This window comes from Arcanobacterium bovis (assembly GCF_004331995.1).
GTDB classification, from domain to species: Bacteria; Actinomycetota; Actinomycetes; order Actinomycetales; family Actinomycetaceae; genus Arcanobacterium_A; species Arcanobacterium_A bovis.
The window spans coordinates 346,030-403,700 of sequence record NZ_SJDT01000001.1; the positions used below are offsets into that span (position 1 = coordinate 346,030).

Genomic DNA, 57,671 nt, shown 5'->3' on the forward strand with positions numbered 1-57,671 from the left:
AATCTTGCCGAAATTGCCCGATTCGAATACAGCAAGCGAACCCGGACCTGAAACGGAGTTGAGCGTCCAGGTGACGTTCCCGGAGGTGTTTTGGAGTAAAGATGGGTGCATCGTATTGGCTCCCACCCATGGTACACCGTTTACCTGTGAAGATGATATGAGCCAAATTGGGCTACCCGCAGCGGCAACGAATTCGATTCCGGCAGGTGCATTAGTTTTGGCCGCATTCGATACGCCAAATACCAGGGAACTCGGCGAAACCCAGTTTGCGGGTTGAGTGCGGTCATCCTTCACACTCATGGCGATAGAGCCACCATTGGCGGTGGTGCCCACATCAAAGTGTCCGGAGTTCGCATTTCCAGAGCCCCCCACGTTGAATGTGAGAGTGCCCGAGGTAGTGAGTGATTGGCCTGATTTTGAGGTGGTGGACTGGGTAATTGACACTTTGTAGGTACCAGGAGCAGTGAATACCCAGTTAGGGTGAACGTGAGTATTCGCTGGAATGGTGTAGCTTCCGCCCGTGCGGGTACCCCCTGCACCTGGGGCATCAATTGGAGTCTTGACCTCGGTTGGGATGCACTGTTCGGCTTGTGGCGCGGCAGCTGCGGGCGCGTTGCTGGGCGCGGCACTAGCTGGTGCAGCTGAAAGGCTGCTCGGAGTAGCAGTGCTCGTTGGTTGAGTAGGTGGCACAAAATTGCCGGCTTTCGCATCAGCAATGGCTTTGTCGCCAACCACCCAGTGATAGGTAGCAGGAGCTGCGATAACAACTGCACCGTCTTGGTAGGTGACGTGCGCGCGCACGGTGAGATCGTAGGCTCCCGGCTGTGTGAATAGCCAGTTCACATGCTGGTGAGTGGGGGTTTGATGGGTGAGCTTCACGCCGTCGGAAATTTGGAAAGCCCCTCCCGAAAGCACCGACTCAATCGCACCAAATGATCCCTGTTGCCACATATAGACGCTACCTGGCCCTTTAGCCGAGACGAACTCGAATTCAATTTTCGCCGGATCAATCTGTGCCACTTTGAGACTGTCGAAGCCCGGCCAAAGCATGCGTTGGTCTTCAACTTGAGGGAGTGTATATCCAGCTACTGCGATTTGTGGGATCTGCTTCGTCTGCTCGCTGTATGACGCATCAACTACCCCGAAAATCACTTCGGCTGGATTGTGGTAGGTGGGCGTTCCTGGAGTCGTGATGTCTTCTTTCGACACCATCGACAACGTTCCCCCGTTGGGAACTACAGTGATGGCATCTGTGTGTCCGGTTGTGAAAACTGTGTATTGCGTGGCTGCATGGGCAGGGAGCGTTGAAAGCGATGAGAAAATAAGTGCAAGTGCGGCACATACGACGGCGACGACGTTACTGTTGCGTCCAAAACTGACATGGCTGTTACTGCCGAAATCGACACACGTTGCTGTGGCGCGTGACGCGCGATGAGGAGCGAGATTTGACATGAGTTACCCTATTCTAGATTGAGAGCTATTCCTAATAGTATTTAGAAGTAGTTAGAAAGTGAAACTCTTTATCGCCGTTGAGGTAAATTACACAATTCAACTATCGCAATAGTGATGAACAACAGGGAGGGCGTGTGCTCGTGCGACAATTGTTGCGCACGAGCACACGCCCTCCCCACCAAACAGGCAGAACCTAGCTTCACTGCCGCGAATCAGGCATCGTACCGGAGTCGGCCGAAACAGAACCAGCAGCGTGAGGTGCCATATCGGCGTCGGCAAAGCCTTCCGACTCATCCACTTCAGCAGCGGTGACCGTGAGCAGATCGTTGGCACCGGCGTCCTCCAACTTGCCCTTCTTTTCGAGACGCTTGTTGATGATCGCGAGCGCAATTGCACAGGCTGCACCAATCAAAGCCACCGTGATGGTGATGAGAAGAACCTTCTGGTAACCCACGTAAGGGTTGTCCTTGTTGGCCTCCACGATACCGGCGGTCATTGGGTGTGCCCAGAACACCGAGGCATAAGCGAGGAAGGAGCCAACTGACATCGCCGAACCGCTAATATGCTCTGGCAGGTGCAACTCGGCGATAGGAGCCAAGATAACGGCCTTGCCCATGAATACGCCCACTGCCATCACCATGAGCAGTACCATTGCGAGCCACATGAGGTTCGAACCAGCCGGGAGCAAGTACACGCAGAACGCACCAGCTGTGGTGATCGAGAGCGCGAAGCCGAGCATCACCGTGGAGGACTTAAACACATAGTCAGCGATGAAACCAGACACAAGACCAGCAAAAACGCCCACAAGACCAGTATTGAAAATACCGAACATGCCAGCTACCGAATCCGAAGCATGGAAAACCAACTTGATATACGGCGCCGACAAGTAAATGAGGTTCACGTAGGTCCAGTAAATGCACATAGCAGCCAAACCTGCGAGCCATACGCGCGGCTTGAGCAGCACATTCACCAATCCGGCAAGCGCTGCTGCGTTCTTGCCAGCCTTCTTGTCGCCAATTTGCACACTCTCGGCAACCGCGTTCTTCGGCACAAAACGGAGCAGCGCAAAGATGATTGGAATGAGAAGAAGCGCGTAACCAACGGCGAAAATCTTGAGCACGCCGGCTGCCTGATCTGGGAAAAGACCAATAGCACCGATCACGATCAGGTTCATCACAACTTCGAGTCCACGGCGAACCGTTTCGAGCAGACCCATTGCAAGACCGCGGCCCTTAGTATCCTCATCTTTGGCCACAAAAACAACACCGTTAACCACCGCGGGCCAGCCAATTGCATCCCAAATACCCCAGCTTGCAGCTATAACCACCATCACATTGAACGGCAAATTCGGAATCAAGAACAAGATCAAAAAGGTAGCGAGTCGCCAGCCTGCGAATGCGATCAGGATGGAACGGATCGTGAAACGGTTATTTACCCAGCCTGCAGGCACGTAGAAGAACATTGCAATGCCAATCCAGCCCATGAGGATACCGAATTGGTCCATTCCGATTCCCAGCGACTGCGTGAGCGGGAGCATCAACGCGCCTTTGAATGCCTCAAAGGACACATAAACTAATTGACCGGTGAGAACCACCGTGAGAAATGCTCCGATTTTTCCGCGCTTGAGGAAGTGCGGAATACGCGACGTCGAAGCAGCGATTGTTTCATTCATGTTGCGTTACTTTCAGTTATAGGCGCAACGCGGCCAGGAGCCGCATTGCCATGACAGCTCCCGTGCAGGCAGGCAAATCGTCACCCACAGATGCACAAGGTGGCCCCGCAAGCATCGCGACATCCCCGCCGGTAAATCGGTTGCCCGCTGTACCGACGGCGTCTCGCGCTACCTGCGGTTTCCCGCGTCACCTGCGTTACCCGCACAGGAATAATCGACACAGCGCGTTTTGGGCGCACTGTGCCACGCCGGCATCGGCGCCGGCGAATCCTCGCTATGGCGGGATGGGTTATGCCATAAATTCGTGGGCAATATCCGTAAATACGCCCGTAACACCCCAGTTGAAGAGCTCATTTGCACGAGCCTTACTATTGACAGTCCACACGTTAACGCCGAAGCCGGCATCACGGAAGGCTGCCACACGCTCTGGCGTAAGGCTGGCATCTTCAGGGTGAATATAGGTGGCGCCGACGAGTTCGAGGAGTGAACGCCAGTCGGGCCAGAGGTTTTCTTTCACGAAGAGTGCTCCGATTGCAAGATCGGGGCGTGCTTCGTGGACATGGTGGAGAAGGAGATGGTTGAAGCTGGAGATGATAATTTCACGCTCTGGATCAAGACGATCGAGCTCAGCGAGGGTATTTTCAATGAGCTTGAGGGAGGCATCTTTACCGCGCTCATTGGACTTCAGTTCAATATTGGCGTTCAGGCCAGTTTCGTTCATCAGATCGACAAGCTGACGCAAGGTGGGAAGAGGCTCGCCTGCGTATTGCTTGGAAAACCAGGCCCCGGCGTCGATCGAAGGAAGATCAGCCTCGGTGAGGTCATAGAAATAGCCGGAACGGTTCGTGGTGCGGTCGAGGAGAGTGTCATGGATTACCACGGGTGTGCCGTCACCGAGGATATCCACATCAGTTTCAATCCACGAAAGTCCATGCTCGGCAGCGAGCTTGAAAGCAGAAAGCGTGTTTTCAGGAGCGAGGGTGTTGAGCCCACGATGTGCGATCACTTCGCGTTCTAGCATTGTATGCGCCATAGTTCCTACCATCGTCTTCGACCTATTGCTAATAATAATTGTGTCGCCGCACGAAACTTTCGACAGTCCCTTACAGCCATTTTGCTAAGTAGCCTGCTGAATTAAGATACACCCTGTAGGTAAACGGGAATTGTATTTTTGCTACAGTGGGAAAGTTTCCAATGCTAACAATAGGTAAATGAACGTTGTTTCACGAAGCATGGGTAGGCCACTTCGGATTCTTGGGGCGCTTTTCGCAACATCTCGATATATGTACAGAAGTTGCGCGTATCGCACACGATTTCCGCAGTATAAGCCACATATGAGCCGCATAGCTCCCACGTGTTCCACACGCAACAGCACATCTAGGCAGCAAAAGAGCCCCCTGTCGGACTCGAACCGACGACATCCGCTTTACAAGAGCGGTGCTCTACCAACTGAGCTAAGGAGGCTTTGCTGGTGGTTTGGCGAACCATTGACTCACAAAAATACCAGCGTTTCAATATTGCCAGAAAGATGGGCGGGACGCCAATTTGATTGGCGTCCCGCCCATCCCGAGCAGAATTATTTAGGTCACATAGACTGTACTATTTAGTACGCTCAGCCATTTGACCAGCTCAGCTACTTAGTCGGCTTGGCCACGGAATCAAGGAATGCTGGCATTCCACCCTTGGCCCACTCCTCGGTTTCCTTTCCGTCGAGAGTCACCGTTGGCGTGCCCTTAAATCCCTTCTCGCGGAACTTATCAGTGGCTTTCTGCACCACATCCTGCCATTCCTTAGACTCAATCGAGGCCGGCATATCCGCCAAAACATCGTCTGGAACACCAGCCGCTTTAGCAATATCTGCAATCTCACCAGCTGTAGGCTGCGCCTTGGTACGCTTGAGAATTTCGTCGGTACGAGCGAAGAGTTTCTCTTGGAACTGTACGTAGTTATCCGGCGAATACGTTGCCACATAGAAAGCGGCGGCAGCGCCTAGCTGCGACATCGAACCACCCAAAATCGACACCGGGAAGTACTGCACTTGCACGTCTCCCGCAGCACTATGCTTCGCATAGGCAGCACCAGCAGCTTTTTCGAGGTCATTACAGTGTGTACAAATGAAATCCGAGTACACGCCAACCGTCGGTGCACCATTCGCCTTGGCTACTGCCTCACCTTTTGTGCCCACATAAATGCCGTAATCATCGGTCACGTTCGCCAATTTCACCGTGCGCTTCTCGCCGTCGTAACTGCCATGATCCGAAGCCTTGCTGGTCACGATCTTAACTACTGCGAAGACGACAAGCGCCAAGACCACCAGAATGCTCACGATTGTGAGGATCCGATTTCGCTTCGCACGCTTTTCTTCCTGCTCACGCAGCATGCGCGCTTTGTTCCGAGCCTCCGCCCGACGTTCTTCTTTGGTCTTTTTTTCGGTGCTCATGCCCGGAGTTTGCTTCGGTGCCATCTTGTTCCTTAATAATGAAGTTGATATGTATATCTAAATCGTCGATTCTACCAATCCCACAAACGCGTATTCGCTGGCAAGCACAACGTTTAAGAACCCTCGAACAACAACGCTCGATAACACATTCGATTATAAGCTATAAAAAATCTCGCATTCCATTTATCAGAGCGCTTATCAGCACTTTTTGCGGCAGCACCCAGAAGAAATTCAGAAATACAAATGTGGTACGGGCCACCACGATACGCTTTGCACTGTGTTGAAGATAAACGCTCCACAAACAGCGAAAATAAGCGCGAACACTATCCAAAACACACGGTATCCCACACTAGGCGTCACACCGTTGAGCACCACTCGCGCCCCTTCACGCACTTGGCTGCCAAAGGGTCGCAGCCACGACACCAAGAAAATTCCTGCAAGAACGCCCAATAAGATTGAACGCGGAACATCTTGCATGTATATATGCTGCGCAAATCGGAAGTATGCGAATGCTGCTCCCGCCGGTAACGCGACCGTCACCACAGTGCGCAATACGCTTCCCACCACAGTAAATGGCAAGCTCAGCATGGCTATGGAAACGTCGCTCCCTGACGGCCCGCCGCGGCGCAACCTGCGCCACAGTATCTTTTGCCGCACAGCACCTACCACGTCGAGCACCGAAAATACCGCCACCGCTGCGGCCAGCCCCACGAGAGGAGCTTTCACCGCAAGTAACGACGCCGCCACCCACATAATCCCCAGAAATATCCGGAACGTTGGGAGCGGCTTTGTACCAAGGATTGCCGCCTGCATTTGTTGGACATTCGGCGAAGCATCAGCTTGCATACCTGGCACACCTGCGACTGCCCCAGCTTGCACTCCATAAGGATTCGGCACCATCCCAGCCTGAACACCTGGCATCATTCTTTCCTGCGCACCATAAGTATTAAAGGTCGCCGCAGGCATCACCGCCGTTGGTGCTACAGGCGGGATCGACGGCGGCATCTCAGTTGGCGGCACATATTCCGGCTCTACCTGTGCCAATACTTCTGTCGGCATCGGCGAATCCACACCGGGCGTGACGTTGGCGATCAAGGTTGCCGGAGCGGTACCAGGCAAGTCATTCTCACTCGCAATCTCGGTCAAAATTGCGGTCTTGCCTGCTCGATCATCCTCTCGACACGGAAACTCATCGTCTTCCCCGTTACCACGAAAGACGCCGTCGTCATCAGCCACGTAGGGAGAGACGACGGTAGCCGCGTCGTCGTCGAAAACGACAGTGCCGTCGTCGTCAGCTTCTTCACCCGACCCGTACGCTACCATCTCAGTTTCGCCACCAGCAACAACGGTCGACGCATCGTCGTCACCGAGCCCACCGTCGTCGTCACCTAGCGCACTGGCAGCGCCCGCCACAGCGAAACCACCGCGGAGCCCAAGCAAAGAGGCGTTCGCCGGATCGCGCACCACCGAAAGCAGCTCATCAAAACTGATACGCCGCTGTGGATCAGGATCCAACGCCGCAGCAAATGCAAAGCTCAACGGCGCTTCAATGCCTTCAAGATCAGGCGGCATCGTCAACACACGATGCATCACCACCGCAGCTTGCCCCTTGCCATAGGGCGGCCGACCAGTCGCGGCATAAGCCAAAACAGCAGCTAGAGCCCACCAATCGGCGTCCGCATCAGGGGCACCACCGCGCAATACACGTGGATCACAGTATCCAGGGGTGTGTGCGAGTGAACCAGTCTGCGTGAGGCGCGTATCGTCGCCAGCTTGAGCGATACCAAAATCAATCAGCACAGGGCCTTCCGGCCCGATCATCACATTAGACGGTTTAAGATCGCGGTGTAGCACCCCAGCACTGTGGATCGAGTCGAGTGCATCGGCCAGTTCTTCACCGAGCGTGAGCAAATCATCATTTTCGTATCGCCCCTGCTCACGCACGTCAGCTTCTAACGTAGGGCCGTCGATCAACTCGGTCACGATGAAAACTTCGTCGTCGTCAATCTCAGCGTCCACTACCTGTGCCACGTACGGCCCCCGCACCCGCCGCAACATGGCCACTTCCCGGCGCAAACGATCGCGCGAAGCAGGATCGGCCGCGATAGCCGGATGCATCAACTTGAGAGCAACACGCGCACCACCAGCATCGATAGCTTCGTATACAGACGACATTCCGCCAAAACCAATTCGTTTTACGATGCGGTAACCACCGATTTCCGTGCGCTGGCGCATTACCCTCCTCAGTGCCATTAAAATTGGACGCCGTTGGATCGGACATCTTGCGACGATCATACCGCAAACGTCTCGGGAGCAGATAACGTGTTCTCATTCACCCTTAAACAGTTTTCCAGACAATTTGTGCAGCGTATGAAACAATGATGCTAGTGAGTTTTGCCAGCTGTAGGCTCGCGAAATAATTCACTGTGTTAGGCAACCGCCTCGCACCTTTCACTCGGATCGTCCGGCACGTACCTGCCGGTGAAGGGACATGTAATGGCTACAGTTACATTCGAAAATGCCACCCGCATTTATCCAGGTTCAGATAAACCTGCAGTTGATTCATTCAATCTTGAAATTAAAGACGGCGAATTCCTCGTTCTCGTTGGACCCTCCGGTTGCGGAAAATCCACGACGCTGCGCATGCTTGCTGGCCTCGAAGACGTCAATTCCGGCCGCATCTACATTGGTGACCGCGACGTTACCGACGTAACTCCAAAAGATCGCGATATTGCGATGGTTTTCCAGAACTACGCGCTCTACCCGCACATGACCGTTGCAGACAATATGGGATTTGCGCTCAAAATCGCTGGTGTAGATAAAGAAACGATTCGTTCCCGAGTTGAGGAAGCAGCGAAGATTCTCGACTTGACCGAATATCTTGACCGCAAGCCGAAGGCTCTTTCCGGTGGTCAGCGTCAGCGTGTGGCTATGGGTCGCGCTATCGTGCGTAAGCCGCAAGTGTTCCTGATGGACGAACCACTCTCGAACCTGGACGCTAAACTCCGCGTTCAAACCCGCACACAAATCGCATCTTTGCAGCGTGAACTGGGCGTAACCACCGTTTACGTCACCCACGACCAAACCGAAGCGCTCACCATGGGTGATCGCATCGCCGTGCTCAAGGACGGAATCTTGCAGCAAGTTGCCAGCCCAGACGAGATGTTTGCCCGCCCGGCAAACGCTTTCGTTGCCGGCTTCATCGGCTCGCCTGCCATGAACCTTGGCGACTGGCGCGTTGAGGGCACGAACGCCGTCTTCGGTGAAGCGAAGCTCCCGCTTCCAGCACCGGTACGTGCGGCTCTCACAAGCGAAGATGCCACACACGTAACGATCGGTCTGCGTCCAGAAGCTTTCGACGTGGTACCAGCCGCCACCGAAGATTCGATTCCGCTCAAGGTAACCTTCGTTGAGCATCTCGGATCCGATGCCTACATCTATGGAAGCGTTGTGGGAGCCGACGCCGAATCCACGCGTTTCGGTTCAGGTGATGACTCCGAATCGATGACGGTACGCGTGTCTCCCGAAACTGTTCCTGCAGCTGGCGATGTAATTTACCTCGCTCCACGCGAGAACTACGTGCACTACTTCTCGGCTGTGAGCGGCAACCGCATCGGCAACTGAGAGAATTAGACGATTAGTTTACTAATCTGAAGCTCAAGGGGCGCGGAAGCACGGCACTGTGCACTTCCGCGCCCCACACGCTAGCGACTCACCACCCAAATACACCGCAAGCACGCTACGCAAACAAGCAGCACAGCAAGGAAATGCGATGACGAACGAACCTGTACCACAGCGCAAAGCGCTTGAAATCACCTCCGCAGAGGTGCAGTCGGCTCTGCTCGATTTGCCGTGGAATCTGCCACTGCGCGAATGGCCAGATGATATTATCGCAGCTCTCCCCCGCGGAATTTCGCGCCACGTGGTGCGGTTCGTGAAACTTGACGGCCAAATTCTTGCCGTCAAAGAGATCGGCGAAAGCGTCGCCCATCACGAATACGAGACTCTGCGGGATCTCAATCGGCTTGAAACGCCCTGCGTCGAGCCGGTGGCGGTAGTCACCCACCGCTACGACGATGCTGGTGAAGCGCTCAACGCCGCACTTGTGACTCGGCATCTTGCCTTTTCGCTCCCGTATCGCGCAGTGTTTGGGCAGTCGGTGATGCGCCCCGAAACTGTGAAACGCCTGATTGATGCGCTTGCCGTGCTCATGGTGCGCTTGCACCTCATTGGTTTTTACTGGGGTGACGTTTCACTTTCCAATACGCTTTTCAGGCGCGACGCCGGTGAGTTCGCTGCGTATTTGGTCGACGCCGAGACGGGCGAGTTGCGTGAACATCTATCCACCAAGAAGCGCGAATACGACGTGGACGTGGCACGCACAAATATCATCGGCGAGCTACTCGATCTTCAAGCAGGTGGTGTGCTCGATGAGGATTTTGATTCCATTGCCGTGGGCACTCGTTTCGCTGACCGCTACAGTTCGCTGTGGAATGAACTCACTTCGGAGGAGTCGTTCAATATCGACGAACGCTGGCGTGTAGACAACCGCATCCGCCGGCTCAATGAGCTGGGATTTGACGTGGCTGAGTTGGCAATGACTGCCGACATTTATGGCACGTCGCTGTCGATCAAACCAAAAGTGGTAGATGCCGGGCATTATTCACGCAAGATTATGCGGCTCACCGGGCTTGACGTTGAAGAAATGCAGGCTCGACGCATGATGAACGATATTGAATCCTATCGCGCACTCACTGGAAATTCGCAGATGGCGCTATCTATCGTGGCTCACGAATGGATGACCACCGTGTTTGAACCTACTGTGCGCGCAATCCCGCGCGAACTGCGCGGAAAACTCGAGCCAGCCCAGATCTTTCACGAAATCCTAGATCACCGCTGGTACATCGCCGAAAATGCCGGACACGACGTGCCCATGCAGGAAGCCGTGCAATCGTATATCGACCAAGTGCTCAAAGATCGTCCCGACGAAGTTGCCTTGCTCGACCTCAAAGGTTTCGATGAGGATTTCGACGACGACTGGTCCGGTTACATGGCCTAGGTGTAGACGTACGCGTTAACAAGAATCGTGATCGATTCTCATTACATTTGACGAACCTTGGCTTAGGGAGAGCATAAAATGCCTAAACAAGAAATACTTCGGAAATTACTACTCGGAATTGCCATTGCCGCATACTTTAATGCGGTCATTATTGCCTGCTCGTTTGCAAAAGGTTTGGATTTTTCCGAGGCCACTCAAACCTATTTTCCTGCCATGATCTCTTTTGGCATTCTTGGTCTAGTAATTCCTTTTCTTCCACACAAAAGCACATCTCAGAAAAAGTATCTGCCAGTAATGTTTGGCGTTGCTTCAGGGCTTGTGTTGTTGCTCATCGCCTGGGCTGTGCTGCTATAAAGATTGGTGGCGTGTTGGGGGATGAGACTACGTCTCATCCCCCAACACGCCACCAATGTCTAGTTCAGCTAAATATATTCTAAGAAACGAGCGAATCAGCCGCGCAGTTCCTCAATGAGCAGTTCAGCGAGCTGAATAGTGTTGAGAGCAGCCCCTTTGCGGAGGTTGTCTCCCACTACAAACAACGCCAATCCTTTTCCATCAGCAATCGACTGATCTTGGCGCACACGCCCAACCAAGCAGTCATCAATACCTGCGCCAGCAAGCGGTGTAGGCACATCAACATACTGAACGCCCGGTGCATCTTTGAGCAATTCGATAGCCCGATCAGCCGAAATAGCATTATTGAACTGCGCATTTACGCTCATCGAGTGGCCAGTAAACACCGGAATACGCACACACGTTCCACTCACGAGCAACTGCGGGATCCCTAAAATCTTGCGCGACTCGTTACGCAGCTTCTGCTCCTCATCAGTCTCATAAGAGCCATCGTCAACCAAATTGCCAGCAAAAGGAACCGCATTAAACGCAATTGGAGCAACATAAGGTGCCGTATCGGCAGGCCAGTCAATCGCATGCCCGTCCAGTGCCAAGCCTTCCAGATTCTCCTGCCCAGCACCCGCCCGGGTCTGATCCGCCAAAGCCCGCACGCCCTTCACGCCAGAACCAGAAACTGCCTGGTAAGACGAAACCGTAAGGCGCTCAAGCCCCGCCTCATCGTGCAATACTTTCAACACTGGCATAATCGCCATCGTAGTGCAGTTGGGGTTGGCGATAATTCCCTTGGGCCGATTCTTCAAATCCTGCGGATTCACCTCAGAAACCACCAGTGGGCACTGCGGATCCTTGCGCCAAGCCGAAGAATTGTCCACCACCACAGCGCCGGCTTTCACAAATTTTGGAGCGTACTCCAGCGAAGCACTCGCACCAGCGGAGAACACAGCGACGTCAATACCAGCAAAATCAGCAGTGGCGATATCTTCTACCACCACGTCTTGACCACGGAACGGCAAGGTAGTACCTGCCGAACGCGCCGTCGCAAAGAAACGCACCGCATCGACGTCTACATTCCGCTCTTCAAGCAGCGTGCGCATCACGCGCCCTACCTGCCCCGTCGCTCCAACTACAGCAAGAGTCATGCTCACCGTCCCGTACCTCCATAAACGATTGCTTCACCTTCGGCATCGAGATCGAACGCCGTGTGCACTGCCCGAACGGCGTCGTCAAGCAGCTTTTGCTCCATAACCACCGAAATACGAATCTCCGACGTCGAAATCATATCGATATTCACGCCAACTTCCTGCAGCGCCTCAAAGAGCTTCACCGAAACACCCGGATGCGAACGCATACCTGCGCCTACCAGCGAAAGGATGCCGACACCGTCGTCGCGCGCAATCTTCTCGAAACCGATTTCTTCTCTCGCGCCTTCCAACGCTGCAACGGCCGTATCGACGTCCGCAATCGGCAGCGTGAACGAAATATTCGCCACGCCCTCGAGATTCGTGGGCGTATTTTGCACGATCATGTCGATATTGACGCCCGCCTTAGCTACCACAGCGAAAAGTCGCGCCGCAGCACCCGGTTGATCCGGCACGCCTTTCACAGTGATTTTCGCCTGCGATTTATCGTGGCTCACGCCCGAAATAATAGGTGCTTCGTTGTTGCCGTCGAGGTAGCGGCGTGAGTTTTCGTCCACGATCCAGGTTCCTTCCTTGTTGGAAAATGATGAACGCACATGCAGCGGCACATCAAAACGACGCGCGTATTCCACAGCGCGCAAATGGAGAATTTTTGCTCCGTGAGCTGCCATTTCGAGAGTCTCTTCAAATGTGAGCGCTGCAAGTTTATGGGCGCTGGGCACGATACGCGGATCTGCCGTAAACACACCGTCCACGTCCGAATATATCTCGCAAACGTCCGCGTTGAGGGCAGCGGCAAAGGCGACGGCGGTGGTATCGGAACCGCCGCGGCCCAGGGTGGTGACGTCGTCGTGCCGATTGACGCCTTGGAATCCAGCGATAATGGCCACCCCGCCGTCGTTGACCGTACGAGCGATACGCTCAGGAACAACCCCGACGATCGAAGCCTTACCGTACTTCGAATCAGTGTGCAGGCCTGCCTGCTGACCCGTGTATGCAAATGCAGGCACACCGAGTTCGTTCACTGCCATCGCCAAAAGCGCCATAGAGATACGCTCACCTGCCGTGAGCAGCACATCCATTTCACGAGCAGGAGGTTTTGTGGACACCGAATTGGCAAGATCAATGAGGTCATCGGTAGTGTCGCCCATCGCTGAAACGATCACCACAACCTGTTTCCCCTCGTTGTGCGTATCAACAATGCGCTGTGCCACGCGGCGTATCGACTCGGCGTCGGCAACAGATGAGCCGCCGAATTTTTGAACTACTAGAGTCACGAGCATCCCTCCTCGGTGTTGGAGACAATACTAAATCTGCGCAGTGAACATCGGCTGTACTATCCAATTTGTGGACACCTCTGGTGGACACATCGGCAAGCATCTAGCCGCAGTTACGTGCTTTCAGGAATCGAGTTCGCTCATCGGGGTGTGAAGCCGCTGCCGGCCTTCCAAAGCGCGCGAAATAGTGATCTCATCGGCGTATTCAAGATCGCCCCCAACAGGCAAACCGGATGCAAGCCGCGAAACCACTACGCCCATATGCGAAAGATTCAGAGAAAGATACGTGGCCGTGGCTTCGCCTTCAACGTTTGGATCCATTGCCAAAATAACCTCTTTGACCTCGCCAGAAGCGAGTCGCGCATAAAGTTCACGGATTCGAAGATTCTCCGGGCCCACGCCGCCGATGGGGTCAATCGCGCCGCCAAGCACGTGGTATCGACCACGGTATTCGCGGGCACGCTCGATTGCAACGATATCGCGCGATTCTTCTACCACGCAGATCACTGAGTCTAGTCGGCGCGGATCAGAGCAGATTCGGCATACGTCAGTTTCCGTCACGTTGCCGCATATCGTGCAGAACTTGACCTTGAGTTTCACCGCCTGCAGAGCCTCGACCAGCGCCTGCACCTCGGAATCGTCCACTTCCAGGAGGTGGAATGCGATGCGCTGTGCTCCTTTTGGCCCTACACCAGGAAGTCTGCCGAGTTCATCGATGAGTTCTTGGACTGCTCCATCGTAAACTCCAGCCATTAAGCACCTGCCTCGTGTGAAATCTCTTCGATAACCTTCGCATCAAACTTGTCTAAGACTACATTGATTCCAACCAAATTAGATTGCGAAATCTCCGGATCGTCTAAAGAAACCTCGTCCCAATCCGATTCCGGCTTCGCTGGCATCGGATTTTCAATGCTCTGTGCAGTATTTTCACGCTCAACAGACGCCTCGCTCGCAAAATGTGAACTCTGGAACGCAAGCCTTTCTGGTTCAGTTTCGCGCGCAAAACTCGGCTTGAGTGGCGGTGGGGCAGGCATGTTTTGCGCATAGAACGGCACGTTCGGGCTCGCTTGCGGCGTTTCTTGAGGCTTTGCTACTGGTGTTACCGCTTGCTCATTTACCTGCGGCATCTCTTGTGGCGACGACGACGTTCGCTCCGGTACTGATGCCCGCCTGCTTTCGTTTGAGACGGGCGCCGAAACACCTTCTACCTCAAGTGCCAGCGCAGGCTCCTCATGATCTGCCACTTCGCCTAACTCGGAGTCAGCTCCCACTCGCACCTCGGGGATTGCAATTCCGTCGACGAGTGGAGCGAGCACCCCTGCTGGATCGGCAGTAGCGTCGTCGTTCCCTTCTGCCTGTGCGACGTCACACGACGGATCATAAGCCGGATCGTTCGCTGGATATTCGTACGTGTCGTCTTCGAATTCATCTGGCTCTCGAAGATATTCCGAGGTTATAGGCTCACGAGGGCTGGAAGTAGCCGTGCTCCCGCCGGCAGTTGGCTCGGCGGTTGGCATCTGTGCAGCTGGCATTGCACCTGATCGGACAGCCGGCGTAGCAATTGTGCGCGCATCGGACGATGTAGAAGCGTGTTCAGCTGGCGTGTTCTTTGCTCCGCTGGTCTCGTTCCCACTCGTGCCCTGCGGAGCTTCAACTTTTGGGGGGCGTTCACCCGAATCTGCGCTGGCAGGTGTGCCATTAGTTTTCCTAAAATCGGCATCCCACGCCACGGAATCTGCCGCAGTATTGTGTACCCCGTCGTCTCCCGCTGGAGGATTAGCGAGCTTATCTGGCGGAACGAACCGACCTTCGCAGCGCGTTTTCAACCCAGTTTCATCAAAGACGGCGTGCGCCAGCGCGAAAATCGTGGGATGGCTGAAATTAAACACCCGCGCGGATTCATCGTCCACGAAGCCCACCACAATAACATTGTTTTCAAAGCTCACTGCACCAGTTGAGGTAGCAAGCACCTGTGCGGCCTCTGGATTCTCCGAAGTTTTCGCAATGATTGCGGTCCACTTCGCCTGGATGCGTTCCAGATCGGACAGCTCACGTGGCGCGGCGGCAGGTGAATTCTCAGGTACTGGCGCTGCGGTAGTAGGTTTTGGAGTTTGAGCAGTTTCCGACGCCGATTTAGCTTGCGGAGCCGCGATAGCGCCCGTAGCCGACTCGGTGTTCGCAGTCGACTCGGCATTAGTAGCCGGCTGAGCTGCCGGTTTTTCAACGGCAGCAAACGACGGCATTGGTTGGCGGCGCGGATCCACCACAGGTTTATGCGCAGGTTCGGCTGCTGTTTGCGAGACAGAAGGAGCTGGAGAAGGAACTTGGGCCGATGCGCCAATATTAGGCGCGCCTGGCATACTTGGCACGTTCGGAACGCTTGGCATGTTCGGCATATTTGGCATCGGCCGAGCAACGCCGCTGGCAGAAGTACCAGCACCGCTCGCGGGTGCAGGCGCACTACCCATTGCACCACTCGGTGCAGTACCAGATACACTCCCGCCCGCTACGTTCCCACTCGATACTGGCTGCGTAGGAACAACTGGCGCCACGGCGTCGGCCTGCGCCACAATCAAACGCGCACAGAGCAACTCGAGCTGCAAACGCGGCGCAGTTGCTCCCGCCATCGTCGATAGCGCCTCGTTGACGAGGTCAGCCGAGCGAGAAGCGCGACGTGCTCCCAGCTCCTGAGCTTGCTGCACCATCAATGCATACTGATCATCAGGCACCGAAACGAAAACATCGTGCACGGATTCTCCCGCGAGCGCAATAATCACCAAGTCGCGCAGGCGTTGTAAGAGGTCTTCGACGAAGCGGCGCGGATCGTGACCCGAACGCACCACAGCGTCCACCACAGCGAACAAAGCTGCACCATCTTGAGCCGAGATAGCTCGCACAGTCTCGTCAAGCAAGGACGCAGACGTGTAACCCAGCAACGCAACGGCAGATTCGTAATCGAGCGTGACGCCGTCGGAACCACCAATGATTTGGTCAAGCACCGACAGCGTATCGCGCACCGAACCAGTACCCGCACGAACTACCAAAGAAAGGAGATCGTGACCAGCGGTAATATTCTCGTGCGCACACAGCTGAGCCAAGTAATTCTCCAAGACCGGCGGCGGAACAAGCCGGAACGGATAATGATGGGTGCGCGAACGAATCGTGCCAATCACCTTTTCCGGCTCTGTAGTAGCAAAAATGAATTTCACATGTGGAGGCGGCTCTTCCACCAGCTTCAAAAGCGCGTTAAATCCCTGGTTAGACACCATGTGGGCTTCGTCGATGATGAAAATCTTGAACCGATCACGAACCGGAGCAAACCCAGCCTGTTCGCGCAGCTCACGCGCGTCGTCCACACCACCGTGCGAGGCGGCGTCGAGCTCAACCACGTCAAGCGAACCAGAACCGTCACGGGAAAGCTCCCGGCATGATTCACATACGCCACAAGGGGTATCGGTTGGGTATTCTGCACAGTTCAAAGCACGAGCAAGAATGCGAGCCGAGGTAGTTTTACCACAACCGCGCGGGCCAGAAAATAGGTAGGCATGAGTTGTTCGCCCTGCTTCCAGGGCTGCCATCAGCGGTTCAGTTACGTGTTCCTGACCTATAACTTCTTGAAAAGTCTGCGGACGATAACGGCGATACAGGGCAATACTCACGCCCTCTAGTCTACTTCAATTAGGCGACGCCCGTTAGCCGCTACGAAGTTCTGTGGAGAATTTCGAGGTGATCGTTGGCGGGCTGAGATTTGTGGAAAATCAGCGCAGAATCGTTACTTCACGCTCAAGACCAGTATCAACTGTGATATTCAACGGTGAAGGATCGACGCCGTTACGCACCATCTCCCAGCCCAGAGCAGCGATCATCGCGCCATTATCAGTGCAGTAGCGAATCGGCGGGATACGCACGGTGATACCACGCTTAGCAGCGCGTTCTTCAGCAAGTGCACGCAGCCGGGAATTTGCCGAGAAGCCGCCACCGATCACCAAAGTATCGCAATCGTTGAGCTCACACGCCTTAATAGCCTTGCCGACCAGCGAATCAGCCACCGCCTCAGAAAAACCAGCAGCAATATCAGCTTTCGGAATTTCCTCGCCGCGCTGCTGAAGCCCTTCGATGTGCCGCGCCACCGCCGTCTTCAATCCTGAGAAGGAGTAATCGTACTGGTGGAGAGCTTGGTTCTTGCCGGAGGTTAAACCACGCGGGAAACGGATCGCAGTTGGATCGCCTTCCTTCGCGAGTCGATCAACGTGCGGACCGCCTGGGTACGGAAGCCCAAGGAGACGACCAACCTTGTCGAAAGCCTCACCAGCGGCGTCGTCCAAAGTTCCGCCAAGTTCGACGACGTCGGACACAATATTCTTGATGAGCAGCAGGTGCGAGTGCCCACCGGAAACCACCAGACCCACGAATTTCTCAGGGAAATCACCATGAACGAGTTCGTCCACCGCGATGTGTCCGATAATATGATTGACGCCGTAAAAAGGCTTCCCGAGAGCCAGCGCGAGGGCTTTAGCTGCCGAAACACCTACCGTAAGCGGACCAACAAGACCAGGACCTGCGGTTGCGGCAACCGCATCGACGTCGGCCAAAGTGACGCCCGCCTTTTCCAAAGCAGCGTCGAGAGTCGGAACGAAAGATTCTAGGTGAGCACGGGAGGCAATCTCAGGAATAATGCCACCATAACGTGCATATTCGTCCATTGACGTTGCAGTGACATCGGCGAGAAGTTCACCATTGCGCACCAGCGCCACACCAGTTTCATCGCAGGACGTTTCGATACCTAAAACAAGTTCATTCACGGTGTCCATCATAATGCGGCGCGGGATTTGTAGCCACCGACGTGGGGGTGATGTTCACGTAATGCTCAGCGGCGAGAGCGTGAGAAGTTTGGAGTTGGTGGCGAGGCTTGGTAAGCACCGAAAGCAACCACCCTCAGCAAGAGGAGAAGAGTACAGATGTTAGATACAGGACGCCCCACGCACCCGCCAGAGCTCCCGTGCCCTTGCTGCATTCCTGCCCTGGGGGATTCCGAAAGATGACGCCACGTGGGGAGTCGTGACTATCCTATATGAGCGACGAAGATTTAGCCAAACCTGCAAAATTGGCGAAATGCTGGGCACAAACCTAACGCAAGCGGCGATATGAGACACAAAACACCGCCGTCATCCAGAAATTAATTTTCAAAAACAGGCATCGAACAAGTACACTATTCGGGTATGCTCTTGTGAGCTACACGGAGGTATCGCCTAGTGGCCTATGGCGCACGCTTGGAAAGCGTGTTGGGTGCAAGCCCTCGGGGGTTCGAATCCCCCTACCTCCGCAGTTGCCTGCTGACGCGGATCATTTCGCATCAGCAGGTTTTTTGTTTTTCTAAGCGCAGCCGCCTTCGCATTTTCATATCACACCAATGCCGGTAGTATAATGCACCACATTTTTAACACATGCCCAGACGTTCAAATCCAAGCACCCCGAGAGCAAGATATTTCACCCACACCTAAAACGGCTTTCTTACCGGCAAACTCACACTACAAAGCTATGAATAAATCCGCCATTCGCACCTCAAAAGAAGCAGATTTATAAGACACTCTACCCAGATTTTTATAAAAGCCGAGCAAAATAACCAAATTATCCGTGACACTTTACCTTGAGCTATGCTACATTTTATTACAACCAGTACTAAACGAGCACGTATGGAATATTGTTATGAAATTGTCTGAAATCCAAAAATCAATCTTGAGCTACCTCCAACAAAAAGAGGATTGGGCAACGATTGTAGAAATTGCGGACACCCTTGAAGTTCACCCCAACTCAGCTCGTAGTGCTGTTACAAAGCTAACCAACGGTGGAATGCTTGAACGTAGCCAACAGCGCGACGGCAAAAAAGGTCGCCCCACGTTTGTGTTCCGCGCTCGCACCGGCCGTTTCCCGGTGTTGCGCGAGGCAATCGCAACGATTGAGCATTCGTCTGAACAGGAAAAAGCGATCGTCGAAGCCTTAATTAGCGGCAAATACGAAGGCATTCTCGAAAATGAAGAAGATTTGATGTCCGCGATCATGGACTTCCTCGCCAAAATCGATATCGAATGCTACGAGGAAGACGGCAAGGTCTATGTATCATCGTGTCCATTACGCAATGGCGATGATATTCCTGGATTCACCTGCAGAATGCACCGCATGATTATCCAACAAGCTGTTGGCAAGCGTGGAACCGTGATGCTAAGTCCAGTTCGTGTAGACGGCGAATGCCGCCTTTCTGTGCGCGAAACAAAAATGTCGGCGTGATTCCTCTCCCCACGAGCGCCTTCACTAGGCTAGATTTATTCCGTGAACGAAAGACTTTCTGAAAGCAAAGCGCGATCTGAGTATCGGAAAAAAATCCACGAGCGCCAAGTGCTACTTTTCGGCATTATCGGTGCAGTGATGCTTTTTCTGCTCTTGATCAATACCCTATTTTCGACGGGCCTCGTGCCGTTCCCTTTCAAGCATGACTTTTCACGTAAAGAGGGCGTGACGCTCGTTTACCCCTGCGCGAACGACGACGCAAAGCCAGCTGACTTGAAAACGATTCCGGCGCGAGTGTTCAACGCAAGCGGAAAATCAGGTGTTGCCAAGCAAGTAAGCGACGCACTCAAAGCCCGTGGCGTACAGGTTTCTGCTACGGCAAACTGGGATGGCGAAGCGAAGGTTTCCGAATCGACTCGTATCCTCACCGGCGTTGATGGCATTAACAATGCCTATACACTACGCGCATTTTTCCCGCAGTCGAAGATCGTTTTTGATAGCACGCTCAAGTCTGAGATCGTTGATGTTGTGATTGGCGAGGGTTGGCAGGAAATGCACGCTCAACCCACCGAGCAAGACTTCCTTGAAGCGATGAAGTCTCAAGAAAAGTGCACGAAGGATCTGTAGTAGTCTGTAAAGCCTCGCTCTTGAGCTAAACACAGCTATTAACATTTCACCTGCATGTTTTATTTGCTTACTAGCACTGGGGGTGTACATCATTCATGATGTACACCCCCAGCCACACTAGCCAGTGCCTAATTTAGCGAATCAGCATGCCCGGCTCTAGTTCAGCTCCTGCAGGTGCCGACGCCGGAGACGCAGCTTCTTGCGAAGTGCCACGCCACCGAGAAATCGAGCGCATAAGGTGATAGATGAGGATTGCGCAGAAGGAACCAATCGCAATACCTTCAAATACCATGCCGCCCAAGTGAAAACTGTAATTAGCGATCGCCACTACCATCGCAACTGCCGCAGTATTGAGATTTACCGGATCGGAGAAATCCACCCGATTTTGTACCCAAATTCGTACGCCGAGCATGCCAATCATTCCATACAGAACAGTTGCCGCTCCCCCAAGTACACCCGGCGGAATTGTTGCGATCAGCTGGCCAAACTTCGGGAACATCGACAGTGCCAGCGCAATACTCGCTGCAATAATGTAGGCGGCAGTCGAATATATCCTCGTTGCAGCCATCACGCCAATATTTTCAGCATATGTGGTGGTACCCGAACCGCCACCAGCACCAGCGAACATGGTTGAGATACCGTCAGCGAAAAGCGCACGTCCAGTAACGTCGTCGAGATCTTTTCCAGTCATTGCCGATACCGACTTCACGTGCCCCACATTCTCAGCGATGAGCACTAAAACCACTGGCACGAAAAGGCCCAGTAGCGAGGCATCGAATGCCGGCGCACGAAAATGGGGCACACCCAGCCAAGATGCATCTGAAATCGCTGTAAAATCGACCTCACCGCGCACCACGGCCACAACGTATCCCACGAGCACACCAACGAGAATCGACAAACGTCCGAGAATCCCACGGAACAACACTGTAACAAGGAGAATAGTAACGATAGTGACGATAGCCGTCACCGGCGCCGTCTTGACGTTGTTCCACGCTGCCGGAGCCAAATTGAAACCGATAAGCGAGACAATCGCACCGGTCACTACCGGAGGCATGAGCTTGTCGATCCACCGCGCGCCTGCGAAGTGCACAATCACACCCACCAATGCGAGAGTTACACCCACGGCAATGATTCCACCCTGCGCCAATGCTGCTTTTGCTTCATCGAGTGGCGCGCCGCCGCCGGCCACATATCCCGTTACCGCCCCAATCGGCGCCAATAAAGCGAAGGACGACCCCAAATAAGATGGAAGCCGCCCCGCCGTCACCAAGATAAAAAGAATGGTTCCGAATCCGGTGAAAAATAACGTCGTTGCCGGATCGAAACCAGTTAATAGCGGAACCAAGAACGTGGCTCCAAACATTGCCACCACGTGTTGAGCTCCAATGCCAAACATAATTGGCCAGTTCATTCGTTCATTAGGAAGAACCACATCGCCCGGGGGCATATGTTTGCCATTTCCGTGTAATTTCCAACCCAGCTTCTGCGCCATAACTTCTCCTCTTAGTTAGTGGATTCTCAGTTATGGTAGTGGCTCGAAGCCGCTTTCCGCGCACTGTCCAGATGTTGTAGTATTCACGGTTCAAAATACGGAATTTTTGAGCAATTCATGGCAGACTTATAGCAGTGTTTTTTCTACGGCCGCTTATGCGCAACAGACGCGCACGTCTAAGCCGAGTCCGTAACCACTAAAGCCCGAATTACCAGCGTTAATTCAGCGTTCAAACACGTATAGCGTTTCGAAAAATTCCGTAATCACCTCAGCGCGCTCATCAAATTCGCCGCCAAGGTCGGAAATCTCACGTTCAAAGAAATCGCGATGCGCACGAACCCAATCTGCGTAGCTACCTTCGCCCTCCGCTTGGGCAACATGCTCATCAACATCGGCAAATGGCACGATCTCAATCGCAGTATTGCACAACAAAGCGCGTGGAACGCCGTCGCCATCACATAAAATGCTCAAATCGCCCACGGTGGGAATCGGTACACCCGCCTTTGCATACGAAGGTAGGTACGACGACGTAGCACGCTTCTTGCCTTGCGTCACCAGCTCACACAAACGGTTCGCCTGCTCACGATCCATACCGAATGCGAACGACGACGGTCGCAACGATGTCAAATCGTCCTGCGAGCTAAAACTCTCCGCCAAATTTAACTTCGCCGCATTGATGGCATGAATCCAAAAAGCTTCCAAATCAGCAGATCGCGGCTCGATAATCTTCTGTGATCCAAGCGTATCGTGTGGCTCAACCATGCTGCTCACCGTCTGTATCTGCCGAATGTTTATCTTCAACGCCCGTACCGTGCCAAGAGTGCAACTCTGTATCGGTTTGCTGGAAAATTGTTTGCACCCAGTGAGTGGCGAGCACTCGAGACATCGCATTAACCATCAGAGCAGCACCAATGCCGATCTTGAGCTTCGAATGCTTCGTTTTCTCGCCACCGCGCAAGCCTTGAGACAGCACAATTCCGCCGATACCCGCTTGGATCGCCCCCACAAGTGACACAATCCACGGCCGGTTCAAATACACCGCACGATACGCCCTCGCAACATCGGGATCTGCCAAACCTTCTCCGGCGATCTCCCACGCCAAAGCCTCCGAAAAAACCTCAGACTTACTCTGCTGAGCTTTGAAGATACGTGCACGAGGAATGTCCGTCAATGCACCGTGACCGCGCAATACATCCATAACTTCAGAGGGCAGACCCAATGCGCGCACAAGATTCTGTGCACCCTCCGCAGCCGGAACCAGCAAAGCTTGGCGCACATCAGCAAAAGTCACGTCCACAATATCAGCCACAGCTCGACGTGCCACCGCACCGGCACCAAGCTCATCATCAACGAAAGCCGTGGCGACGGCGTCGCTCGTTATCCACGGGAATATCGGCTGTTCACCGGACCAATCCCACGTAAGACTCGTATTATTCCGACGCACCACCAGCAAAGGACGCTGCCCGTGTGCGCTACCAGCCGACAACGCAACCACAAAGTCCGGGCGCGGGAAGATTTTTCGCGTGAGATCAAGCGACTGCTCAGACACTACCAAGCGCACATCACCCAATTTCACAACAGCCAAATCGGTGTTTTCAGCATTCGCCATCGCCGGCATTTCCGACATTGCCAAATCTGCCAGCAACAACATCGGTGCTGCCTCAAAGTCAGGCAAATCATCGCCAATAATGCCATCAGCGGAATCATCTACACTCGCAGCATCAGGGAATGTGCGCGGCAAAACTGGATCTTCACCTGCAGCCGCAGCCAAATCGGCGTCGTCAATATCTACCGCACCCAAGTCAATCGGTCCATAGACCACGTTATCGTCGATTTCCACCGCGATTTTGCGCAAACGTTGCGCCATTTCTTGGATCAAGTCATTCACCGAGTAGCCGAGAAACACCTGGCCTTCGTCGTCCAGAGTCGCCACACGACGACGCCGCCCACCTACCGCGAGCTCGAAATCGAAACCGCCGTCGCCGTCGTCTGCACCTCGCCCGAGGATACGATACTCAGCAAAAAAATCGAGAATATCGTTTGTGCTAGTCAAACGCGAATCGAGCCGTTCAATACGGCCACGGACTGGTCGCCAAGATACCATGAGGAACGCCTTTCTGTTTCCTCTAGCTTAACTCAGAACGCCGCGCGGAGGGAGAAGAATTTTCGCTCAGCGTGAGCGATAAATTTCTCGCCACAAAGTAGCAGCAAGCCTTAGCTCACTGCTCGCGCAGTTGATCAACCTGATACAGTGCAATTCCGGTAGCTACTGCAGCGTTGAGCGATTCCATATCGGAAGCGATTGGAATGGAAGCCACAGCGTCGCAGGTCTCGCGCACGAGACGCGAAAGTCCCTTGCCTTCCGATCCCGTTACCAGCACCAAGGGAACATCTGCAAGGCTCAACGAGGAAACCGACTGATCGCCGTCGCCAGCCAAGCCCACCACAAAGTAGCCATTGGCCTTGAGCTGCTCGAGCGCACGCACCAAATTCTTTTCCCGCGCAATAGGAACCCGTGCCACTGCACCTGCGGAAACTTTCCACACCGTCACATTTACCGAAGCAGAACGGCGCTCAGGAATAAGCACACCATCGGCGCGGAAAGCTGATGCAGAACGCAAAACCGCACCTAAATTGTGTGGGTCAGTTACCGAATCGAGAGCAACAATGAGTCCGGGGCGGGCCGAATCGTAGGATGCCTCTACCAGCTCATCTAGCTCTGCATATTCATACGGCGGAACTTCCAAAGCCACACCTTGATGAACAGCACCATCGGTCATGCGATCCAGCTCAGAGCGCGTCACTTCGAGCAACGGTGCACCGGCACGCGTAGCTGCCCGCATAATTTCGGCAACTCGATCGTCATTGGCCAAAGCACCAACCACAAAAACGCGCGTGAATGGAATACCTGAGGAAACAGCTTCCACCACGGGATTGCGTCCCGCGATCAGTTCATGCCCAGCTGGCAAGCGCAAAATACCGCGCAGTTTCGGGCCAGCGGCTTTGGCCGCAGCAGCTTCAGCGGCCTTCTTGCGTTTATAGGCCGGATGATAGGTGCGATCCTCTGCTTTTGGCGTAGGGCCTTTACCCTCAAGAGCAGCACGACGTTGCCCACCTGAACCAACTTTCGTACCTTTTTTTGCACCTTTACGAATCGCACCAGGGCGTCCAAAATGATTAGCCATATATTACTCGCTCATCTTCCATCGAGCGCCATCGCTGGAATCTTCCACCACAATGCCTGCATTGGTCAAAGCATCACGGAGGGCATCAGCGGTAGCCCAGTCTTTATTCTCACGAGCCGTGGCTCGATCTTTCAAAATTCCTTGCACCAAAGAATCCAAAGCCGAATGCAGCTTTCCTTCTTGTGAATCGCCACCACGCCACGGAGCAGCAAAAGGATCTAATCCCAGCACATCCAACATTGAGCGCACCAATAGTTGTGCTCGACGCACTGCCTCATGATCCTTCGCAGCAAGTGCAGCATTTCCCTGTTTCACATGCTCATGAATCACCGCGAGCGCCGCTGAAACGTTGAGATCGTCGTCCATCGCCCACACAAAATCTTGTGGCAAATCCGCGATTCCTACCTGCGCGATCTCCTCAGCAGCAATCTCGCCAATGGCATCAACAGCGCGCGAGACGAATCCCGAGAGCCGCTCCCACACAGCATTAGCTTCCTCGAGCGTGCGATCCGAATAGGCCACTGTAGAGCGATAATGCACTGTACCGAGCGCAAGACGCACGAGCACAGCCGGATGATCTTTGAGGATGTTTTCGACGGTGAGTGAGTTCCCAAGCGATTTGCTCATCTTTTCGCCGTCGATCGTCACCCAAGCATTGTGCATCCAGTAACGGGCAAAGCCGTAACCAGCGGCATGAGATTGCGCCTGTTCATTCTCGTGGTGCGGGAAACGCAGATCAATTCCGCCGCCGTGAATATCAAAGCTCTCACCCAAGTACTTTCCAGACATCGCCGAGCACTCCAAGTGCCAACCTGGCCGTCCACGCCCCCACGGCGTCACCCACGAAGCGGTGAGCGGCTCATGAGGTTTCGCTGCTTTCCACAGCGCGAAGTCGTGCGGAGAGCGTTTATCTGGTTCAGAGTCGTTTTCGTCGGCATGCAAGTCCGCGAACGATTGGCGCGTCAGCGAGCCGTAGTCTGGCAAGGAGGCGACGTCGAAATACACGTTTCCTTCATCACCCACGTAAGCATGACCACAGTCGATAATGCGCTGGATCAGCTCGATCATTTCTGGCACATGTGCTGTAGCGCGCGGCTCGTAGCTGGGACGCAACACGCCAAGCGCGTCATAAGCTGCCGTAAATTCGTTTTCGAATCGGTAAGCCCAAGCCCACCACGGCCAGCCAGCTTCGGCAGATTTGTTGAGGATTTTGTCGTCAATATCAGTGACATTGCGAATCAGCGTGACCTCATACCCACTGCGGCGCAACCAGCGAACAAGCACGTCAAAGGCAAGTGCTGAGCGAATATGACCAATGTGCGGAGAGCCTTGCACAGTGGCGCCACACAAATAAATTCCAACCTTGCCGGGCTGGATTGGTTCAAAATCGCGTGTGGAGCGCGTCGCAGAGTCATGGATTCTTAGAGTCACATAACTAGCCTACCTTGCCACGCTAAATTCGTGCCAAAATACTGCACACTTTGGCTATTTTGCGGTTATCGTCATGCTATTTGGCACGATCTTGCACGCAGCGACAACGCGAGCTTGCACCCGTAAAAATGCGAATTTTCACGCCCGCAAGCAAAACAATTTACTGGTTGTTTATGCGTGGTTTTACAATTTGTTGAAATTTCGAAGTATTTTGGTAAGTATGACTGAACAAAATTCAGCACAAGCTGTGCTGCCTCCAGACGCTGCCATCGCAAGCCTTGTTTCTGATTCCATTAACGACGACGGCGTTACCAGCAAGTCTCCCAGCCTCAACGGCGATCTTTCCACCAGTAGCGACAAGGTTTTCACCAAAGCCGTGCTGGCATGGGGCTCGTGGGACTGGGCATCGGCAGCATTCAACGCAGTGGTAACTACCTTTGTGTTTTCCGTGTACCTCACGAACGCCAAGCTTTTCGGATCTTCTGCAAATACCCTGCTTGGTTACGCTCTCTCCATTGCTGGAATTATCATCGCCATCGTGGCACCCGCTCTCGGTCAGAGTGTTGATCGAAGCGGAAAATCCGCAACGGTACTGCGTATCGCAACGCTGAGCGTCGTCGTCATCATCGCAGGACTCTTCTTTGTATCGCCGAACGAAAACCGCCTCTGGCTCGGTCTGTTCTTGCTCGCTGCCGGAAATATCGCTTTTGAAACTGGCTCGGTTATTTATAACGCCATGATCTCGGACATCTCCACACCAAAGACTGTTGGGCGCATTTCGGGATTCGGCTGGGGTCTGGGCTATGTGGGCGGAATTGTTCTGCTCTTGACGCTGTTCGTCGGATTCATCAGCCCCGAGGTCGGCTGGTTCGGAGTCACCAAAGACAACGGCCTCAACATCCGTGTTGCCATGCTGATCGCCGCGGCATGGGCGCTGATTTTCTCGGCTCCCCTGCTCATCACTGCCAAAGACAAACCACGCCGCGAAGGAACGTCGAGCGCTGGAATTATCGACGCATACAAGCAGCTCTTCGCCTCAATTCGCCATCTGTGGGACGTGGATCGTTCCGTGGTGTGGTTCCTCATTTCCTCCGCAATTTATCGCGACGGCCTTGCCGGAGTATTCACCTTCGGCGCGATTTTGGCCTCTACCGCTTTCGGTTTCAGCGGTGGCGAAGTCATTATCTTCGGCGTGATTTCGAACGTTGTGGCAGGTATCGCCACCATTGGCTTCGGCTTCCTCGACGACAAGCTCGGCTCGCGCGCCGTCGTCATTATGTCAGTTGCCTCCATGACGGTATTTTCGCTCATCGTTTTCCTGTTCCACGACGGCGTAGGATCGCTTGACGCAAAAGGCGTATTTTGGGTGTTTGGCGTGGGATTGTGCGTTTTTGTGGGCCCAACACAGTCTGCCTCACGCACATATTTGGCACGAATCGCTCCTAAGGGCGAGGAAGGCGAGCTGTTTGGTCTCTATGCGACGACGGGGCGCGCTGTTTCGTTCCTCGCGCCGTTCATGTATTCGACGGCGATCAGTATCGGCGCAGCTCTTACTGGCCTTTCCCTAGATGCCGCAGCTTATTTCGGAATCCTCGGAATTGCGTTCGTGCTGTTCATTGGTCTGCTCACTTTCATTCCAGTAAAAGCGCAGATCAAGGACTACTAAGCAAGACGAACGGGAAACTAAAGGCTAAGCGCGATAAACGAGCGCCGTGGCGATAGCCGCTAGTCCCTCGTTGCGGCCAGTAAATCCAAGGTGGTCGGTGGTTGTTGCAGAAATGGCCACCGGCGCACCGAGGATCATGCTCATCGTCTCTTCCGCTTCTACCTTTCTCGGTAAAAATCGTGGACGTTGCCCAATAATTTGCACAGATACGTTCGCAATTTCCCAACCTTCGCCGCGCACTTGCCGCGCTGATTCAGCGAGCAACTGCGCACCGGTAGCTCCTGCCCACTGGGGTTGGTCGGTGCCAAACACTGTGCCCAAATCACCCACACCAGAGGCAATCAAAATTGCATCACAAGCTGCGTGAGCTGCTACATCGGCGTCGGAGTGCCCTTCAAGCCCACGTACGCCCGGCCACTCCAAACACGCGAGCATCATCGGACGCCCAGGCTGCTTCGAAAATGCGTGAACATCCATTCCGGTGCCCACGCGCATATTTCGTGGATTCACGAGATCTTTCACCTCGTACTTTCATGGCAATTTACCGTGCGTTGGCTAACTATAAGCTCAGCAACCGCAAGGTCAAAGGGTGTGGTAACTTTCATCGACTCAGCATCGCCTTGCACGCAAAACACTGGCTCTCCGAGTAGCTCAACCAAAGCGGCATCATCCGGCGCGGCACTCTGTTCACTTTCGGACATCCGTTTCCCCTGCTCATGTGCCCGTCGAAGCAAATCAGTATCGAAGCCTTGGGGCGTTTGCACCGCTCGGAGAATGGAACGATCCAGCGTTTCTGTCACGACGTCGTTCGCATCAGTTTTCTTGATCGTATCGGTCACCGCAAGAACCGGAATCACTGCACGATGTCCGTTTTCAAGCGCCGCAACCACTGAACGAATCACTGCCGACGGCGTGAGTGCACGAGCGGCGTCGTGAACCAAAACGACGTCAGCATCAACGACGGCGACGCCGTGCGCTACAGATTCTTGGCGGGTACGCCCGCCCACCACAAGCCGCGCACGCAAACCTGCGTTTTCTAAAGCTGTTGAAAATTCATACTCATAGCCGGCGGGGATAGTCACGATCACGTCCGAAATGCCAGCTTCGCACACGCCTCGAACTGCATGAACGATAAGAGTTTCGCCCGCGAGCTTCACCAAAGCTTTGGGAATCTGCGCGCCTAAACGTGAACCGGAGCCAGCTCCAACAATAACGGCAGCAATTTTCATTGCAGAATGTTATTTAGCAGCGTCAGTAGCGGAATCGTCAGCAGATTCAGTGCTGGATGCCGAATCGGCACTGGCTGCGCTCGGGGCGCTGGCTGGTGTAGCTACTTCATCAGCAGAATCAGCGGAGCCGGCTGAAAACTCGCCCAGGATTTCGTTGAGAAGCTCGCCCGCTTCGTCTTCAGAAATGTCACGCGCAAGCGCCACTTCGGAGCCAAGAATACCGCGAGCCTGGGAAAGCATACGCTTCTCGCCAGCCGAAAGACCACGATCATTATTTCGGCGCGAAAGGTCACGAACCACTTCGGCAACTTTATTAACATCGCCCGACGTCAATTTCTCGCCATTCGCTTTATAACGGCGTGACCAGTTCGACGGCTCTTCCACGTTCTCTTCACGAAGAACTGAGAACACACGCTCGAGCTGTTCGTCATTAGAAACATCGCGCACACCCACCTGCTCGATTGAATCGGCAGGCACCTGGATCGTCATGTCACCTTGGATAATTCGCAAGGTGAGGTACATGCGCTTCTCACCTCGGATCGTTTTTTCCGAAATGTCCTCGATGTACGCTGCGCCGTGATGGGGGTAAACGACGGTTTCACCAACTTGAAAAGTCATTGCGATCTCAATTCTTTCTGCTTTCTAACCTCTATTCTACCAAAGGTGCACGAAAGAATAATGTGAGATTTCTTGAGCACCCTACTCGCCGCTCACAAGCTTGTAACCTAGGCCACGAACCGTCACAAGAATCTTGGGCTGTGCAGGGTCTTCTTCGATCTTCGTTCTAATCCGCTTAACGTGAACATCCAAAGTTTTCGTATCGCCGATGTAGTCAATTCCCCAAATGCGGTCGAGGATCTGGCCACGCGTGAGCACGCGATCAGGGTTCTCCATAAGATATTCGAGCAACTCAAATTCGCGCAGTGGCATCGACACCAAGTCGCCACCGATCCGAACTTCGTGCGCCTCAATATTCATTTCGATGGCTCCCACGCGCAGCACGTCATTCACATCGGCCGACGTCGTTTCTCCAGTAGACGCCGTACGCCGCAGTAGCGCCCGCACGCGCGCAAGCAACTCGCGGTAGGAATAAGGTTTGGTTACGTAGTCATCCGCTCCAAGTTCGAGGCCAACAACTTTATCGATTTCCGCGTCCTTGGCGGTGAGCATGATAATCGGCACCTGCGATTCTTGGCGGATTTTTCGGCACACTTCGGTGCCTGAGAGCTTGGGCAACATGAGGTCCAACAACACGAGATCGACGTCCGCTGTAGAAAAACGCTCCAAAGCGAGCAGGCCATTCTCGGCTTGAATCACGTCATAGCCATCTCGACCGAGATTGAAAGCAAGCGTTTCTCGATACGTAGGCTCGTCTTCTACCAGAAGAATCGTCGTCATTATTGTTCCTTACTCATAATTTGCTGTTGATTTTCACTACGCAAAGCCTCAAATTCCCCTATGTCACACATCACTGCTCCGCACCGTTGGCCTGCTCACCACTGTGTGCCACCGCCACAGGCTCTTCGTATCGCGGCAAAGAAATGGTGAACGTTGAACCGCGCCCAACTTCACTCCACAAGCCGATACTGCCACCGTGATCTGCTATTACATGCTTGACGATACTCAATCCGAGTCCAGTTCCACCCGTATCGCGCGAGCGCGCTTCGTCGGCGCGATAGAAGCGCTCAAATACGCGGTCTTGGATTTCGCGCGGGATTCCTACACCTTCGTCAATCACAGCAATCTTCACTTTTCCCCCATCGGCGGATAATCCCACCGACACCGTGGACTGGGATGGAGAGTAGCGCACGGCATTATCGAGCAGGTTGCGCACCGCCGTCGTCAATAACGAATGATCGCCCACCACTTGCAAGCCTTTGGTACCGCCGCAACGCAAGGTGATTCCGTGTAACTGCGCGTCAAGTTGCATACGTTCGATAGCTTCGGCGACGACGTCGTCCACCGAAAGTACCTGCGGATTCGCAAGCGCATCGCCCTCTTGAAGACGCGAGAGCTGGATAATTTCTTGCACCAATTCACCAAGCCGCGCTGATTCTTGCTCGAGTTTATTCGCAAAGTTCTCAACTAACTCTGCCTCACCTGATACCTGTTGCAAGGTTTCAGACAAGAGCTTGATCGCGCCCACCGGCGTCTTCAATTCGTGCGAAACGTTCGCCACGAAATCGCGGCGAGTTTGGTCGAGACGCCGTTTCTCGGTTTGATCCTCAAAGAGCACGATAGCGTGTGTATCCATCACTGGGGCAACGCGCACCCAAATGCGGCGCGAGGGCGAATCTTTCGTAGTTTTGCGCATGTCGAATTCGGCGTCGCGCGCCACGCCTGTCTCCAAAACAGTGGTGACAATCGAGGCGATATTGCGCCGCAACGCACCCTCTTGAATCAACCCGAACGCCGTGGCAAGTTCCGAAGAATGACGAATTGTTAAATCAGGATTAACCACAATTACACCCTGCGGTAACGCGTCGAGCATTGACATCACGCGCTGCTCGGCAAGGTCGGTATCCTCGACGAGCTTCTTTTGGGTGCGTTTCTTCAAAATACGTGTTTCAGTAAGCCAAACTACCGCAACGGTACTCGCTCCAAGGGCAATTCCCAGAACGAAAATCAGCGCATCGTGCATAGTTTTAGCCTAGCGCTTTCCGCTTCCCGATATGGAAACGAGCGAAAAACTGGCAACCTTTTGTTTACCTAAATTATAGGTAATGTTCAAAATTATCTGGTTAGCTTATATAAAGAACATGGGTGCAGTGTGCTCACTCATGCGTATTTGTTGTATATACATAAACTCGAAGGAGCCCACGTGCGCGAACAGTTCTATCAGCAGATGAACCAACTTGCCGAGACGCTAGTCGTTGAGGCAAAAGCTGCGGCGAAGGCAATGAGCGGTGCAGCGGAAGCACTGCGCGATGCCAATCTCACCAAGGCCGAGAAAGTTATCGACGCCGATCGCAAAATCGATTTGCTCGAACGCACCGTCGATGAAATGGGCGTATCCTTGCTCGCTCGGCAAGCTCCGGTAGCATCTGACCTGCGCATCGTAGTTTCGGCACTTCGTCTCTCGGCAACCCTTGAGCGCATGGGCGATCTGGCTCGTCACGTGGCATATATTGCGCGTGGCCGCTATCCCGATGTAGCCGTTCCGGGCGATGTTCACAAACTTCTCGTGACGATGGCAGATCACGCCGCCGCAGTTGGCAAGAACGTGGCTGAGCTTGTTGAAACCCGCGATCTTTCCCTCGCAGCTCAAATTGTTGAGGAAGACGACGTGCTCGACGATCTTCATGCGAAATCCTTCCAGATCGTTTTGGACGATTCGCAAGAACTTACCCGCCAAGAAATCGTCGACATCGTGTTGCTCGGCCGCTACCTTGAGCGCTACGGCGATCATGCTGTTTCAGTGGCTCGTCGAATGAACTTTTTGGTGAAGGGACTGGGCAACGACGGCAGCGATCCGTTTGCCGAGGTAGATCTCACCGAAGTGTGAAAATCTCTGTGAGAACCTCTACAAGCATCTTTAATAGAACCTCGCAATGTAAAAGCGTGACGTTGTAGCGATTGATTTATGCAGGTGGGGGCATGATTCTTTGGAATCATGCCCCCACCTGTTGCGCAAGACCTGCTTAATTCACAGCCCCTGCTCAATCACCGTTGAGCTGTACGGTTTTAGCTGTGCCATTTTCTTGGCGACGCTCACTTGCCCTGGTTGGCCACAGCCTCAATAGCTGCCTTTGCCGCTTCAGGATCAAGGTAGGTGCCACCCTTCACTACTGGCTTGAGAGTATCCTCATCAAGTTCGTAGTAGAGCGGAATGCCGGTTGGAATATTCAAACCAGCGATTTCATCGTCGGAAATACCGTCGAGGTGCTTCACAATTGCACGCAACGAGTTGCCGTGCGCCGCAATCATAACCGTCTTGCCAGTCTTGAGATCAGGAACGATCTGCTCTTCCCAGTAAGGGAGCATGCGCTCAAGCACGTCCTTCAAGCATTCGGTAGCTGGAATAGGTTCACCCGCATAGCGTGGATCCGTATCCTGCGAGAACTCTGAGCCAAGCTCAATTGCTGGTGGTGGCACGTCGTACGAACGACGCCATTCCATGAAGAGCTCCTCGCCGTATTCGTCGCGGATTTCCTTCTTGTTCTTGCCCTGGAGCGCACCGTAGTGACGCTCGTTCAAACGCCAATTGCGCTTGACTGGGATCCAGTGGCGATCAGCGGCATCAAGTGCGAGATTCGCAGTCATGATTGCACGACGCAGCATCGAGGTGTGCAATACATCTGGCAGCACCTCTGCATCAATGAGTAGCTGGCCTGCGCGGCGAGCTTCCTGCGTGCCCTTTTCCGACAACGGAACGTCTACCCAGCCAGTGAACAGGTTCTTCGCGTTCCATTCACTCTCGCCGTGGCGTACAAGTACCAGTTTGTAAGTCATATTAAACTTCCTAGTATTGAAGTGGTTTGTTTATGCGCTATGCGCACCAGAACCATTCTATCGAATTTTGCCCTCGACCATACAGGACTATCAACCAAGGTATAACGTGCAAATATGGAGTTATTGATCGCGAGTCTAGTTGGAATCTTCGTGGGCACTGTTGTGGGAGCTCTGGGAGCCGGCGGCGGAATTTTGGCGATTCCGTTTTTGGTATTCGCGTTGAAACAAAATCCGCACGACGCCGCAGCTGCCTCGCTCTTTATCGTAGGGTTCAGTTCGCTCGTTTCCCTATTTTTACGACGCCGGCAAGTGCAGTGGCAGCAAGGTTTCCTTTTCGCTGTGCTCAGCATCGTAGGCGCCGTCGCTGGTGCGCGGCTTAATGTGTTGGTGCAACCACAGTATTTGCTCTATTCCTTCTGCGTATTGCTTGTTGTGATCGCTTTTGCCATGCTCAGCAAGGCTCGGCGGGAGCAAGCTGCGAACGGCACGAAGGTGACGACGACCGACGCGCACGCAGCAACGCAAGCACACCGGCGTCGTCCCCTGTGGTTTCTCGCTCTTTGCGCGACCGCAACTGGGCTACTAACGGGATTTTTCGGTATCGGCGGCGGGATCGTGATAGTGCCTATTTTGGTGTTCGCCTTGGGATTCACGATGCCGCTGGCAACTGCAACGTCTTTGCTGGTGATGGTCATAACTGCCGCAGTTGGCCTGCTGGCGCGCCTTGGAACTGGCATTCATATTGATGCGGGGATCGTGCTGTTTTTTACGGCTGGCTCAATGCTTGGCAGCGCCGTGGGCAGCAAAATCACCCGCAAAGCTCGCAATTCCACTCTCACCTTGGCATTTGCAATTTTGCTATTGGGCGTAGCTGGGGCAACCGTAACACTAACGGCTCTCGGATACTGATCCGAGAGCCGTCAGTACTGTTGTTATTATTCGTTCACGCCTGGGATGTTACTCATCCACACCTGGAGCAGTGCGCGAGAGGTTAGCTTCGAGCAAATTGACCTTCTTCGACTTGGTCACGAGTTTGTGCCCACCCCACAGCGCCAAGAACAGCGGCAAACCAATATATGACGAAAGCAGCGCTTTCATGTCGGCATTGGTCAAAATCGCCTCGTAGTTCTGACCCAGAATCACGATCGCACACATCACCATTGCCACAATTGGGCCGAGCGGGAAAAGCGCAGCTTTGTACGGAAGATCCTTCACGTCATTGCCCTGTTTCACGTAGGCGCGGCGGAAATTGAAATGCGACCACGCGATAGCCATCCAGGTAATGAAGCCAGCGAGTCCCGAAGCGTTCACGAGCCACACGTAGGCCTCGCCGTCGCCAATCAGAGAGGTGAGGAAGCACAAGGCGCCGATGATCGTGGTGGCGATAAGAGCGTTCATCGGGATGTCGTGCTTGTTGAGCTTGCCAAACATCTTCGGAGCCTTGCCACTGCGAGCGAGCGCCCACAACATACGCGTCGAGGCGTACATGCCAGAGTTGCCTGCTGAAAGGATCGAGGTGAGGATGACGGCGTTCATCACGGCCGCTGCTGCCAATACGCCCGCGTTGTCGAAAATCAAGGTGAATGGTGATACCGAGATTTGATCGAGTTCAGAGGCAAGGAGGCGTTCGTCGGTGTAAGGGAGCAGGAAGCCGATGACGGCGATTGCGCCGATGTAGAAGAGCAGGATGCGGAAGAATACGCCGCGGATTGCTTTTGGAATGGTCTTTTCTGGCTGCTCGGCCTCACCTGCGGCAACACCGATCAACTCAGTACCTTGGAAAGAGAAACCAGCGATCATGAAGATGTTGAGCACGCCGAGTGCGCCGCCTACGAATGGCGCTTCGCCCACTGTCCAGTTCTCGAAACCTGGGGATTTGCCGCCGAGGATTCCCATAATCATGAGAATACCGATGCCGAGGAAGATGATTACGGTAACCACCTTGATCGAAGCGAACCAGAACTCTGATTCACCGAACGAGGAGACTGTGAGTGCGTTGATCAGGAATAGGATCGCGAGGAATACCGCGGACCAAATCCACGCCGGAACGTCCGGTAGCCAATATTTCATCACAATTGAGGCCGCAACAAGTTCCGCAGCCACCGTGATTGCCCAGTTAAACCAGTAATTCCAACCGGTCGCAAAACCGAACGACGGCGAAACGAAGCGAGTTGAATACTCCTCAAAAGCGCCGGCTACTGGGAGATAGGTAGACATCTCGCCCAGCGATTGCATGAGCAGGAATACCATGAAGCCTATGAGGATGTAGGCGAGCAAGGCACCGCCCGGACCTGCCTTTACGATCGATCCACCCGAGGCGAGGAACAGGCCTGTTCCAATGGCGCCGCCGATGGCGATCATATTAAGGTGACGGGCGCGTAGGCCACGGCGAAGATTTTCCGCCGGCACTTGCGCATCAGGGGTGCTGTTCATAGCAGATCCTTGTCTCAAGAATTCATTTGATTGCATATTTTACAGTTCAGACTGTACAACTTTCGCGCAGCAAATCCATATATTTCCGTTGTGGCATTGGGAACACTGGCGTTAGAGCTGCGAAAGTGTGATTATATTTTTACAGCGTACCACATAGATATACAGCACCATAGTTGAAAAATCAGACTACAGGACTACAAGAGTGTAGAAAATATTGAAATATGATTATTTCATGCGCTTCTTTGAACTTGTCGATAACTCCACTCTGGCAGCGTCGATCATCCTTTTTATTGCAGCACTGCTGTGGACGACAATCGGTTTACCGACGGTTTGGAAGAAATACCTAAAGGTAAAGGAAGAAGTAAACAACGAGCGAGGTCATGACATTGTTTCATTACTGCGTTGGATCGGCGTAAAGTTCGTGCCCCACCTGCTCAGCGTGCTCCTGTGCTGTGTGCTCGCAGTGTGGTCGGCATTCGTGGGCTTCAACCGCTCAACGTTGTGGTACGCCACCTGGGATGACCTCTTCGGGCAACTAGATCAACAAGTACAAGTTCAAGATATTGGTGGCGACGCCGCCAGAAACGGCAAGACCGCTGCCAAAGGTGAGGGATCGGCGTCGTCCGAAAAAAGCGAAAAAACAAAACCTGCCAAGCCTAAGTTCACCGATTTGCAGCGCAACCCGCTCAACAACCCTGCACTGGCAGGAATCCAGGATGCCACCCAAGGTCAATGGATCAAAGTGAATATCGACGGGCAAGGCCAAGGCGGCGATGGCACGACGTATATCCACCTACCCGCCTCGTACACCGCCTCGCCCGAGCGTGCATACCCCGTAATCGTGGCCTTCCAGGGCGTGCCTGGCTCCCCTGCCGGATTCACCGAAATCATGCACACCGCTGAAAAATATCAGCAGGTAGTGGACAAAGGCGAGATGAGCGAGGCAATCATCGTGGCACCTACTGTGTTCCCACGCAATTTGGATACGGAGTGCCGTGACGTGCCAGGCGCGTCTATTGAAACGTGGGTGACGACGACGATGCGCACGTGGGTGCAGACCAATTTGCGCACCCAAGATTCGCGCGATTCATGGGTGACAGACGGCTATTCCGCAGGTGGATGGTGTGCCGCGATGTTTGCCATGAAACATAACGATATGTTTGGGGGCGGAATTGTGCGCTCTGGATATTTTGCTCCGCAATATACTAAAGGCGTGGTTTGGGACGATCCAAATAATCCGGCGTACGTACTGAGCGAGGTTGCGAAAGGCGGGCCAGACAGCAAGCTCTTCGTGGTAGTCGGCAAGAAAGACGGCGACAAGCGCGCAAGTTACGATACGTTCAAGCAATCCGTTAAGGCGCCGACGACGGTAACCGAGTTTGAGGTGGGCGGCAGCTCGCACCGTTGGGACGTGTGGGTGGATAGCCAGCCGCCGTCGTACACATGGTTGGGAAAGACGTTGGCAGGTTTCGCGCCAAAGAAGTGATTCTTGCTGTTAAATGTTCTCGTAGGTAAAACTTCTTTCTAGGAGAACAAGGAGTCACATCGATGCTGCACCGCAAGCTCACCGCCGTCGCCACGCTCGCTGCGATTGTTGCGCTCGTTGTGGTCCCAGCCTTGGTTTTGACCGCGTGCTCAGGCGCATCAAACTCCGAGACGCAGCAATCCGCATCCGGGCAGGTAGCGCAACTCGGCGTCCAGATCGTCGGGACCATGCCGCACGACCCACAAAGCTTCACCGAGGGGCTAGAAATCGTTGCACCCGGGGTGATGGCTGAATCTTCGGGATTGTCGGGGAAGTCTTTCGTGCAGCTCGTTGAGGTAGGGAGTGGCAAGGTACTGAAAAAGGCCGCTTACCCTGATGGTGAGTTCGGAGAAGGGCTTACTAAAGTTGACGACAAGCTCGTGACGCTGACCTGGAAAGATGGACGTTTCTATCGTTGGGACGCCACTACGCTCACCCCAAGTGCGCCGCAACGCTTGCAGACGAAGGAAGGTTGGGGCGCGTGTTACGACGAAGCCACTGACACCGTATGGACCTCCGACGGTACCAGCACCCTCACTGGGCGCGATCCCAAGACCATGAAGGCGCATAAGACGGTGAAAGTCACCAAGAATGGTGTGCCGCTGGAGAAACTCAACGAGTTAGAGTGCGTTTCCGGTATGGTGTGGGCCAATGTTTGGCAGACGTCGCAGCTAGTTGTGATTGATCCGCAGACGGGTAACGTGCGCGCCATTGCCGATTTGAATTTCGTTAGCGCGCGGGCAAGGATCGACGCCGATGGGCGAGCGTTCACCGACGACGACGTGCTGAACGGCACCGCTTGGGACGCCAAGACTTCGACGATGTGGGTGACGGGCAAGCGCTGGGATAAGATCTACCAGCTCAAGATTGATAAGGTTATGTAGGCAGGGCAGGGTTGCTGGGACTTGAGAGGCGACTAGGATATGAGTGGATATTGGGAAGGTGAGCAGTAGCCGAAAAGGCAACGCGGCTTGTTGGCGCAGAGTGCTGTAGCTGGTGTTTGGATCGTCAATGAACTCGCTAAGCCCCCATACTTCTTTGATTTGATATGTGCATAATTCGCCACATATAGACATGTCCAGTTCTCTACTGTGAGGAAAGCTCCCGCTTAATCGCCATCTGCTTTAAAAAATATAAAAGTGTGATATTTAGCCAAAAAAACATAGAGTGAATCACTCGTATTGTTTAAATTGTCAGCGAAATACTATTTGCATTGGTTTGACGAAAGTTTTCCACAACCTAAACAACCCAAGAAACTTTGCAAAGGCATATCATGACACTAAATCAAGAACCATAGAAGAGAGGAATTCCAGATGACTTACATATACAAGGACGAAAGATCACTGAACGAAACTGGATCCGACAGGTATATTCCAGTAAGTTTTCAAAGATCAATTTCAGTTGAAAGAATTTCTAGTTCAGAATTCAAAATCATCAATTCAAGTCCAGTATCTTTCAACGTCGAGAAGATCGAGAATAGAACAGAATTTGGATCTATCTCGTTAAATGACGGAGTCACACTACCAGGTGACGGAGAGCTTATTTTCACTTGCACTCCTCTGGGGAATAATTCCTTACCCAAGTACCTGAAGGTCACTCTTGTTAACGATAGATACACAAAAAAGGTAACACTTCCATAGTAGTTTCTAGTGTGAGGATTTTCTGAAATGCCTCGTATACTCTAGAGATAGGCTGCATAACAGCCATAGGGTGGGGTTTCGGCATCAGAAAGATGCCGAAACCCCACCCCGGCCAATTAACTCACAGCAAGTTATGCTCTCACTGCATTAGGCACTACCGCCCAGCTCGTGACCTGCGCGAAAGCACAAATCCACCTGCTAGCAACGCCAAGACCACCAGACCAAGAACCAGCACTACCGAACCAGTCCGAGCAAGCCAATCCAGTTCTGGAGTAGGCGGCACCGGATCCACAGCAGGGTGCGGCAAGTCCACGCTCTGACATGCCACATTATTACCCTGTCCGTCCGAATCAAATTCCATGCTCACCACATTATGGATACCCAACGGCTTCCCATACACATCATTCGATCCACACTGGAATTTCTTCCAGTCGTATCCACTACTCTGTTGATCCACCGCGAACGTCACGGCAACCTCAAACACTCGCGATTCACCAGGCCCTAGAGGTATCTCACTCAACGGATCTGCTTTAGCAAGCATCCAAGCTTGACCAGCCACAACGTCGTCGCGCTTCACTGGCTCCACCGTAACCGTGCCGCCATGCACATCCGGACGCTGCTCCGTAACAACCACTTCACGAATCATGGCAGAGTCAGGCATCGTCATCGTATCCGCAATATCCTTCAAAATACCCGAGGTCACCGACGTCGAACGGTTCGTTACTTTCACCTCGTAACGCGCGGTGAACGTGCCGTCGTCATTCTTCGCGACCACGCCAGCTCCTGTATCGCCAGCACCGATATTCTTCTTCTCCACAGAGAAGTTGCTCGGCACTGCGCCACAATCCCCGTCATTAACCGTGATACCAGCAGAAGTCACGAACGCAATATTGTGCAGATCCACAACTTCATTCGCATTGCGCTCCGTACATTTCTCTTTGACCTGCGGCAATTGATCCGGACGCAGCACGCCGTCGCCACTCGGGTTTGAAATATTCATCACCACAGTGAAAGTTTCAGACGACGCCGGATCGCTAGCTCGCAGCTCACGACGCTCGTCGCGCACTGTGCCGTCCGGCAAAGTCACTGGCTCAGGCACAATAACCGCATCCAGCTTCCCGCCGTGATCCACGAAATTCTCTTCACCAGCAGCTACATTCGCATTTGTTCGGAAAATCTTCGTAGCAGCCGGCGTCGAATCCGTAGGGTTGGCATCAGGGAACGTCACCTTCACATATTTGAGCATTACACCTGCTGGTACCTCCGGGCGATCAATGAGCGAATACTTAGTCGCGCCATTAACCGACGGGTTCGTCACTTTGATCGAATACTCCACATTCCATGTGCCATCCCACGCACCATTAACCATGTTTTGGCTGGTGCCAACGTAGGTCTTTTCCACTTGCGCCGCTGGATTAAGCGTATTCACAACATCAATATCCGTACGTTCTCCCAGCAAATCGAAGGTAAAGGTATTGTGCAAGCCATCGTGCATTTCATCGCCCACAGCTCCACCATCAATCATGTACCGGACGGTAGGATCCCACTGGTACTTGTTAGGATCAATCACATTCAAATCAGTAATTGTGCGATCAATGGGCACTCCTCCAAGACTTGTCACATCTGAGCCCGGCGGAATTTCGGCCACACTACAGGCGGCGCCACGCGGAATCACAGTATCGGTAGACACGCGAGCGCCACCAGCAACTACATCCACAGTATCGTGCACCACCGTGCCATCACCAGCACGGCACATGAACCCAACCTTGTAAATTCCATCCGGCTTTGCGCCTTCAGCAGCACCGGCAATCGGAGCTTTAGCCAAGGAAAGCTCACTAAAGAAACGCTTCGTATCGTTAGTGACTGCGAACTGCGCAAGTGTGCCCACGCCAACTACCGCCGGCGCAGCTTCCACCGGCACGTTTGCCAATGGCACAGTCCACTCGTATGACGCATCCACCGCTACCGGCTGTGCTGGGCGGCTATTTTCCGTTACCGAACAGCTCGATCCCGCCAAAATCTGGGTATCACCCGCATCAGAAAGAATCTGCGCATCGCCACCACCAAGCGAATACCAAGATCCGGTCTTCACAGTTCCGTCCTCGGCCGTACACATCCAACGCCCCACATACTCATTCTTGAGCGCATCAGTGGTAGCTTGAAGGGATTTTTGCACGTCACCAGTCACGTTTTTCAAAACGTTGATCGAACCGTATTCCCGAACTGCCTTGGTCACAACTCGCAAATATGCAGTACCAGAGGTGCTCGTTGGCACCGACCACAATCCCGATTTCACTTCGAAATCCGGGTTCGTACCCGAGGTAGCGTAAGCGCCGCGATAGCCTGGCTCCGTCCACGACCACGATGAATCCTTGAAAGCATTTACATCTGGAGCTTCGGTACGCACTCTACAATTCCAACCAGCCGGAATGATGTCCGCACCTGCCGCATCAGTTAAGCGGATCTTTCCATCCACCACTGGCAATACAACAGATCCTTCAAGAAGATCGGTAGGATCATTCGGTGCAGTACAGCGCCACGCCACCGTGAGCTGCTGCCCACCGGTGAGTACCGCCGGATTTCCCTCGAACTGCGTCGAAATCTCCACCGGCGTATATACGCGCGTCACATCATTGGTTACCACAGCTTTAGCTGCGTTACTGGCAGAATCAATCGTCGCCGTGGCGGCGTTTCCATCGGTAACCGGGTAGGTGATCGACGGCGTCGCCCACGTCCAGGAACTATCTACCAGACCATCTGCTGCCGGCGTATTCTCAGACACCGTACACGACGTCGTCAATGGCAGTGCGTCCGGTGCTGTGCCATCAGAATTCGTGAGCGTCGCCGAACCTGTGCCAGTGCGCGTCCACGTACCCTTTGCGATTTCCTGACCAGCATAAACACACCGGTAAGTGCCGCTAAACTCCGCGGTAGCCTTCACGGCCTTATCTCCAGCAGTCTGCGCAGCTGGGCCATATGCCTTCGAAATATCAAGTCTGCCCGTCACACGATCAATCTGATTCGTGACTGTCACATTGATACTCTGCGCATCCATTGGCACCACAAAGGTAGTTCCGTTCGTCAACGCGATGTTCTGCCCGTTCACACTCACCTGGTACGACGGCGTTCCCCACCGGTACGAAACGTCTTTCAGCAGGTCTTGACCAAGAGCGCCCTCCGACAGCGTACAGGTCCAGCCACGTGGCACCGCCCGTCGGAACGCAGCTGTGCCACCGTTCGTCACGTCAATCGTGCGCGGATCGAAGGAATCTTTTGCCTCGTCAACACAGGTAGCGTTGATCGTGAATTTCTGCTGCGGATCGAGCATGCCGGTCACTTCGCCCGCTACAGTCTTCGAAATATTCACCGCAGATTCCTGATGAATAATCTCGTTCTTCACAATCATCGAATTAGTTCGATCTGCTTCAACGATTGCCGAGATCACGTCAGCAGTAGCACCAGACTTGCCCCACACATAGGACGGATCGCCGACGGCGGGCACCGCGTTCGGATTCGTAGCAGTTGCGCTCGGCGCAGCCTCAGTTGGCACACATGTTGAATTCAACGGCAAAAGCGTATTGGCTTTAGTCAGATCAACGGTATTACCTGCAGAATCTTGTGCAGTGATCGCAACCGTTCCTGGGCCAACAATACTCCAACTTCCATTAACAGGGGCATCGCCCTCATGTGTACATTGGAACGTTCCCGAGTATGTAACGTCACGTCCGTAGTTGCTCGCCAGATCAACTCCCACAATTTCCTTGCTGAGCTGCATCGTTCCGTAGGCACGTTCGATCTTGTTCGTCACGGTAAACGTGCCGTTATCGCCGTCGTTCTTGACGAGCAACCGGTTATCGGTTGAGGAGGTTGGCGTTCCATTGTGCGACGACGTATAGTCGCCCCAAACATACGAGCTATCTTTCAAGCCGCCCGACGGCGTCGTCTCCACTACGGAACACGACGAACCAAGAAGCACATCGAACGTTGTGGTGCCATCATCAGCAATCGTGGCTGGCTGGAAGGTTGTAGCCGTGTCACCGGGAAGGCTACACTGCAAGTTCACAGTAAACATTGCCTGACCAGCACCCACAAAGCCCTGAGCTTTATTTTGAGTGTCTACGGTCTTCTTGACTGTAACTTGACCACGGTGTTCAGACATAACATTTGTTACTGAAACGGCCGCCTCTACAGCCCTATCCGCAGGTAGTGTGAACGTAACGCTACGATCAGCAGTGCTCACATTCGTCACACCCACACCAGAAACGGCGAATTTCACCTGATCCCAGCGATAAGGATCTTTGGCAGTGGGCATAGTTGCCGATTCGCTAATCGTACAGGTAGAACCAGCAGCAATATCTTGGCCTGACGAGGCCTTGAGCGTCATCGTTCCATCAGCTGTGAGCTTCTGGTCTGTGTTTTCGTAAGTGATTCCGCTGATCGACTTACAGGTGAAGTCAAAGCTGAACTGGGCTTGGGCATCGTATGCCACGCCCGCTTCGCCACCTTCAACTTGCTTGCTCAGGGTGATACCAGCGGTGTATTTCTCGATATGGTTGTCGATTGCGAGCGACTGATTAGCGTTCTCGCTCGAAATCGTGACCGCACTTCCCGGCGTCGTATGCAACCAGTAGAACGACGGATTGTCAGCTACCGGAGCAGGCGGCGTCGATTCGGTAGCCGAACAACGCGATCCAAGCAGCACATTTACTGCGGTTGCATCACTGGAGAGTGTGGCACCACCCGAGGTCACTGCCAAGGTGGCGAGCCCCGTGCCAACGCGCGACCACGTGCCAGAAACTACTTCGGTGCCCTCAGCGTAGCTACACTGCCAAGTTCCCGAATAGGTGATATTCGATCCAACATCTGGATTTGAAGTTGGTGCGGTGAGCTCTTTGTTCACCGAGAACGTGCCATAAACGCGCTCGTAGGTGTTCGTAAACGTCACACGCGGGAATGGATGATCGACGTCGGCCGACTGCGCATGAGCAGTCACCACAGTACTATTTGTAGTACCTGACGTGCCGTTATGCTCCTGGCCATACTCGATCTTCCACGCTGTGCTGGCCCATCGATAGGATTCATCAACGAGACCATCTGATTTACCCGTTAGATCCGTTTCGGTAACAGTACAGTCTGTGCCAGCTGGAACTTTCTTGGTCGTATTTCTCCACACTTCATTGGCTGCGAGCGAGATAGTTTCTGTATAGTTCTGTGACTCGCCCTGAGCAGGCGCGTTACAGCTCACCGTGAACGTGAACTTCGCGTTCGAGTTCAGCGGCTTCAAATCTGGCGCTACTACCTTTGCGATTGCAATACCGCCATAAGATTTCATTGTTTCGTTTTGCACGACGACGACGCTCGAACCGTCATCCGCAACCGTCACCGTATTGTTATCCAAAGGTTTATTGGTGCTATCAAGGTACTTTGTGGCGTCCCGATTCCAATCGAAGTCGGCTTTGAGCAGGCTTTCGTTGAAATTCGCGTCCGTCTTGGCTTCGGTCACGGTACAGCTAGCACCACGTGGAGCGCTAATTTCTTGCGTTCCATTAGCGGCAACATTCACTGTGTACGAGAAGTTATCGCCACACTTCACATCAATTGCGAAAGTGTTGGAGTCGTTGCCGGTGTAGCCACTATCGCCGGTTGCGCCTGGACCCACCACTGTCTTCTTGATAGTGAGCTTGCGCTTATCTACTTCATAGGTATTCTTCACCGTGGTTTTCAGCGTGCCGTTGTGAGTTACTACGTTCGTCTGCTGCCCATTGGCATCGGTAAGCGGCGCAATAACCGGATCTTTCCACACAAAATATGGCGCGGAAAACTCGCCAGTTTGCACTTGCGGCTTATCCTCGGTAACGCTACAGGTTGATCCGGCCGGAACCGGCACAGACTCGCTACTACCAGCGAGAATATTGGCAGTTCCCTCAAATGGTGCGCCCGACGTCGTACACGAATACTTGATCGCGAACTTGGTGGTACCCACGTAACTTGACGGAACAGAGGAATCGGCCGGCGCTACCTCCTTGTGGATCACGAGCACGCCCATATTGCGCGTTAGGGTATTGGTAATGCGCGCCTCTGGGATGTTGATGGGATTGGGTTGCAACCAGAGCACATCATACGCCGGTTTCGCCCAAGTATAGGAGGTGTCTTTAACGTTCCCGCTCGGCTGATCCTCGCTTATCTGGCAGCGAGCACCTTCCGGCAGGTTGTCTATAATCTGCGATTCATTTGCTGCGAGCTGAACTTTGCCCGCATACGTGGTGCCATTGAACGTTCCACATTGATAGTTCACGTTAAAGACTTTTTGCGCACCACCTGTAAATCCACTTTCAGGATCTTTGAGGATCTTGGTGAGCTTAATCGAACCGGTTCGATACTCGTTGTTCCAGGTACAGGTGACGTCCGCGCCGTCGGCGAGCTTAACTTTACCATCGGTGATCGGAACGTCTGTGCCCTTCACATCCTTGCAGACCAAGGACTTTTGCGTGAAGCCCACAACTTTGTCGTTCGGCGATTCAGAGAGAGCATAGGTTCCCGAGGGCACCCATTCGTTTGTGCCACTCACGCCCGAGAGCGTGGTGTTTTTGGTGACCTGATCTTCAGAGACGCCGGTGGCATAGAGCGTCCATTCCTTGCCGGTCACGGTGCTTGGGTAGCTTCCCGAGAGCTCTTTTTTCAAAGTGAGCTTGGTTTTCGCTTCGTACACATTGTGGAACGTACAAGTGATTGCATTGCTCTGTGTGTCTGGTGCGAGACCTACTCGTTCGAAATTAATACTCCGACGGGTGACGTCGTAATCCACCGGAACGTCGCTGCCAGCAGCATTGACGCACTTCATGGAATCAAGACGCCAGCCAGTAGAATCTTTACCTCCGAGCGGAGTGGGAGCGTCCTCAGTGATCGTGAAATCGCTGCGTCCAACGAGGAAGGAATAGGACTCGGATTGAGCCGTGCCTGAATCGCCGAGCGCAGTGGGCTTAAGATTCGGGATCGAACCGTTCTTCAAAAAGGTCTTGCTAGACGAAAGAGTAGACGGCGAGCCTGCAACTTCAGCAGACTTCACACCCAAAGTTTCGGAGAACGAAAACTCTGGAATAGCCACACTCTGTGAATTAGCATCTGCGGTGGCAGTCTTTTTGATGGTGAGTATGCGCTCTTGGTTGAACGAGCCATACAAACAGCCATAGGAAACTTGCCCTTCTTTGGTGGTGAAAGTATTGACGGGCGCAGAGTTTGCTGGCGGAGTATCAGGGCAAGTGCCATCAGCGTCTGGCACAAATCCCCACAGCACGAGGCGGTACGGAACTCCGTTGGAATCAATCACGATCTTCGTAGCTGTTGTTTTGTTGATACGAAGAATATCGTCGGAAGCAGGGTTAAGGTCAGCACGGCCTTTGGCACCGTAATAGTAGTAATACGTATTGTCGATGCCGAAGCCGCCATACACATCAGTATCCACATACATGTCGAAGGTTCCGTAACCCTCGCCAATGTACTTGTAGCAACCCCAGTCGCCATTTTCATTCTGAGCGAGAACACTTGGACTGGAACAGAAGTACGAGCCAGGCTGCCCGATTGGAGACGCAAAATAAATATAAGCGCCACCACTACGACTAACTACCGACGGAAGTTCGTTGTTCGGAGTTTCTTCCTGATCGAAAGGGAAGCTCTCAACGTTTCCGTTGATGCTGAGGTCGATTGAGCCATGCACAAAGCGGTGCTTGGTTTGAATGGGGAAGTTATTATGGCGCATCGTGCCCACTAAGAACTGCGAACCCGCCTTAACATTGCCAGGATTATTTGCACGGAAGCCTAATGCCGATGTATCTGCCACAGAAATATAGGGAGAACACGCAGTACTGAAGCCACGCGATACATACGACCATAAATCTTGTTTCGTTGCGATCTGCCAATATGGCGACACCGTCGTAGTCGCATACGTACCCGACCCGTAACCATACCGAACACAGTCCTCCCACGAATAATCAGGCGTATTCTGCGTCGGATTGTCATTAACTACAACCTGACCCATTTGCCCGTACACTGCGCCAACGCTCAGCACATCCGCACCCGGCTGCTCTTGAGTGGCTTGCGCTGAATGTGTGGAATCAACAACCAACGCTGTGATGATCGTCGTGAAAAATACTATAAGCGCACTGAGAAACGCCAGTGCGCGCTGAGAAACTGAATAAGATGGCGAGGCCAAGTTTTCAGGCTCACCACTTTTTGGGCGCTGATACATAAGAACTCCGAATTATTCCGAATGAAAAGATTTATATAATGCAGGGCGTTGCAGCTAAAGTCCACCTATTTGCTTTGCTCTATTACTTGGACTTTTTCCGTCATTAATCGCCGAAACACATGACCGTATCGATCATCTGTTTCCGAACACGTCCGCACGCCTGTAGGGTTCAGCAACTTTTCGCAGCCCTTACTCGAGACGTATGAAAGAATTCAATTATACCTAATCATAACATTTCCGAAATAAGGTTACAGATCAACCAAATGAGATATAGTTAATTTTTCAACTAAACGATGTATATTCTCATTTTTTCAGATATCGCCAGTTTCGAACCTCACACTTCCTGCACGTTCGAACAAATTCCTTCAACCTCACAAATTTCGGATATTGCCATAGAATGCGGCTATGCACACATTCGGGTTAACAGATACCTCCACAATCATCGTGGTGATCGTAGCCACTGTAGCCATTTTTGGGTGGACCATCTTTGGCCTGCCCTCCGTATGGATGCGCAACACTAAACGGCGAGAAATCCTCATTCAAGAAGGAAAGTCTCCGCGACTCCCCACCTGGACATTCACAACCTTTCACCACTTTGCCCAGCTAATCAGCCTACTGTTGTGTTGCATTGGTGCCATCGCCGTCGTCACTATCCTCGCCAATCGCCACACCATGATGTTTCCGTCATGGCATGCCCTCTTCACCCAACTCGGAATCGTCTAGCCCGCCCATCTCACCTGCAACCTTCCCCATCTCCCAAATCCAGAATTAAGGAACAGCAATGTTCAGCTTCGGTTTACGTGACACAGCACCGCTCGTCATAGCAATATGCATATTCGTTTTCTCTGCACTTTGGGTGATAGTTGGCATCCCTACCATCTGGAAACGGCGTTTCCGCAAATCCACCACCACGAACGAATCTTTCAAACTGAGTGCGCGGCACTTCGCTGAACAAGGCTTCTTTGTAACCCTGTGCGCATTATCAGCAGTAGTAGCGTTATTCCTTGCCGCCAATCGGGATTCAGTCTGGTACGGCACATGGAACGATCTGTTCAACAAAACAGATTCCACTCCCACAATTCGCGTTGTGACAGGAAATTCAATACTTCCTCACGCCGATACGGGCGATTCGCCCACACCATCGACAGCATCAGGCCCGCGTTCAGGATCGCCGTCACAGCCGTCTACAAAACTTGAAAGCAACGCTACGACACTCGCGAAAGGTATCGCATCGGCGTCGTTCGTTCTCGATTCGACGCCGGTCGACTTCAGCGAGCTCCAAAAGGATCCTCTCCACAACCCGGCCTTTGCGAAGTACCAGAAAGAAAAGCGTGGCGTCTGGATTCGCGCCACGATTGACGGTCAAGGCGAGGACGGCGACGGGCGAACGCTCATTTACCTTCCGGCGTCGTACCTCACGGACACCAATCGGGCATATCCAGTGCTCATAGCCCTGCACGGCATCCCCGGTTCTGTATTAGAGTACCGTGACGCGCTCGATGTAGACCGTTATTATGGCAAGACGGTTCGAAACGGCACGAACGCCGAAGCGATTATTGTTGTGCCGGAACCATTTCCAAAAAATCTCGACACCGAGTGCATGGACGTGCCCGGCGTGGCTATGGAAACGTGGCTCACGTCGATTCTACCTGCGTGGATCAACGAAAATTTCCGTACCGTTCACGATCGCAACTACTGGGCAGTCGAGGGATATTCGGCAGGTGGCTGGTGCAGCGCCATGTTAACGATGCGCCACCCAGACATATTTGGAGCAGCAATTATTAAGGCGGGCTATTTCGCGCCGATTTACGACGACGGGAACGAATGGAACAATCCAGACGATCCGCGCTACCTCCTCACCGAGATAGCGAAAAACAAGCCTGCGGTGAAACTGTTTGTTGTGACAGGTGAGCAAGACGAATTGTTCAGAGACAGTTACGAAGAATTTCGAGAAAATGTTCAATCCCCTACTGAGCTCACCGAATACGAAATTTCAGGAAGCACGCACCGGTGGGAGATTTACCGGCAGAGTTCGATTCCGGCGTACGAGTGGCTGGGTAGAAATCTGAAAGGTTTTGCGGCAACAGCCAGTAAGTAGGTAAATATAGATAGCGCGCCAACAGATACATAGCTAGCCGGCAGAGAGCAAGGTGCAGATAAGGCTTCGTCTGCATACGCTAAGGTCACTGGCTTACTGGCATTACTACATAACGGCAAAGTGCCCTATTCCAGTGTTGCTGGCGGAGTTTGTTTGCCCTAATTTAGGCGATTCTTTAGGCATCGACGCTATATAGCGCGATAAATAAGCCAGCACCAAAGTTAGGGCACGCCTGCCGAGTATCCGTACGCCTGCCGAATATTTGCAGAGCCAAAGTTAGGGTTATAGGGCACATCTGCCACCCCTCAGCACCCATGGAACTTCAAAATTATGACGAAATCCCCGCCAAATCAATGATTCAGCGGGGATTTTGCGGAGAGTGGGGGATTCGAACCCCCGATGCGGGATCGCCGCATAACGGTTTTCAAGACCGTCTCATTCGGCCGCTCTGACAACTCTCCTTGCACGTCACTAAGCCGCTGATCTACTCGCTTCGAAAAGTTCGCTCTGATCAACGCGCCACCACAATAACGTGCCTTACGATTCTAAACGAAAAACTGCCAAGTTAAAACTTCGCGCACACCGATCTCAGTTTCCCGCCAGAAATCACACTAACTCCGCCCCTCTCAAATTCCCTCAACAGCATTCCCTTACTCACCCAAACTTTGGCAAGATGTAAATATGAAAGCTATTCGCACCGTCAACGAACAACCCACAATCGAAGTCGTTCCTGTACCTGAGCCCGGCCACAACGAAATCCGCATCAAAGTAACCAGCGCGGGCATCAACCGCGCCGATATCCTCCAAGTTGAAGGAAAATACCCGCCCCCACCAGGTGCTACGGACATTCTCGGTCTGGAAGTCTCCGGCGTTGTTGACGCGATTGGCACGCTCGATCCGGAACTGTTGCACAATCCCTGCGCAACCCTCGGGGCACAGGTCATGGCTTTACTGCAAGGAGGCGGCTACGCGCAATACGTCACTGTCGATATTCGCCTCGCCTATCCCATCCCCACCAACATCAACCTCACCGACGCCGCCGCGCTACCCGAAGCGCTCGCCACAGCTTATTCAAATCTCGTGCTAGCAGGTGGAATGCAGGCAGGGAGTCGCGTACTCATTCACGGCGGTTCTGGAGGGGTGGGTGTTCACGCAGTCCAACTCGCCAAAGCGTGGGGTGCCACAGTACTAACGACGGCGGGAAGCGCGCCTCGCGTCCAGCGTCTGCTCGATCTTGGCGCAGATCACGCTATCGACTACCACGAGCTCACTGAGGAAACACAACTCGCACAGTGGACGAGTGAGCATACCGACGGCGCAGGTATCGACGTCGTGCTTGACGTTATGGGAGGTAGCGGGCTTGACGCTAATATCCGCACCCTCACCGACGGCGGAAAAATCGTTATCATCGGTACGCAAGGCGGCACGCGGCCACAATTCAATCTCACGCGACTGATGGTCAGACGCGGCTCAATCATTGGCACTACCCTGCGTTCGCGGCGTCTGTCTGAACGAATTGATGTGCAGCAACGCGTGGCACAAGACGTTCTTCCTTTCGTCGAAGAAGGGAAAATCAGGCCAGTGATTGAGCGGATTTACCCGTTTGCGCAGGTTCACGATGCCCATGCAGCGCTTGTTCGCGGCGAGGTATTTGGCAAAGTCCTGCTGCAAGCGCCGGAAGAAGCAGAATAAAGCCCATCCCCGGCAACACAATTCCCGAATCATTCATCACGAACGCGATGCCGAGGCAGGTTCCAATTGAAATCAGCGTGCATACCGCAACGGAGTCGAGAAGTTTCGAATACATAGCACGAGCTGCGGGAATAATGACGACGACGATCAGCGCCAAACCTGCAAGCGTCACCCAACGATGGGACGAGGTAAAGAGGAGGCGGAGGTTCACAGAAATCTTGCGCACGATGATTTCACTCGCCTCGCCGTCCAAAATCGACTGAATGAAGTTACCCAAATGAGTACGCGCTGAACCCGGACGTATCCAATCAACAAAAGCAACACCAAAAGCGGCGCCTACACCGCATAAGGCAAGAACACCTGCCTTTTTGACCGACGGAATCCGCCCACTCACGAGCATCACAAACACTGCAATCGCCGGCACAAAAGCGAGCGCGCCACCGAAATCGGCACCCATTGTGGGCCAAACACCGATCACCGAAGCCACCAGCGGAAATACTGCGCTCACGAGAGCCGCCATCGTTCGAGACCATCCGCGCCCAATGAGCCAGTGAGCCACAAACCCCGCAAAGAGCAGCATACCCGTTGATAGCAGGGCGAATGCCTCGTTACCTAGACCATAGAACCGTGCGCCAAGCAGAGTATTAAATCCCATCGGCGCATCGGACATCACTTTCGCGCCGGTTGCTGTGTCGATAGCCAGGGAAATTCCCGTTAGCGTTCCGATCACCACAAGCGGAAGAAGAATATTAAAACGGAACAAGAAGAACGTTGCTACTGCGATTGCGAGCGCAAGAAGCCACGTGGATGTGATAATCGCCGATTGTGGATTGGCTGCGCGCCACCAGCTGTATACCATCGTGACGAAATGAGAAGCCACCGGCACGCTCGAAATTGTCAAGCCCATGATTCCGAGCGCTACAGCCACCCATGTTTTGCGAAGGCGGGCACTGAGCGAGTCACTAATCTGGTACAGCTTGCATGCAGCGGAAGAGTTGCATAAGCGAGCCACTTTGCCCGCACGTGCAACCTCACAAGTACCCGCAACCTTATCCTCACCTGCAGCCTTACCCGTGCCGGCAAACTCACCCTCGCCTACAAATCCGCGAACACGCGTCGAATGGCGGAAAACCCCAAAAAGCAGTCCGCACGACGTGGAGATGAAAATAATCGCCGACCACGTCATTTCCACATAAAATCCTCCACGAACCTTACGTATTTCACCAGCTTGGAGTGCCATATCGGCTAGGTTCGTACGGCGATACTCAAAACAAGAATCGGCGCTACAAGCGGAAATATCACCAAGCGGAACCTTAGCGACGCTGCTGCCAAGAAAAGCAGGGATCGAGGTGTTGGACGGCGACGGTACATCACCGACTCCGGCATCTTTGAGCAGCTCAAGAGCTGTAGGCAACAGCGAAGCATAAGTAATATTGCCTGTTTGGCGCACTTGAGCGCTCCAAGCCACTGTGTTTTGTGGATGCGCGCTGATGCCATTGGAAATAAAGCCAGCTTGCATCTGTTCGGCCGATCCCAGGCTTTGCAGTGACGCAAAAACAACCGTCGTGCCTGGTTCTAGTCCTGCCATCAGCGCATCAACTCGTTCGGCGTTATTCTTAGCTTGAATATCGCGATAAATTTGCGCAGGTAGGAAGTCTGCTCCGGCTCGCGTCTCCGGATCGTTGTCTGGCAAGCGCGTGATAAAAAGCGATTTTTCGTTGGCGGCGCTTTGGCGATCTGGATCTAGTGCAAAATTACTAATCGATGCATCTACTATTGTGAGCTGGTGAGAGAGCGAAGAATCTCGTACTTGTTTAGCGAACAACTCATTGCCCAACGCAGGATCTCGATAACTCTGCGGCGCTTTTCCGTGGCGGTTAGCGGTTATATACGCTGCCTGTTTTCCTAGCGCCACGTATGTTATTCCGCTATGTTCGAGGAAGTCTCCAAAGCTACCTAACTGTAAATGGGGCGATTCCTCAGCTGACCGAATAGCAATTGATGCCCAATTGAGAAACTCTGATCCTGGAAATACGCTCGGCTCCACACATGTTGGCCGCAGTGATACAGAAGTTTTTGACACTTGACCGCCCGCGCCCATCGCCATGGCAAGATCAATCGGGCACGTCCAATCCAATAACGACGGCGGGATAACGTTGAACATCGTGCCGGAACTGGCCCATCGCGCGAGCGCCGGAGTGCTCCGCGCATTGATATAATCCCAGTTCAGAGAGTCGGTAAGAATCACGACGACGGATTTTTTGGTGGCGTTCGCAGCCGCCGGAGAGTTCGTAATACTCGGCGCGTCCGCAGCGCCCGTCCTCGTGGTAGCCGCTGTATCAGCAACCGCTTGCACTCTCAGCATTCCGCCGAGCAATAATTGTGCAACAAGCAGGAAAAACGCTACAACAAACAGAAGTGTTCTGGCACCTGTATCCGCAAACAGTTTCCGAGATCCCATGCCATTGCGTCGCATGATTAGCCCAGCAATTCCTCAAGCACGAGCGCACACCCGTCAAGGTACACGTCTTCGGTCATTGCATCTGCATACGCGGCAACATACTCCGGCGCATTGCCCATCGCTATACCAACGCCAGCCCAAGCAAGCATTTCGCAGTCATTACCTGAATCGCCCACCGCAACCGTGTGGCGGGCGTCAACGCCAAGGACATTTCGCACATATTCAAGGCTCGTAGCTTTCGAGATTCCCACCGGCGCAATATCCATCCACGCCGACCAACCCACAGCGTATTCCATGCCATGTAAGCCCAGGTCATCCATAACGTCGAGCAATTCTAAGGCAGTCAAATGCGGGGCACGCACCGTCAAACGCGTTGCGTGTGGATCGCTCAACTGCGCAAGAGGCACAATCACCGACTGCCCCGTGAGCTCACCGGGCGGAAATTCCCCGGTGATCTTTCGCGCCTGATCAAGCGTCTCAACTGCCATAACAGCATCAGGTAACGCCTTGGAAATAATCTCAATTTCCCGCTGCGGATCAAAAGTATTGGACGCAACTATCGCCACCTCGGGCGTAGCTTCTTTCACGACGTCGGCCACCGGCGTCGTCCTCTCTTGCGGCGCGATTCCCCCAACACTCAACACGATTGACCCGTTGGAACACACCGCATATCCACGGCAAAAATCGAATTGCTGCATCGCCACTTGCGCCCCGGAAATGCCGCGCCCGGTAGCGATCACCAAATTCGTTCCAGCAGCTAGATGCGCCGCAATGGCCTTTTTGACGCGCGGAGAAAGGGAAGTGTCGTGGTGCAGAATCGTGCCGTCAATATCGAGAGCAACCATCAGCTGCGGCCCTGCGCTTGGCAGTTCAGCAGCCAAAATTGCCTCCCGCCACGCAGTGTTTGGAGCAGTGCGTGGCGGCAGTCCGCCAGAAGAATCAGACCGTGGTGCTGTCACTTCTTAACCGGTTCAATAACCTCGCGACCACCCATGTATGGTCGCAAAGCTGCAGGGATATAGAGCGAGCCGTCGGCCTGCTGATGGTTTTCAAGCATCGCCACCAGCCAGCGCGTGGTGGCCAAAGTTCCGTTGAGAGTGGCGACGGCGTTCGTGCCGTTTTCACCACGGAAACGCGTGTTGAGACGACGCGCCTGGAAAGTCGTGCAGTTCGAGGTAGAGGTGACTTCCATGTAGCGATTCTGCGTAGGAAGCCAAGCTTCACAATCGAATTTCTGCGCAGCTGAAGAGCCAAGATCACCAGCGGCAGTATTGATCACGCGATAAGGAAGCTCAGCCTTGGCAATCATTTCTTCTTCCCAGGCCAAGAAGCGCTCGTGCTCTTCAAGCGCGTCGGTAGGGTCGCAGTAGGAGAACATCTCCACCTTATTGAACTGGTGTACGCGAATGATTCCGCGAGTATCTTTGCCGTAGGATCCAGCCTCACGTCGGTAACAGGTAGACCAGCCAGCATAACGAATTGGTCCTTGCGTAAGGTCAATGATTTCGTCCTTGTGGTAACCCGCGAGCGCCACCTCAGACGTGCCTGTGAGGTAAAGATCGTCGGCCGGGAGATAGTAGATCTCATCTGCGTGAGCACCGAGGAAGCCAGTACCACCCATAATGTCTGGGTTTACGAGCGTTGGCGTGGTGAGCAGAGTAAAGCCGTACTTCTCTGCCTGATCGGCTGCGGCCGTGAGCAAAGCAAGCTCCAGACGCGCACCCACGCCTTTCAGATAGTAGAAACGAGAGCCAGCTACCTTGGTGCCGCGAGCCATGTCTACGGCGTCGATCGCTTCGGCGACGTCGAGGTGATCCTTTGGTTCGAAACCTTCCGTTGCGAAATCACGCGGCTCGCCAACGTGTTTGAGCACCACGTAATCATCTTCGCCACCTGCGGGAACGCCGTCTTCAATAAGATTTGGAAGCTTGAACATCGCCTCCGTGAAGGCTTGATCGGCGGCGTTGGACTCGGCCTCTAACGCCTTGACCTGCTCCGAGAGCTCTTTAGCTTTAGCCAAAATTGCTGGGCGCTCGTCAGCAGAGGCTTGACCGATCGTTCGTGAAAGCGACTTCTGCTCCGAACGAAGATCTTCGAAAGCTTGCAGTGCCTTGCGGCGCGATTCATCGGCACTCAAAATCACGTCTACAACGGACTCATCAGCGCCACGCGCACGTTGGGAGGCACGAACTGCCTCAGGATTTTCACGAATAATGCGGATATCGATCATATATTAAGGATAGGCGCTCTGGGCTTTATCGGCTAATTTGCACGCCGAACTGTTCACAATTCCACTGCGAAGCCACGCGAGATTCCCTGCATAAACACTGGTTTTAACGTACGCTTAGTAACATGAGACCTGAACTCATCATCTCTATCATCGCCTTAGTTCTCGCTGTGATTGCCCTTGGCGCCACCGCTGCTGTGTACTATATGCTGCGAAAGCCACATGCCGCTCAGCCAGCGAATATGCCCACCTCCGAGCCAGCGAGCGCGACTGCGCTGCTAGAGGCCGAAGCTTCCGCCGGCGAGATTCTCGACGGCCCGCCCCACGTTATCTACAATCCCAGCAAAACTGCCGATTGGCGCAAAATCCGCGAAGAGCTGGTGCGTGCGGCCGACGCCGCCGGTTTGCCTGAACCGGTATGGATTAAGACGACGGAGGAGGACCCTGGTTTTGGTCAGGCTCGCCATGCGTTAGACAACCGTGCCTGCGTTGTTATTGCTGCGGGCGGCGATGGAACGGTTCGTGCCGTTGCGCAAGTACTCGCTGGCACCAGCACACCGCTCGGCATTATGCCTGTTGGCACTGGCAATCTTTTGGCCCGAAATCTAGATTTCCCGATTCAGTCCATCAAAGATCTTGCGCAAATCGCTCTCACTGGCATCAATAAGTGTTTCGATGTGGGACGCATCAATATTGAGGAAACGTTGAGCGAAAGCCAAATAGAGAGTCAATCAGAGAACCAGACAGACGACGGCTCGGCCGCACCAGCTGGTCATCATGCCTTTATGGTGATGGGCGGTGTGGGATTCGATGCCGATTTGATGGACTCTACCAAGTCAGAACTCAAAGATCGGATCGGCTGGCTCGCATATGTGCAGGCTGCAGGCACACATCTTTTTTCTTCCAAGCTCAAAGCGCAATTGCAGCTCTCGGCCAATCGGCAGCCGGTAGACGTGGAGGCCCGCTCGGTGATGTTCCTCAACTGCGGCGAACTCACCGGCGGAATCGTGCTCGAACCTCATGCCGATCCAGCTGATCAATGGCTCGACTTGGCAGTTCTTGACGTGCGCGGAGGAATCCTCGGCTGGTTCGATCTAGCGCGCCGCGTGATCCTCAAAGGAATCGGCTTCCAAGCGCACGACCTCATCAAACAAAACGTCGTAGCTGGTCACATCACCACACGGCGCATTCGCGAGTGCCGCGTAGCCCTGGAAAGACCTCAGCAGCTACAGCTCGACGGCGATGTGCTCGGCGTCGTCCAGGACTTCACCGTGGAAGTTTTGCCACAGTCACTCTACATCCGCACTCGGCATTGATCGGCTGACCAGGCTTTTCACCCAAGCTCGTGCCGCATGGAAATCGCTATCTGCGGTACCTGCCAAGAGTTTTGTTTTCACGCCAGCTGCCGAGGGATACGAGCCAAGGAAAGTCACCTTGGGGCTCACGCGATGCAAAGCAACCAGCGTGGACTGAATCCGCTCGTCGAAAATATGCCCCTCGGCGTCGATAGAAAACGCGTATCGACCCAAAGAATCTCCGATCGGACGCGACTCAATCCGGGTGAGATTCACCCCATGAGCTGCAAACTGT

41 protein-coding genes, 3 tRNA genes, 1 other RNA gene and 1 pseudogene (2 of these 46 only partly in view) are annotated in these 57,671 nt (G+C 53.6%); 15 read left to right on the plus strand and 31 right to left on the minus strand.

From position 1 onward, the window contains the following. The 6 genes from EZJ44_RS01475 to EZJ44_RS01500 form a co-directional block, all read right to left on the minus strand. Positions 1-1,452: the 5' portion of a choice-of-anchor M domain-containing protein gene (locus tag EZJ44_RS01475; RefSeq protein ID WP_206661827.1), read on the minus strand. The gene continues 381 nt to the left of window position 1, outside the view; only the first 1,452 of its 1,833 coding nucleotides appear in the window; its start codon is at positions 1,450-1,452; its stop codon lies beyond the left edge, outside the window. A 199-nt stretch (positions 1,453-1,651) separates the two neighbouring features. Next, entirely contained in the window at positions 1,652-3,124 is a 1,473-nt protein-coding gene (locus EZJ44_RS01480) for an MFS transporter (RefSeq protein WP_131279407.1), read from the minus strand. 289 nt (positions 3,125-3,413) lie between these two features. Then, a complete protein-coding gene (locus EZJ44_RS01485; RefSeq protein ID WP_131279410.1) occupies positions 3,414-4,157 on the minus strand; it encodes a glycerophosphoryl diester phosphodiesterase in 744 nt (247 codons plus the stop codon). A gap of 358 nt (positions 4,158-4,515) precedes the next feature. Beyond that, a tRNA-Thr gene (locus EZJ44_RS01490) sits at positions 4,516-4,588 on the minus strand. A gap of 169 nt (positions 4,589-4,757) precedes the next feature. Further along, positions 4,758-5,588, minus strand: coding sequence for a DsbA family protein (locus EZJ44_RS01495; RefSeq protein WP_131279412.1), 831 nt, complete (start codon positions 5,586-5,588; stop codon positions 4,758-4,760). Positions 5,589-5,795: 207 nt separating this feature from the next. Further along, positions 5,796-7,799, minus strand: a complete 2,004-nt coding sequence (locus EZJ44_RS01500; protein WP_165496066.1) for a serine/threonine protein kinase — start codon at positions 7,797-7,799, stop codon at positions 5,796-5,798. A 261-nt stretch (positions 7,800-8,060) separates the two neighbouring features. On the opposite strand from EZJ44_RS01500, the gene EZJ44_RS01505 reads away from it, so the two are divergent. The 3 genes from EZJ44_RS01505 (at position 8,061) to EZJ44_RS01515 (ending at position 10,977) form a co-directional block, all read left to right on the plus strand. Beyond that, a complete protein-coding gene (locus EZJ44_RS01505) occupies positions 8,061-9,188 on the plus strand; it encodes an ABC transporter ATP-binding protein (RefSeq protein WP_131279415.1) in 1,128 nt (375 codons plus the stop codon). Positions 9,189-9,336: 148 nt separating this feature from the next. Beyond that, entirely contained in the window at positions 9,337-10,623 is a 1,287-nt protein-coding gene (locus EZJ44_RS01510) for a DUF4032 domain-containing protein (RefSeq protein WP_131279417.1), read from the plus strand. A 78-nt stretch (positions 10,624-10,701) separates the two neighbouring features. Continuing rightward, a complete protein-coding gene (locus EZJ44_RS01515) occupies positions 10,702-10,977 on the plus strand; it encodes a hypothetical protein (RefSeq protein WP_131279419.1) in 276 nt (91 codons plus the stop codon). A 95-nt stretch (positions 10,978-11,072) separates the two neighbouring features. On the opposite strand, the gene EZJ44_RS01520 is transcribed toward EZJ44_RS01515, so the two are convergent. The 6 genes from EZJ44_RS01520 to ffs form a co-directional block, all read right to left on the minus strand. Further along, entirely contained in the window at positions 11,073-12,116 is a 1,044-nt protein-coding gene (locus EZJ44_RS01520; protein ID WP_131279587.1) for an aspartate-semialdehyde dehydrogenase, read from the minus strand. Between the two features lie 2 nt (positions 12,117-12,118). Continuing rightward, positions 12,119-13,393, minus strand: coding sequence for an aspartate kinase (locus tag EZJ44_RS01525; protein WP_131279421.1), 1,275 nt, complete (start codon positions 13,391-13,393; stop codon positions 12,119-12,121). Positions 13,394-13,516: 123 nt separating this feature from the next. Then, complete coding sequence (recR, locus tag EZJ44_RS01530; protein WP_131279423.1) at positions 13,517-14,146, minus strand: recombination mediator RecR; 630 nt, start codon at positions 14,144-14,146, stop codon at positions 13,517-13,519. Continuing rightward, the gene (locus tag EZJ44_RS01535; RefSeq protein WP_131279425.1) at positions 14,146-17,052 is read right to left on the minus strand and encodes a DNA polymerase III subunit gamma and tau; all 2,907 of its coding nucleotides are present in this window, start codon (positions 17,050-17,052) and stop codon (positions 14,146-14,148) included. Before EZJ44_RS01535 ends, recR begins: the two co-directional genes overlap by 1 nt. A 99-nt stretch (positions 17,053-17,151) precedes the next feature. Then, positions 17,152-18,204: a tRNA (adenosine(37)-N6)-threonylcarbamoyltransferase complex transferase subunit TsaD gene (gene tsaD, locus EZJ44_RS01540; RefSeq protein WP_131279589.1), complete on the minus strand. Its 1,053-nt coding sequence runs from the start codon at positions 18,202-18,204 to the stop codon at positions 17,152-17,154. Between the two features lie 154 nt (positions 18,205-18,358). After that, positions 18,359-18,454: signal recognition particle sRNA small type (gene ffs, locus EZJ44_RS01545), an RNA gene on the minus strand. 177 nt (positions 18,455-18,631) lie between these two features. Between ffs and EZJ44_RS01550 the strand changes: the two genes are divergently transcribed. The 3 genes from EZJ44_RS01550 (at position 18,632) to EZJ44_RS01560 (ending at position 20,305) form a co-directional block, all read left to right on the plus strand. Next, positions 18,632-18,716 (plus strand) — tRNA-Ser (locus EZJ44_RS01550). Between the two features lie 383 nt (positions 18,717-19,099). Beyond that, positions 19,100-19,678 (plus strand): helix-turn-helix domain-containing protein, encoded by a 579-nt coding sequence (locus EZJ44_RS01555; protein ID WP_131279427.1) that lies wholly within the window; start codon positions 19,100-19,102, stop codon positions 19,676-19,678. Between the two features lie 42 nt (positions 19,679-19,720). Continuing rightward, on the plus strand, positions 19,721-20,305 hold the full coding sequence (locus tag EZJ44_RS01560) for a LytR C-terminal domain-containing protein (protein ID WP_131279429.1): 585 nt from the start codon (positions 19,721-19,723) through the stop codon (positions 20,303-20,305). Between the two features lie 133 nt (positions 20,306-20,438). Here the strand turns inward: EZJ44_RS01560 and EZJ44_RS01565 are convergent, their stop codons facing one another. The 5 genes from EZJ44_RS01565 to cysS all read right to left on the minus strand — a co-directional run bounded on the left by EZJ44_RS01565 (position 20,439) and on the right by cysS (position 26,413). Beyond that, positions 20,439-21,797: a uracil-xanthine permease family protein gene (locus tag EZJ44_RS01565; RefSeq protein WP_131279431.1), complete on the minus strand. Its 1,359-nt coding sequence runs from the start codon at positions 21,795-21,797 to the stop codon at positions 20,439-20,441. A gap of 222 nt (positions 21,798-22,019) precedes the next feature. Next, positions 22,020-22,559: an ASCH domain-containing protein gene (locus EZJ44_RS01570; RefSeq protein WP_165496067.1), complete on the minus strand. Its 540-nt coding sequence runs from the start codon at positions 22,557-22,559 to the stop codon at positions 22,020-22,022. Next, positions 22,552-23,901 (minus strand): hypothetical protein, encoded by a 1,350-nt coding sequence (locus EZJ44_RS08670; RefSeq protein WP_165496068.1) that lies wholly within the window; start codon positions 23,899-23,901, stop codon positions 22,552-22,554. Before EZJ44_RS08670 ends, EZJ44_RS01570 begins: the two co-directional genes overlap by 8 nt. 115 nt (positions 23,902-24,016) lie before the next feature. After that, entirely contained in the window at positions 24,017-24,982 is a 966-nt protein-coding gene (gene rlmB, locus EZJ44_RS01575) for a 23S rRNA (guanosine(2251)-2'-O)-methyltransferase RlmB (RefSeq protein ID WP_131279435.1), read from the minus strand. Positions 24,983-24,985: 3 nt separating this feature from the next. After that, positions 24,986-26,413, minus strand: a complete 1,428-nt coding sequence (gene cysS, locus EZJ44_RS01580) for a cysteine--tRNA ligase (protein ID WP_131279437.1) — start codon at positions 26,411-26,413, stop codon at positions 24,986-24,988. A gap of 220 nt (positions 26,414-26,633) precedes the next feature. Between cysS and EZJ44_RS01585 the strand changes: the two genes are divergently transcribed. Beyond that, the gene (locus tag EZJ44_RS01585) at positions 26,634-28,079 is read left to right on the plus strand and encodes an MFS transporter (RefSeq protein WP_131279439.1); all 1,446 of its coding nucleotides are present in this window, start codon (positions 26,634-26,636) and stop codon (positions 28,077-28,079) included. Positions 28,080-28,103: 24 nt separating this feature from the next. Here the strand turns inward: EZJ44_RS01585 and ispF are convergent, their stop codons facing one another. The 5 genes and pseudogenes from ispF to EZJ44_RS01610 all read right to left on the minus strand — a co-directional run bounded on the left by ispF (position 28,104) and on the right by EZJ44_RS01610 (position 31,949). Then, positions 28,104-28,574, minus strand: a complete 471-nt coding sequence (ispF, locus tag EZJ44_RS01590; RefSeq protein ID WP_131279591.1) for a 2-C-methyl-D-erythritol 2,4-cyclodiphosphate synthase — start codon at positions 28,572-28,574, stop codon at positions 28,104-28,106. Positions 28,575-28,597: 23 nt separating this feature from the next. Further along, complete coding sequence (gene ispD, locus EZJ44_RS01595) at positions 28,598-29,308, minus strand: 2-C-methyl-D-erythritol 4-phosphate cytidylyltransferase (protein WP_131279441.1); 711 nt, start codon at positions 29,306-29,308, stop codon at positions 28,598-28,600. Positions 29,309-29,437: 129 nt separating this feature from the next. Next, positions 29,438-29,926 (minus strand): annotated as a pseudogene (locus EZJ44_RS01600) (CarD family transcriptional regulator); the annotation flags it as partial. 81 nt (positions 29,927-30,007) lie between these two features. After that, on the minus strand, positions 30,008-30,706 hold the full coding sequence (locus tag EZJ44_RS01605) for a response regulator transcription factor (RefSeq protein ID WP_131279445.1): 699 nt from the start codon (positions 30,704-30,706) through the stop codon (positions 30,008-30,010). A 70-nt stretch (positions 30,707-30,776) separates the two neighbouring features. Next, the gene (locus EZJ44_RS01610; protein ID WP_131279446.1) at positions 30,777-31,949 is read right to left on the minus strand and encodes a sensor histidine kinase; all 1,173 of its coding nucleotides are present in this window, start codon (positions 31,947-31,949) and stop codon (positions 30,777-30,779) included. A gap of 180 nt (positions 31,950-32,129) precedes the next feature. On the opposite strand from EZJ44_RS01610, the gene phoU reads away from it, so the two are divergent. Continuing rightward, entirely contained in the window at positions 32,130-32,813 is a 684-nt protein-coding gene (phoU, locus tag EZJ44_RS01615) for a phosphate signaling complex protein PhoU (protein ID WP_131279448.1), read from the plus strand. A gap of 206 nt (positions 32,814-33,019) precedes the next feature. Here phoU and EZJ44_RS01620 read toward each other — a convergent pair whose 3' ends face one another. Further along, a complete protein-coding gene (locus tag EZJ44_RS01620) occupies positions 33,020-33,760 on the minus strand; it encodes a phosphoglyceromutase (RefSeq protein WP_131279450.1) in 741 nt (246 codons plus the stop codon). A gap of 114 nt (positions 33,761-33,874) precedes the next feature. On the opposite strand from EZJ44_RS01620, the gene EZJ44_RS01625 reads away from it, so the two are divergent. Beyond that, complete coding sequence (locus EZJ44_RS01625) at positions 33,875-34,669, plus strand: sulfite exporter TauE/SafE family protein (RefSeq protein ID WP_131279452.1); 795 nt, start codon at positions 33,875-33,877, stop codon at positions 34,667-34,669. 48 nt (positions 34,670-34,717) lie between these two features. Here the strand turns inward: EZJ44_RS01625 and EZJ44_RS01630 are convergent, their stop codons facing one another. Beyond that, positions 34,718-36,193: an amino acid permease gene (locus EZJ44_RS01630; RefSeq protein ID WP_191088395.1), complete on the minus strand. Its 1,476-nt coding sequence runs from the start codon at positions 36,191-36,193 to the stop codon at positions 34,718-34,720. Between the two features lie 232 nt (positions 36,194-36,425). Between EZJ44_RS01630 and EZJ44_RS01635 the strand changes: the two genes are divergently transcribed. Continuing rightward, positions 36,426-37,679, plus strand: a complete 1,254-nt coding sequence (locus tag EZJ44_RS01635) for an alpha/beta hydrolase (RefSeq protein WP_131279456.1) — start codon at positions 36,426-36,428, stop codon at positions 37,677-37,679. A 62-nt stretch (positions 37,680-37,741) separates the two neighbouring features. Beyond that, the gene (locus tag EZJ44_RS01640; RefSeq protein WP_131279458.1) at positions 37,742-38,602 is read left to right on the plus strand and encodes a glutaminyl-peptide cyclotransferase; all 861 of its coding nucleotides are present in this window, start codon (positions 37,742-37,744) and stop codon (positions 38,600-38,602) included. Positions 38,603-39,102: 500 nt separating this feature from the next. Here EZJ44_RS01640 and EZJ44_RS08675 read toward each other — a convergent pair whose 3' ends face one another. Together EZJ44_RS08675 and EZJ44_RS01645 are read right to left on the minus strand one after the other, a co-directional pair. Next, positions 39,103-39,267, minus strand: coding sequence for a hypothetical protein (locus EZJ44_RS08675; protein WP_165496069.1), 165 nt, complete (start codon positions 39,265-39,267; stop codon positions 39,103-39,105). 245 nt (positions 39,268-39,512) lie between these two features. Beyond that, positions 39,513-47,603, minus strand: coding sequence for a DUF5979 domain-containing protein (locus EZJ44_RS01645; protein ID WP_131279460.1), 8,091 nt, complete (start codon positions 47,601-47,603; stop codon positions 39,513-39,515). Positions 47,604-48,008: 405 nt separating this feature from the next. Here EZJ44_RS01645 and EZJ44_RS01650 point away from each other — a divergent pair, with 405 nt between their 5' ends. Beyond that, positions 48,009-48,326, plus strand: coding sequence for a hypothetical protein (locus EZJ44_RS01650; RefSeq protein WP_131279462.1), 318 nt, complete (start codon positions 48,009-48,011; stop codon positions 48,324-48,326). 58 nt (positions 48,327-48,384) lie between these two features. Further along, complete coding sequence (locus EZJ44_RS01655; protein ID WP_131279464.1) at positions 48,385-49,701, plus strand: alpha/beta hydrolase; 1,317 nt, start codon at positions 48,385-48,387, stop codon at positions 49,699-49,701. A gap of 373 nt (positions 49,702-50,074) precedes the next feature. Here the strand turns inward: EZJ44_RS01655 and EZJ44_RS01660 are convergent. Beyond that, positions 50,075-50,162, minus strand: a tRNA-Ser gene (locus EZJ44_RS01660). A 220-nt stretch (positions 50,163-50,382) separates the two neighbouring features. Here EZJ44_RS01660 and EZJ44_RS01665 point away from each other — a divergent pair. Next, the gene (locus EZJ44_RS01665; protein WP_131279466.1) at positions 50,383-51,393 is read left to right on the plus strand and encodes an NAD(P)H-quinone oxidoreductase; all 1,011 of its coding nucleotides are present in this window, start codon (positions 50,383-50,385) and stop codon (positions 51,391-51,393) included. On the opposite strand, the gene EZJ44_RS01670 is transcribed toward EZJ44_RS01665, so the two are convergent. From EZJ44_RS01670 to serS, 3 genes are all read right to left on the minus strand, one after another. Beyond that, complete coding sequence (locus EZJ44_RS01670) at positions 51,275-53,758, minus strand: hypothetical protein (RefSeq protein ID WP_131279467.1); 2,484 nt, start codon at positions 53,756-53,758, stop codon at positions 51,275-51,277. The genes EZJ44_RS01665 and EZJ44_RS01670 overlap by 119 nt on opposite strands. A 113-nt stretch (positions 53,759-53,871) precedes the next feature. Beyond that, positions 53,872-54,813 carry an HAD family hydrolase gene (locus EZJ44_RS01675; protein ID WP_241658545.1) on the minus strand — a complete coding sequence of 314 codons (942 nt, stop codon included), beginning with the start codon at positions 54,811-54,813 and terminating at the stop codon, positions 53,872-53,874. Further along, on the minus strand, positions 54,810-56,084 hold the full coding sequence (serS, locus tag EZJ44_RS01680; RefSeq protein WP_131279469.1) for a serine--tRNA ligase: 1,275 nt from the start codon (positions 56,082-56,084) through the stop codon (positions 54,810-54,812). The genes EZJ44_RS01675 and serS overlap by 4 nt, the downstream gene beginning before the upstream one ends. Before the next feature lie 122 nt (positions 56,085-56,206). Here serS and EZJ44_RS01685 point away from each other — a divergent pair, with 122 nt between their 5' ends. After that, positions 56,207-57,397, plus strand: coding sequence for a diacylglycerol/lipid kinase family protein (locus EZJ44_RS01685; RefSeq protein ID WP_131279471.1), 1,191 nt, complete (start codon positions 56,207-56,209; stop codon positions 57,395-57,397). Here EZJ44_RS01685 and pheA read toward each other — a convergent pair. Further along, positions 57,371-57,671, minus strand: partial view of a prephenate dehydratase gene (gene pheA, locus EZJ44_RS01690; protein ID WP_131279473.1) — the final stretch only. Its footprint extends 698 nt past the window's final position; 301 of the gene's 999 nt are visible here — the last part of the coding sequence; its start codon lies off the right edge, out of view; its stop codon occupies positions 57,371-57,373. The genes EZJ44_RS01685 and pheA overlap by 27 nt on opposite strands.

Excerpts from the sequence above, each read along its gene's own strand:
- EZJ44_RS01505 (WP_131279415.1), top strand. The coding sequence starts at position 8,061 with ATGGCTACAGTTACATTCGAAAATGCCACCCGCATTTATCCAGGTTCA.
- EZJ44_RS01670 (WP_131279467.1), bottom strand. The coding sequence starts at position 53,758 with ATGCTGAGAGTGCAAGCGGTTGCTGATACAGCGGCTACCACGAGGACG.
- EZJ44_RS01500 (WP_165496066.1), bottom strand. The coding sequence starts at position 7,799 with ATGCGCCAGCGCACGGAAATCGGTGGTTACCGCATCGTAAAACGAATT.
- EZJ44_RS01515 (WP_131279419.1), top strand. The coding sequence starts at position 10,702 with ATGCCTAAACAAGAAATACTTCGGAAATTACTACTCGGAATTGCCATT.
- ispF (WP_131279591.1), bottom strand. The coding sequence starts at position 28,574 with ATGCGCGTGGGCACCGGAATGGATGTTCACGCATTTTCGAAGCAGCCT.
- EZJ44_RS01605 (WP_131279445.1), bottom strand. The coding sequence starts at position 30,706 with ATGACGACGATTCTTCTGGTAGAAGACGAGCCTACGTATCGAGAAACG.
- EZJ44_RS01665 (WP_131279466.1), top strand. The coding sequence starts at position 50,383 with ATGAAAGCTATTCGCACCGTCAACGAACAACCCACAATCGAAGTCGTT.
- EZJ44_RS01620 (WP_131279450.1), bottom strand. The coding sequence starts at position 33,760 with ATGACTTACAAACTGGTACTTGTACGCCACGGCGAGAGTGAATGGAAC.
- EZJ44_RS01650 (WP_131279462.1), top strand. The coding sequence starts at position 48,009 with ATGCACACATTCGGGTTAACAGATACCTCCACAATCATCGTGGTGATC.
- ispD (WP_131279441.1), bottom strand. The coding sequence starts at position 29,308 with ATGAAAATTGCTGCCGTTATTGTTGGAGCTGGCTCCGGTTCACGTTTA.
- EZJ44_RS01495 (WP_131279412.1), bottom strand. The coding sequence starts at position 5,588 with ATGGCACCGAAGCAAACTCCGGGCATGAGCACCGAAAAAAAGACCAAA.
- EZJ44_RS01685 (WP_131279471.1), top strand. The coding sequence starts at position 56,207 with ATGAGACCTGAACTCATCATCTCTATCATCGCCTTAGTTCTCGCTGTG.
- EZJ44_RS01555 (WP_131279427.1), top strand. The coding sequence starts at position 19,100 with ATGAAATTGTCTGAAATCCAAAAATCAATCTTGAGCTACCTCCAACAA.
- EZJ44_RS01480 (WP_131279407.1), bottom strand. The coding sequence starts at position 3,124 with ATGAATGAAACAATCGCTGCTTCGACGTCGCGTATTCCGCACTTCCTC.
- EZJ44_RS01510 (WP_131279417.1), top strand. The coding sequence starts at position 9,337 with ATGACGAACGAACCTGTACCACAGCGCAAAGCGCTTGAAATCACCTCC.
- EZJ44_RS01610 (WP_131279446.1), bottom strand. The coding sequence starts at position 31,949 with ATGCACGATGCGCTGATTTTCGTTCTGGGAATTGCCCTTGGAGCGAGT.
- EZJ44_RS01485 (WP_131279410.1), bottom strand. The coding sequence starts at position 4,157 with ATGGCGCATACAATGCTAGAACGCGAAGTGATCGCACATCGTGGGCTC.
- EZJ44_RS01655 (WP_131279464.1), top strand. The coding sequence starts at position 48,385 with ATGTTCAGCTTCGGTTTACGTGACACAGCACCGCTCGTCATAGCAATA.
- EZJ44_RS01630 (WP_191088395.1), bottom strand. The coding sequence starts at position 36,193 with ATGAACAGCACCCCTGATGCGCAAGTGCCGGCGGAAAATCTTCGCCGT.
- rlmB (WP_131279435.1), bottom strand. The coding sequence starts at position 24,982 with ATGGCTAATCATTTTGGACGCCCTGGTGCGATTCGTAAAGGTGCAAAA.
- EZJ44_RS01520 (WP_131279587.1), bottom strand. The coding sequence starts at position 12,116 with ATGACTCTTGCTGTAGTTGGAGCGACGGGGCAGGTAGGGCGCGTGATG.
- EZJ44_RS01570 (WP_165496067.1), bottom strand. The coding sequence starts at position 22,559 with ATGGTTGAGCCACACGATACGCTTGGATCACAGAAGATTATCGAGCCG.
- EZJ44_RS01635 (WP_131279456.1), top strand. The coding sequence starts at position 36,426 with ATGCGCTTCTTTGAACTTGTCGATAACTCCACTCTGGCAGCGTCGATC.
- EZJ44_RS08670 (WP_165496068.1), bottom strand. The coding sequence starts at position 23,901 with ATGGTATCTTGGCGACCAGTCCGTGGCCGTATTGAACGGCTCGATTCG.
- EZJ44_RS01625 (WP_131279452.1), top strand. The coding sequence starts at position 33,875 with ATGGAGTTATTGATCGCGAGTCTAGTTGGAATCTTCGTGGGCACTGTT.
- recR (WP_131279423.1), bottom strand. The coding sequence starts at position 14,146 with ATGGCTGGAGTTTACGATGGAGCAGTCCAAGAACTCATCGATGAACTC.
- EZJ44_RS01640 (WP_131279458.1), top strand. The coding sequence starts at position 37,742 with ATGCTGCACCGCAAGCTCACCGCCGTCGCCACGCTCGCTGCGATTGTT.
- tsaD (WP_131279589.1), bottom strand. The coding sequence starts at position 18,204 with ATGGACACCGTGAATGAACTTGTTTTAGGTATCGAAACGTCCTGCGAT.
- EZJ44_RS01645 (WP_131279460.1), bottom strand. The coding sequence starts at position 47,603 with ATGTATCAGCGCCCAAAAAGTGGTGAGCCTGAAAACTTGGCCTCGCCA.
- EZJ44_RS01565 (WP_131279431.1), bottom strand. The coding sequence starts at position 21,797 with ATGGCGCAGAAGCTGGGTTGGAAATTACACGGAAATGGCAAACATATG.
- EZJ44_RS01585 (WP_131279439.1), top strand. The coding sequence starts at position 26,634 with ATGACTGAACAAAATTCAGCACAAGCTGTGCTGCCTCCAGACGCTGCC.
- serS (WP_131279469.1), bottom strand. The coding sequence starts at position 56,084 with ATGATCGATATCCGCATTATTCGTGAAAATCCTGAGGCAGTTCGTGCC.